This window comes from uncultured Psychrobacter sp. (assembly GCF_947495825.1).
Taxonomy (GTDB): Bacteria; Pseudomonadota; Gammaproteobacteria; order Pseudomonadales; family Moraxellaceae; genus Psychrobacter.
Genome location: NZ_CANMAH010000013.1, coordinates 1 through 57,671 on the forward strand (window position 1 = coordinate 1; position 57,671 = coordinate 57,671).

Annotated in this window: 42 protein-coding genes, 1 pseudogene and 2 riboswitches; of the genes and pseudogenes, 21 read left to right on the forward strand and 22 right to left on the reverse strand. The window is 42.3% G+C overall.

Translation table 11 applies throughout. The features are described from left to right. Positions 1–367: 367 nt before the first annotated feature. Complete coding sequence (locus Q0895_RS12325; RefSeq protein ID WP_299189388.1) at positions 368–2,008, reverse strand: phospholipase D family protein; 1,641 nt, start codon at positions 2,006–2,008, stop codon at positions 368–370. A gap of 333 nt (positions 2,009–2,341) precedes the next feature. Between Q0895_RS12325 and Q0895_RS12330 the strand changes: the two genes are divergently transcribed. The 4 genes from Q0895_RS12330 (at position 2,342) to Q0895_RS12345 (ending at position 6,290) form a co-directional block, all read left to right on the forward strand. Further along, entirely contained in the window at positions 2,342–3,634 is a 1,293-nt protein-coding gene (locus Q0895_RS12330) for an O-succinylhomoserine sulfhydrylase (protein ID WP_299189390.1), read from the forward strand. 85 nt (positions 3,635–3,719) lie between these two features. Further along, a complete protein-coding gene (locus Q0895_RS12335) occupies positions 3,720–4,049 on the forward strand; it encodes a YbaB/EbfC family nucleoid-associated protein (protein WP_058368496.1) in 330 nt (109 codons plus the stop codon). Positions 4,050–4,156: 107 nt separating this feature from the next. After that, positions 4,157–4,750 (forward strand): recombination mediator RecR, encoded by a 594-nt coding sequence (gene recR, locus Q0895_RS12340; RefSeq protein ID WP_299189394.1) that lies wholly within the window; start codon positions 4,157–4,159, stop codon positions 4,748–4,750. A 178-nt stretch (positions 4,751–4,928) separates the two neighbouring features. Beyond that, positions 4,929–6,290: an HRDC domain-containing protein gene (locus Q0895_RS12345; RefSeq protein ID WP_299189397.1), complete on the forward strand. Its 1,362-nt coding sequence runs from the start codon at positions 4,929–4,931 to the stop codon at positions 6,288–6,290. Between the two features lie 28 nt (positions 6,291–6,318). Here Q0895_RS12345 and Q0895_RS12350 read toward each other — a convergent pair whose 3' ends face one another. From Q0895_RS12350 to gcvT, 5 genes are all read right to left on the reverse strand, one after another. Then, positions 6,319–6,993, reverse strand: a complete 675-nt coding sequence (locus tag Q0895_RS12350) for an alpha/beta fold hydrolase (RefSeq protein WP_299189400.1) — start codon at positions 6,991–6,993, stop codon at positions 6,319–6,321. A 209-nt stretch (positions 6,994–7,202) separates the two neighbouring features. Next, the gene (gene gcvP / locus Q0895_RS12355; protein WP_299189402.1) at positions 7,203–10,103 is read right to left on the reverse strand and encodes an aminomethyl-transferring glycine dehydrogenase; all 2,901 of its coding nucleotides are present in this window, start codon (positions 10,101–10,103) and stop codon (positions 7,203–7,205) included. Positions 10,104–10,247: 144 nt separating this feature from the next. Next, complete coding sequence (locus Q0895_RS12360; RefSeq protein WP_299189404.1) at positions 10,248–11,060, reverse strand: nitroreductase family protein; 813 nt, start codon at positions 11,058–11,060, stop codon at positions 10,248–10,250. 216 nt (positions 11,061–11,276) lie between these two features. Next, positions 11,277–11,657 (reverse strand): glycine cleavage system protein GcvH, encoded by a 381-nt coding sequence (gene gcvH / locus Q0895_RS12365; protein ID WP_299189406.1) that lies wholly within the window; start codon positions 11,655–11,657, stop codon positions 11,277–11,279. Positions 11,658–11,813: 156 nt separating this feature from the next. Further along, positions 11,814–13,004: a glycine cleavage system aminomethyltransferase GcvT gene (gcvT, locus tag Q0895_RS12370; protein ID WP_299189408.1), complete on the reverse strand. Its 1,191-nt coding sequence runs from the start codon at positions 13,002–13,004 to the stop codon at positions 11,814–11,816. A gap of 165 nt (positions 13,005–13,169) precedes the next feature. Further along, a riboswitch (glycine riboswitch) is annotated at positions 13,170–13,321 on the reverse strand. A gap of 55 nt (positions 13,322–13,376) precedes the next feature. Next, positions 13,377–13,509, reverse strand: a riboswitch (glycine riboswitch). 298 nt (positions 13,510–13,807) lie between these two features. Here gcvT and Q0895_RS12375 point away from each other — a divergent pair. From Q0895_RS12375 to Q0895_RS12400, 6 genes are all read left to right on the forward strand, one after another. Continuing rightward, on the forward strand, positions 13,808–14,128 hold the full coding sequence (locus tag Q0895_RS12375) for a YcgL domain-containing protein (RefSeq protein ID WP_299189410.1): 321 nt from the start codon (positions 13,808–13,810) through the stop codon (positions 14,126–14,128). Between the two features lie 224 nt (positions 14,129–14,352). Then, entirely contained in the window at positions 14,353–14,994 is a 642-nt protein-coding gene (locus Q0895_RS12380) for a hypothetical protein (RefSeq protein WP_299189411.1), read from the forward strand. 254 nt (positions 14,995–15,248) lie between these two features. Further along, the gene (locus Q0895_RS12385) at positions 15,249–16,115 is read left to right on the forward strand and encodes a MoxR family ATPase (RefSeq protein ID WP_058368504.1); all 867 of its coding nucleotides are present in this window, start codon (positions 15,249–15,251) and stop codon (positions 16,113–16,115) included. Between the two features lie 11 nt (positions 16,116–16,126). Beyond that, entirely contained in the window at positions 16,127–17,350 is a 1,224-nt protein-coding gene (locus Q0895_RS12390) for a VWA domain-containing protein (protein ID WP_299189412.1), read from the forward strand. A gap of 1,180 nt (positions 17,351–18,530) precedes the next feature. Further along, a complete protein-coding gene (locus Q0895_RS12395; RefSeq protein ID WP_299189414.1) occupies positions 18,531–21,260 on the forward strand; it encodes a YadA-like family protein in 2,730 nt (909 codons plus the stop codon). A 79-nt stretch (positions 21,261–21,339) separates the two neighbouring features. Next, the gene (locus Q0895_RS12400; protein ID WP_299189417.1) at positions 21,340–21,780 is read left to right on the forward strand and encodes an outer membrane protein assembly factor BamE; all 441 of its coding nucleotides are present in this window, start codon (positions 21,340–21,342) and stop codon (positions 21,778–21,780) included. Between the two features lie 100 nt (positions 21,781–21,880). On the opposite strand, the gene Q0895_RS12405 is transcribed toward Q0895_RS12400, so the two are convergent. From Q0895_RS12405 to Q0895_RS12440, 8 genes are all read right to left on the reverse strand, one after another. After that, positions 21,881–22,933, reverse strand: a complete 1,053-nt coding sequence (locus tag Q0895_RS12405; protein WP_299189420.1) for a formate dehydrogenase accessory sulfurtransferase FdhD — start codon at positions 22,931–22,933, stop codon at positions 21,881–21,883. Positions 22,934–23,117: 184 nt separating this feature from the next. After that, entirely contained in the window at positions 23,118–25,493 is a 2,376-nt protein-coding gene (locus tag Q0895_RS12410; RefSeq protein ID WP_299189423.1) for an FdhF/YdeP family oxidoreductase, read from the reverse strand. Positions 25,494–25,913: 420 nt separating this feature from the next. Beyond that, positions 25,914–26,708: an ABC transporter ATP-binding protein gene (locus Q0895_RS12415; RefSeq protein ID WP_299189425.1), complete on the reverse strand. Its 795-nt coding sequence runs from the start codon at positions 26,706–26,708 to the stop codon at positions 25,914–25,916. Between the two features lie 69 nt (positions 26,709–26,777). After that, positions 26,778–27,677, reverse strand: coding sequence for an ABC transporter permease (locus Q0895_RS12420; protein ID WP_299189426.1), 900 nt, complete (start codon positions 27,675–27,677; stop codon positions 26,778–26,780). Positions 27,678–27,958: 281 nt separating this feature from the next. Then, a complete protein-coding gene (locus Q0895_RS12425; RefSeq protein WP_299189427.1) occupies positions 27,959–28,999 on the reverse strand; it encodes an ABC transporter substrate-binding protein in 1,041 nt (346 codons plus the stop codon). Between the two features lie 77 nt (positions 29,000–29,076). Further along, the gene (locus Q0895_RS12430; RefSeq protein WP_299189429.1) at positions 29,077–30,123 is read right to left on the reverse strand and encodes an ABC transporter substrate-binding protein; all 1,047 of its coding nucleotides are present in this window, start codon (positions 30,121–30,123) and stop codon (positions 29,077–29,079) included. A 385-nt stretch (positions 30,124–30,508) separates the two neighbouring features. After that, positions 30,509–32,611 carry a methionine--tRNA ligase gene (metG, locus tag Q0895_RS12435; RefSeq protein ID WP_299189431.1) on the reverse strand — a complete coding sequence of 701 codons (2,103 nt, stop codon included), beginning with the start codon at positions 32,609–32,611 and terminating at the stop codon, positions 30,509–30,511. A 238-nt stretch (positions 32,612–32,849) separates the two neighbouring features. Beyond that, on the reverse strand, positions 32,850–34,331 hold the full coding sequence (locus Q0895_RS12440) for a GntP family permease (protein ID WP_299189433.1): 1,482 nt from the start codon (positions 34,329–34,331) through the stop codon (positions 32,850–32,852). Positions 34,332–34,716: 385 nt separating this feature from the next. Between Q0895_RS12440 and Q0895_RS12445 the strand changes: the two genes are divergently transcribed. From Q0895_RS12445 to dcd, 7 genes and pseudogenes are all read left to right on the forward strand, one after another. Next, positions 34,717–36,057, forward strand: coding sequence for a TIGR00366 family protein (locus Q0895_RS12445; RefSeq protein WP_299189435.1), 1,341 nt, complete (start codon positions 34,717–34,719; stop codon positions 36,055–36,057). Between the two features lie 127 nt (positions 36,058–36,184). Continuing rightward, positions 36,185–36,898, forward strand: coding sequence for a CoA transferase subunit A (locus Q0895_RS12450; RefSeq protein WP_299189436.1), 714 nt, complete (start codon positions 36,185–36,187; stop codon positions 36,896–36,898). A 61-nt stretch (positions 36,899–36,959) separates the two neighbouring features. Then, positions 36,960–37,589, forward strand: a complete 630-nt coding sequence (locus Q0895_RS12455) for a CoA transferase subunit B (protein WP_299189438.1) — start codon at positions 36,960–36,962, stop codon at positions 37,587–37,589. Between the two features lie 65 nt (positions 37,590–37,654). Beyond that, complete coding sequence (locus tag Q0895_RS12460) at positions 37,655–38,455, forward strand: 3-hydroxybutyrate dehydrogenase (protein WP_299189440.1); 801 nt, start codon at positions 37,655–37,657, stop codon at positions 38,453–38,455. A gap of 141 nt (positions 38,456–38,596) precedes the next feature. Next, positions 38,597–39,934: a magnesium transporter gene (gene mgtE / locus Q0895_RS12465; RefSeq protein WP_299189443.1), complete on the forward strand. Its 1,338-nt coding sequence runs from the start codon at positions 38,597–38,599 to the stop codon at positions 39,932–39,934. 628 nt (positions 39,935–40,562) lie between these two features. After that, positions 40,563–41,396 (forward strand): annotated as a pseudogene (gene apbC / locus Q0895_RS12470) (iron-sulfur cluster carrier protein ApbC); the annotation flags it as partial. 117 nt (positions 41,397–41,513) lie between these two features. Further along, on the forward strand, positions 41,514–42,089 hold the full coding sequence (gene dcd, locus Q0895_RS12475; protein WP_058369435.1) for a dCTP deaminase: 576 nt from the start codon (positions 41,514–41,516) through the stop codon (positions 42,087–42,089). 79 nt (positions 42,090–42,168) lie between these two features. Here dcd and Q0895_RS12480 read toward each other — a convergent pair whose 3' ends face one another. The 6 genes from Q0895_RS12480 to Q0895_RS12505 form a co-directional block, all read right to left on the reverse strand. Further along, a complete protein-coding gene (locus tag Q0895_RS12480; RefSeq protein ID WP_299189451.1) occupies positions 42,169–42,606 on the reverse strand; it encodes a ClpXP protease specificity-enhancing factor in 438 nt (145 codons plus the stop codon). Between the two features lie 142 nt (positions 42,607–42,748). Further along, positions 42,749–43,363: a glutathione S-transferase N-terminal domain-containing protein gene (locus Q0895_RS12485; RefSeq protein ID WP_299189453.1), complete on the reverse strand. Its 615-nt coding sequence runs from the start codon at positions 43,361–43,363 to the stop codon at positions 42,749–42,751. 218 nt (positions 43,364–43,581) lie between these two features. After that, on the reverse strand, positions 43,582–44,298 hold the full coding sequence (locus tag Q0895_RS12490; RefSeq protein WP_058369438.1) for a cytochrome c1: 717 nt from the start codon (positions 44,296–44,298) through the stop codon (positions 43,582–43,584). Continuing rightward, complete coding sequence (locus Q0895_RS12495) at positions 44,298–45,503, reverse strand: cytochrome bc complex cytochrome b subunit (RefSeq protein WP_299189525.1); 1,206 nt, start codon at positions 45,501–45,503, stop codon at positions 44,298–44,300. Before Q0895_RS12495 ends, Q0895_RS12490 begins: the two co-directional genes overlap by 1 nt. A 22-nt stretch (positions 45,504–45,525) precedes the next feature. Next, a complete protein-coding gene (petA, locus tag Q0895_RS12500) occupies positions 45,526–46,110 on the reverse strand; it encodes a ubiquinol-cytochrome c reductase iron-sulfur subunit (RefSeq protein WP_299189458.1) in 585 nt (194 codons plus the stop codon). Between the two features lie 458 nt (positions 46,111–46,568). Then, entirely contained in the window at positions 46,569–48,512 is a 1,944-nt protein-coding gene (locus Q0895_RS12505; RefSeq protein WP_299189460.1) for an ATP-binding cassette domain-containing protein, read from the reverse strand. Positions 48,513–48,762: 250 nt separating this feature from the next. On the opposite strand from Q0895_RS12505, the gene Q0895_RS12510 reads away from it, so the two are divergent. The 3 genes from Q0895_RS12510 to Q0895_RS12520 all read left to right on the forward strand — a co-directional run bounded on the left by Q0895_RS12510 (position 48,763) and on the right by Q0895_RS12520 (position 52,535). Then, positions 48,763–49,032: a SlyX family protein gene (locus Q0895_RS12510; protein WP_299189462.1), complete on the forward strand. Its 270-nt coding sequence runs from the start codon at positions 48,763–48,765 to the stop codon at positions 49,030–49,032. 270 nt (positions 49,033–49,302) lie between these two features. Next, on the forward strand, positions 49,303–50,676 hold the full coding sequence (locus Q0895_RS12515) for a hypothetical protein (protein ID WP_299189464.1): 1,374 nt from the start codon (positions 49,303–49,305) through the stop codon (positions 50,674–50,676). Between the two features lie 410 nt (positions 50,677–51,086). Then, positions 51,087–52,535, forward strand: coding sequence for an outer membrane protein transport protein (locus Q0895_RS12520; protein WP_299189467.1), 1,449 nt, complete (start codon positions 51,087–51,089; stop codon positions 52,533–52,535). Between the two features lie 333 nt (positions 52,536–52,868). Here the strand turns inward: Q0895_RS12520 and putP are convergent, their stop codons facing one another. Beyond that, entirely contained in the window at positions 52,869–54,368 is a 1,500-nt protein-coding gene (gene putP / locus Q0895_RS12525) for a sodium/proline symporter PutP (protein ID WP_299189470.1), read from the reverse strand. Positions 54,369–54,983: 615 nt separating this feature from the next. Next, positions 54,984–55,856: a LysR family transcriptional regulator gene (locus Q0895_RS12530; protein WP_058369041.1), complete on the reverse strand. Its 873-nt coding sequence runs from the start codon at positions 55,854–55,856 to the stop codon at positions 54,984–54,986. A gap of 343 nt (positions 55,857–56,199) precedes the next feature. Between Q0895_RS12530 and leuC the strand changes: the two genes are divergently transcribed. Then, positions 56,200–57,618 (forward strand): 3-isopropylmalate dehydratase large subunit, encoded by a 1,419-nt coding sequence (gene leuC, locus Q0895_RS12535; protein WP_058369040.1) that lies wholly within the window; start codon positions 56,200–56,202, stop codon positions 57,616–57,618. The last annotated feature ends 53 nt before the right edge of the window (positions 57,619–57,671 follow it).

Consider the following 57,671-nt stretch of genomic DNA (forward strand, 5'->3'; position numbering starts at 1 on the left):
ACTATGGCTCACCATCTAATCAGCTGAAAACCTTGAGAAAATGGTGTGATATTTAATCCTTATCTACTACAGCCCCTAAATAAATTAGAAAGTCAAAAAAAGTAATAGCGCTGCAAAAGCAGACAAACAGAACGGTACTTTTATCTTTAAAAGACATCAGGGCGTATTGAGAACGAGAGGGCATAAGATCAAGCATCCACATGTAAAAGTGGTTGTTGAGACGGTCACCATAGAGATAACCGACCATCATAAAAAACGACAAACCAACATGGTTAGATGCTGATTTGCCAAAAGAATAAGTTAGAGCGTTTTGACTAAAAAAGGTTTTGACGAAAATATCTTGTGACTATGTAATGGGTAATAACATTTATAACAACCAATCAATAGGCAACCAAGACATGATAGTCAGCCATAAATGATCAGTAAAATCTACTTTTGGTTCTGAATCATACACCACTTTCTCTCCATCTTCGAGCGTATGCCATTGTAACTGATGGTTATCTATTAACTTTACTTCATAAGCTTGGCTCAATAGATCATCACTGAGTGCCGCATGTAATTGTCTTGCCAGCTCATCGTCGTTAATAATCACGCCCATTTCAGTGTTAATATTAGCTGAGCGTGGGTCAACATTGTAGGAACCAATAAAAACTTGGTGGTCATCTACAGCAAAAGTCTTTGCATGTAGGCTGGTTGACGATTGACTACGTGCTTTCCACAGTTTGTTTTCGCGCTTTTCTTCACTAGCTGTTGATTTTAGCTCATATATCTTAACGCCAGCACCAAGCAGCAGAGGGCGCCACTTACTATACCCAGAGTGAACAGCGGTCACGTCAGTTGCATTAAACGAGTTGGTCAGAATTTTTATATCAATACCTGATTTTGCTAGTTGTACTAAAGTATCTACGCCATCTTTGGTTGGGACGAAGTAGGACGAAATGATGGTGAGCTTCTCAGACGGGCTACCGAGTAGTGTCCTTAATTGATGGACTAAGTTGCTGTCAGTAGGGACGGTTTTGGTCAATTTGCCCACATCATCGCTCAAGAACTGCATATCTGTCCAACGAAATGGTACGCGCTTATTGATAAGATCGGTATCGATAGATGAGTCTTCAATAGCTGTTTTATAGATCGCTAAACTACTGCTGGTACCGCTCTTCTCATCTCCGTCTAATTTATCCAAACCGGTCAAAAAATTACTAGTAGCGTCTTTATCAAGAGTCACTAGCGTTTCTATATCAAAGGATATAGGGGCTGACCAATAGCTTATAAAGCTGTTGTCAATATCGGCTACTACTTTACCTATAAGTAGCACGTCTAAGTCAGCAAATTGACTGCTTTGATCATTACTAAGGTACTCGTTACCGATGTTGCGTCCTCCGATAACGGTAATTTGTTTATCAAAGGTCATGCTTTTATTATGCATGCGTCTGTTGATACGCGGCAAACCAGTCACGAAGTTCAACGCTTGAACCTTACGATGCATCAAAGGGTTGATAATGCGTACAGCGATATTTGGATGACTGGCAAAACGCAATAAGTGCTGATCAAGCTTTGCATTGTTATTAAAATCATCAAGTAGCAGACGTACAATCACTCCGCGTTCAGCGGCCTCCCATAAGTCCTTTAACAACAATTGGCCTGCTTGGTCATCATGCCAAATATAATACTGCGCATCAATACTGCGAGTAGCCATGTCAGTCAGAATACTCCGCGAGGCGAAAGCATTTGCTCCAGTGACAATAGGATGATAACCCGATAGCTCAGGATGGATATCGTTTTGTTCACTGATGGCTGCCACTAAGTCGTTATTATCAATGATGCTATTTTTGCCTTCATTATCCAAGCTACTGTCTTGTTGGTATAAAGCATTGACACGTGCTGATAACGCTTGGCTTTCAGGCAGGTGTGGCTGCTTTGGCAAGCTTTGGCATCCACTAAGACCTAATGTTAGACCAAGTGTTAGACTCAGTGACAAGCTGCTCGGCTCTCTACTTAACATCGACATAACTGATTTACCTTGGTAAGTTTTGAAATATACTTAAATCTATATAGACTAATGTGGAGGAATAATAGCATTGTTTATAAGACATATAATAGCAACGTTTAAAGCTCAGTTTAAAAAGCTGCCAAGCTTAGCAGGTGACGCAGTATCTGCCTATACTTCAAACCGACTATGCAGGTTAAGTGTTTTAAAATAAATTTGAAATAGATAAGCAATCAAAAGCGATACCTGAAATTTAATGTCTGATATACGGGAGCATGATATGATAAGCGCTTTGACTTATCTATCATTAAAAATACAATTAGTAATGTTAATAACCATAGTAACGGAAAACTTATGAGTCAATCGCAAGCGCATGATAAAAGCAATTTAAATCAATTGGACCCAAACTGGCGCGATGATGCTTTAGATCTAGACCTCGATTATGGCATGCAGACGATTGCGGTTCGTGCAGGGCAGCATCGTACTGATGAAGGCGAGCACGCCGAACCTATTTTTACCACAAGCTCTTATGTTTATACTTCAGCAAGTGATGCTGCTGCGCATTTTGATGGGACAAAGACCGGTAATGTCTATTCGCGCCATACCAACCCAAGCGTGCGTACCTTTGAGCGTCGCTTAGCCGCACTTGAAAATGGTGAACGTGCGGTGGCCACTGCTTCAGGCATGGGTGCAATTTTGACTATGTGCTTGGCCTATCTAAAGTCAGGAGATCATCTACTTGCAGCCAATCAGCTCTTTGGCTCATCCATTGGTTTATTCAATAATTACATGGCTAAGTTTGGCGTTGAGGTCAGCTATGTCGATTGCCTTGATAATGAAGCATGGGCAAATGCCATACAATCAAATACTAAGGTGGTTTATTGTGAAAGCCCAAGCAATCCTTTGGCCCAAATTTGTGATATTGGTTATTTGAGTAAATTATGTAAAGCCAATGACGTGTTACTAGTCGTTGATAATTGCTTCGCCACGCCAGCGCTGCAGCGGCCATTAGATTTAGGTGCCGACGTGGTGATTCATTCTGCGACCAAATACTTGGATGGACAAGGCCGAGTATTAGGCGGCGCGCTGGTCGGTAGTGATAAGCTGATGCAAGAAGCATTTACCGTTGTACGCTCAGGCGGCATTAGTATGAGTCCATTTAATGCTTGGGTCTTTACTAAAGGGCTTGAGACCCTTAAATTGCGTATGCAGGCGCACTGTGCCAATGCCAATCAAGTGGCAGAGTTTTTGAACAATCATCCTAACGTGAGTAAAGTGCACTTCTCAGGACTCTTAGACCATCCCTCTCACGAGCTTACCAAGCGTCAGCATCACATGGATAATGGCTATGGCGCAATTATGGGGTTTGAGGTTAAAGCGTCTGCTGATGACGATCATGCCAACAAACGCGATACAAAAGAAGCTGCTTGGCATGTCATTGACTCAACACAAATGGTCTCTATTACTAACAATCTAGGAGATGCCAAAACCACCATTACTCATCCTGCGACCACGACTCATTTTAGGCTCACCCCTGAGGCGCGCGCTGAGGCTGGCGTCAAAGATGGGCTGATTCGATTGTCAGTAGGACTAGAAGATGTGGAAGACATTATCAAAGATTTGGCGCGCGGTTTAGACAGTTTATAAAGATGACGGTATAATCAACGTTATCGTATTAACTTTATGATTAAAAGCTATTTATCATTCATTTGTATAAAACAAAGGGGCAATTATGAACATTCAAGCACTTATGCAACAGGCTCAGACCATGCAAAAAAAGGTCGAAGCCAATGTTGAATCGGCAAAAAAAGATCTAGCAAATAAAGAAGTCCAAGCAGAGGCGGGTAGTGGCCTAGTAAAAGTCACTATGACGGGTCGTCATGTGGTCAAGCGTTTAAGTATCGATCCAAGCTTACTTGAAGATGAGCCTGATATGATTGAAGATTTGATCGCTGCTGCTATCAATGATGCGGTCCGTCAAGCGGATGAGCTATATGAAGAGACAATGGCTGGCGCGACTTCAGGTATGGGTCTGCCACCAGGTATGCAAGGTTTATTCTAAGTCTTAATTTGCGGTAAATACTGCATATTGAAGACAATAATGGGGTTGTTATCCACCGGATACGACCCCATTTTTATATCTACGGTTTATAGATAAAGGATGCAGATTTGCTTACAGCCAAATTTGATCAGCTGGTTAAACAGCTGCGTATTTTACCAGGTGTTGGTCAAAAAAGTGCTCAGCGTATGGCACTCCACCTCCTTACCAAAAAACGTCCACAAGGGATGGCGCTTGCCCAAGCACTTGATGAGGCAATGCGTGATATTGTTGAGTGTCAGCGTTGTCATAGCTTTAGTGATGATGCGGTTTGTCCACTGTGCCAAGATCCAAGACGTGATGATGGGTTGTTATGTGTGGTTGAAACCGCCGCTGACGTCATGGCTATTGAGCAAACCGCAGGCTACCGTGGACGTTATTTTGTTTTAGGTGGGCATCTGTCACCGATTGATGGTATTAGCGCTGATGATTTAAACATTGACCAGCTGGTATGGCGCGTTAAACAAGAGCAGGTTGAGGAGCTGATATTGGCAACAGGTACCACTGTTGAAGGTCAGACAACGGCACACTTTATCAGCGAAGCGGTGAGTCGTCATGTCAATAAAGTCACACGTTTGGCACAAGGCGTACCCATAGGCGGTGAGCTTGAATATTTAGATAGTATGACATTAGGACAGGCACTACAAAATCGCTCCTTTTTATAATATAAACAAAAGCTATATGTTTTAGTCTCGTAAATAATGGCTTTAAACTTGACGCTGTCATACGAAACGCTCCAAAACATGAACGCTAATTTGTTATAATTTTCTTTTATTGTCTCTAGGCGCTATTAATAGCGCTCTTTTTTCTTCTATTCTTTTCTATCTAAGCAGGTATCTGCCCGTGTCTGATCTAAGCTCTTTTGATGTAAGCGCTCAAACCAATTTATCTCAAGTTGATTTTTCGCAAGATGATTTGTCTCAAGACGATGTTTTGCAACCCGATGCAAAAGAAGGCGTTGACGATGGTCAAACACATGCAGCTACTAATGTGGTAGACATGCCTGCCGAGCCGGATATTGACGCGTTGCTAGACATAGCAGATGAAGCATCTGTCACTTGGGTACGTGAGCAAGCGCAATTGGACGAGGTTATCAAGGCCTTGGAAGTTTGCGGGCGGGTAGCGTTAGATACTGAATTTATCAAGCGTGACACTTACTATCCACGTCTTGCTTTAGTGCAGCTTAATACTGGCGATCACATTTATTTATTAGATGCCCCGCAACTGCAACTAGCTGAACTATGGCAAGTCCTAACTGAAGTCGATGTGGCGATTTGGCATGCTTGCGGAGAAGATCTAGGCATTTTTTATCTACTCTCTGGCTGTCCGCCATTGACCAATATTTTTGATACGCAAATTGCGCTGTCTTATTTAACAGGTCAACTGCAAATGGGTTATCAGCAAGCGCTTGATGATCAGCTAGACATGCAAATTGACAAAGAACAAAGCCAGTCTGATTGGCTACAACGTCCATTGTCAGATGAGCAAGAACAGTATGCAATCGATGATGTGCGTTTTTTACCAGCACTGTATCTAAGTTTGGAGTACGAATTAAAAAGACAAGGTCTATATGATTATGTATGGGCGGATTGTCAGCTCTATGCTCATGAGCTATACAAGGTGCAGCATGTTGAAGATGAAGCTATGTATTTGACGATGGCAGATTATCGTTATAATTCAGAGCAGATGGCTATACTAAAAGCAGTGGCTACTTGGCGTGAAGCGCTGGCACGTTCGACCAACCAGCCGCGTACTTTTGTAATCAAAAAACAGGCGGTGCGTGAGATTATCACTGAACAACCAACCAGTATGCGCGCGCTTGCCCATAAGACGACGATGCACCGCAGTATGTTGCGCCTTTATGGTGAGGAGCTGCTAAAGGTCATTAAAGAGGCAAAAAACTTAGCGCCTGCTGAGCATCCAGAGTGTCTACTACCGCCATACCGCTCGAAAAATAAAGTACTATCAAAAGCGGTACAGCAAGCGGTAGATGAGCAAGCTAAAGAGCTTGGTGTGCCGGCTAACGTGCTTATGCGTAAAAAATGGTTAGGTCAGCTTTATGAGGTTATTGCCTTCGATAAAGATTTGGCCGAATTACCAGAAGGTCTAAAAGGCTGGCGCAATGAATGGGTGATGCAAACTTTGATTCCAGTGATTGAACAACATAAGACTGAATTGCAGCAAGGGATGGGTATCAATGTTTAAGTATTTGGATATTTTTCTTGGTTAAATATCAGCGTTTAAATTTTCCGTGCTGCAAAAAGTGTTCAGTTTGCTTAGCCACTGACTCATTCACGAGCATTCCTGTATGCGAGACAGGTAAGACGATATGATCCGTGGCAGCGTCAATTTTAGTCTCTTTTACATATACCGTTCCATCATGCACAAGTTCTTGCTCAGGATTTGATTTGTCTGCTTTACGCAATTTTCGATTATGATATTGCAAAAATAGTTGCCCTAAGCCATAGGGCTTGTTACCCGCAATCACTCCTAAAGTGATATGTTGTGGCAATGGTGCTACCGTCCCGTCTAATGCATCGACGTATGAGCGGCCTACAATGGCAGGGGTTAATCGCCAAATATAATCGGCACAAACGCTGCCAATATGCGGCGTGCCTAGCGTCACACAGCGTCCAATCTGCCACTTTGGATAATGGTAAACAAAATCGCGAATAATAAGCCCTCCTAAACTATGCCCCACCAAATCTATCGGCTGATCGGGATGATGGTTGTTTTCAAGCCACGTATTAAGACGCTGACTATTGGTAGTAATACTGTCTCGCATACTACGGTAGCCGTATTGATGAGTATCAAAGCCTGCAGCCTGCAAGCGTTTGGCCAATGGTCGCATAATCCATGCGGTTTGATGCAGACCATGAATAAGAATGACGCGATTTTTTTGTTGCATGTTATCGTCCAAAAAGTGGGTTAAATAAAGATCAGCATTGCCTATTAATGAGTATTGAATACGTCTTAGTATATCGTTAAATAATCGTGTTGATTGCTCATGTAAAATAGATATATCAGTAGTGTACAAAATAAAAACCTCCAAATCAGCTACTGACTTGGAGGTTTTTTTTATATAAAACACTTAAGATAACTGTCTGCTATCAAATACTACATGTAGTTTTCGATACTTGGGCAAGAACACATTAGGTTTTTATCACCATAAGCGTCATCAACGCGTGCCACACTTGGCCAGAACTTATGAGCACGGACATAAGGCAGCGGGAACGCAGCGACATCACGGCTGTATGGATGTGTCCATTCGCTATCAGTGATCATAGAAGCTGTATGCGGGGCATTAACCAATGGATTGTCTTCAAGCGTCCAACCATCTTCGCCAGCTTTGGCTTTCATCGCTTCGGCTTTGATAGATTTTAGTGCACTGATAAAGCGATCTAGCTCCTCGACAGACTCAGACTCTGTCGGCTCAATCATCAAGGTGCCAGCTACTGGGAAGCTCATCGTTGGTGCATGGAAGCCATAATCCATCAAGCGTTTGGCAATATCGCTTTCACTAATACCCGTATCTTCTTTTAGTGGACGAATATCAATGATACATTCGTGCGCGACTTGACCATTTTTGCCCGTATATAGAACAGGGTAGTGGTCTTTTAACTGAGAGGCAACATAGTTGGCATTTAATAGCGCAAGATTGGTTGCTTCAAGTAAGCCATCACGGCCCATCATAGTGATATACATCCATGAGATCGGTAAGATACTTGCTGAACCATACGGTGCTGCAGACACTGCTGAGCAGTCCTGTTGCGCATTATGGACTGGAGTAATGGTATGGTTGGCCATAAATGGAGCCAAATGCGCCTGCATACCGATAGGGCCCATACCAGGACCACCGCCGCCATGTGGAATACAAAAAGTCTTGTGAAGGTTCATATGTAGTACGTCTGCACCAACGTCAGCAGGCTGCATGATACCAACCTGGGCGTTCATGTTGGCGCCATCCATATAAACCTGACCACCATGCTTATGGATGAGGTCACAAATCTTGCGAATGCCTTCTTCAAATACCCCATGCGTTGATGGGTAAGTAATCATCAAGGCGCCAAGGTTTTTGCTGTGTTCTTCACACTTAGCATTAAGATCATCGATATCTACGTTACCGTTATCATCTGTTTTAACCACGACGACTTTCATGCCCATCATCATCGCTGTCGCAGGGTTGGTACCGTGTGCTGACTGAGGAATGAGGCAAACATCACGATCTGTTTCGCCCAGTGACTCATGATAGCGACGAATCGCCAGCAGACCTGCATACTCACCTGAAGCACCAGAGTTTGGCTGCATAGAGACATCATCAAAACCTGTGATTGCTTTTAGCTGCTCTTGTAAGCTATCAATCATATCGATATAGCCACCGACTTGATCGCGCGGTGCAAAAGGGTGCACGTTCGCAAATTCAGGCCACGTAATAGGTAACATCTCGCTTGTAGCGTTTAGCTTCATCGTACAGCTACCAAGTGGAATCATACTACGGTTCATCGCCAAATCTTTATCTTCAAGCGATTTTAAGTAACGCAGCATTTCGTGCTCAGTATGATGCGAGTTAAATACGGGATGAGTCAGTATATCGTCTGTCCGTAGATGAGTGGCATCTAAAGAGACAGAGGCCACTTCAGGCAGATCATGTGACTTATTAACAAACAACTGAGTTAAGACATTAAAGTCTTTTTCGTCACTGATTTCACTAAATGATACACCCAGTTTACTTTCACTCAAACGCCATAAGTTGTAGCCGACATTGTCTGCATTCTCAAAGATTTGTGTGGCAAGCTTTTCTGAGCCACAATCAACCACCACAGTATCAAAAAACTGCTTATGGACGACATTTAGTTGATTGTCGCTATCTGCAGTGCGAATAACGTCAGCAAAAGCAGTCGCAAATGCATGAATACGAGTGGCAATACGCTTTACACCGCTTGGGCCATGATAGACGGCATACATGCCAGCAAGGTTGGCGAGCAATACTTGTGAGGTACAGATATTTGAGTTGGCTTTTTCGCGGCGGATATGCTGCTCACGAGTCTGTAGAGCCATACGTAGGGCGGTATTGCCTTGTGAGTCTTTTGAGACCCCGATGATACGACCAGGTGCTGAGCGCTTTGCTTTATCAGAGAATGCAAAGTAGGCGGCATGTGGACCACCAAAGCCCATAGGAATACCAAAACGCTGCGTGCTACCTAGGGCAAGGTCTGCACCCATATCAGCAGGTGACTTTAATAATACCAAGCTCATGATGTCGCTAACGACTGAGGTGTAGGTCTTGTTTTTCTTAACGGCGCTAATAACGTCGGTTAAGTCTTTAACATCACCCTCGACACCGACATACTGAAATAAGGCACCAAAATAATCACCCGATTTGGCAGTCTCAAAATCACCAACGATGACTTCCCAACCAAAATACTTGGCACGAGTGTGGATAACATCTAGTGTTTGTGGGTAGATACGCTCATCAACAAAAAATTGGTTTGATTTGCTTTTACTCATACGCTTTGACATGGCCATCGCTTCTGCAGCGGCAGTCGCCTCGTCAAGTAGCGATGCACCAGCTAGCTCAAGTCCAGTGAGATCAATACAAACTTGCTGAAAATTAAGCAATGCTTCTAGACGACCTTGAGCGATTTCGGCTTGATAAGGCGTATAAGCAGTATACCAACCTGGATTTTCAAGCACATTACGCTGAATCACCGCTGGCATACGCACAGGCGAGTAACCTTGACCGATATAGCTCTTATTGACGGTAATTTTGTCTGCCATAGTACGTAATTTGGCAAGTGCTGCATGCTCACTCATTGCAAGTGGCAAATCTAACTCTCTATGTATGCGTACTGGTTCAGGGACCGTATCATTAATAAAGCTTGCCATGTCTTTGTAACCAATAGCACTTAGCATATCAGCTTGCTTGGCATCGTTGGAACCTAGATGACGATAAACAAATTCAGTTTCATTAAATAAACCTTTAAAAGTATCAAAGGTAGGTTTTTGAGAATTAGTCATGACAATCCTTAATAGACTTGGTAAAAAGTAATAAGTTAGGATAAAAAAGATGGGCTAAAATTGAGAAAATAACTTTAGACCAAACACTTATTAAAGGGTTAAAAAATATGAGATAGACCGTACAAAGCTTAACAATAGATAGGGTTAAACATAGTGAACAAACTGCGTTTGATCGAAGCGAAACTGTTCGTGATAAATACCTTTGTCAGAACGCTCGCCTGCGCCAATCATCATAACGATATGGTGGTCATCGCCAAGGTTGAGTAGTTTTTTCATTGCAGGCTCGTCAAAACCACCCATCGGACAGCTATCAAACCCATGTGCCCGTAATGCTAGCATCAAGTTCTCAGCAGCAAGCGCCGTATTATTTGTCGCCCAGTTTTTGACATCTTCAAAGGTATAGTAAGGCGACTTTATTGGACCTTTTACTCGCCTAGCTACTTGCGTTGCGCCCCATTTAACGACAGAGATTGCGTTTATCGGACCACGCAAAAAGTCTGCTGTGACTACTTTGGTGTAGTAGTCTTTAACCTTTTTAGGTACAGGCTTATTAGGATATTCACGCAGAATCTGTTTAGCGTGATCGTGCCAAATATCCGTACGTGCAACAACGGCAATCAAACGGGCAGATGTTTTTGCAGCATTTTGGTTCATACAGTTTTTGACAGCGCGTTTGCGGCTATCTGCGCCATCGATCACATAAAACTCCCATGGCTGCAAGTTACTAGAGTTTGGCGCTAGCATGGCCAAACGTAGGCAATCTGCGAGCACATCATCAGGAATAGGCGTATCGGTAAAGCGGCGTACCGAACGACGTGATTCTATAACTTCGCGAAAGGCTTGCAGTTGCGGAGTATGGCTTGGCGTTGCTAGATTATCTGTCTTGGGTTTTTCTGCTTGAATCTTTGGCGCGTCGGCTGCATTGATATGGTTGTCGTTAGTATTTGCTTGACTCATATAAAGCTCCAAAACGTCGCGTTAATAAAAGAAAAATAAAAAATATAAGCAAAAAACAGGTGATAATAAGATGATATAAATAGCGTTACGCGATAGCCAATAGGTTTCTTGATTAGGTTACTATGTCTTATAAGACATAAGCAGACATCAGCTGACGCCAATATCTGCAGTTTTCAGATAGCTAACATAGGTTGTCAGCATCAAATCTTTAAAAAATTATAGCTCGTTTTGATACTCTTCAGCTGTTAATAGTGCTTCGTAGTCATCCAAGTTGTCAGGCTTCATTTTAAAGAACCAGCCATCGCCATAAGGGTCTGAGTTGATGATTTCTGGATCATCTTCTAAGCTTTCATTAATAGCAACGACTTCACCTGAGATAGGCGCGTACACATCAGAGGCTGCTTTTACTGACTCTACTACTGAGATTTCATCATCAACGACGATAGTGTCACCAACTTCTGGCAACTCAACGAACACCACGTCACCAAGCAAGTCTTGGGCATGATCAGTGATACCAACGGTGATAGTACCGTCTTCTTCTAAACGTAACCATTCGTGGCTAGCGATGTATTTTAATTCTGCTGGAACATTGCTCATGGTGTCTCTCCTAAATGATAGAGGCTGGTTAATAGAACACATAAAAAATAAGAGCCAATAATAGGCTGTGGTCAATCGACACTGTCAGCGTTGTTGTCAAAAGTCTCGATTAACCCATAATCAAACAGTATTCGTTTAATTTAGTCAATATTAAAATCAGTCGAACTGCTGTTTACCATTGCGTACAAATGGTAGCTTGAGGACGCGTGCATCTACGAATTTACCTTTACCACGTAAATCGATTTGCACTTTATCATCGTCTGATAAGCTAGCAGGAACACGGGCGATAGCGATAGAATTTTTGAGGCTAGGGGAGAATGTACCACTAGTGATAATGCCTTTTTGCTCGTTGTCCGCTCCTTGGTTGATGGTCACTTCCATCCCTTCACGCAAGACACCACGAGTTGTCAATAGTAGACCAACTTGTTTCATTGCAGAGCCGTCTTCTTTTGCTTGCTTGCGCTGGTTGACCAAGGCTTCACGACCAACAAAGTCGCGATCGTCTTTTAGAGCAAGTGTCCAGCCCATGTTACATTCGTAAGGGCTGATGCTCTCATCCATATCATGACCATAAAGATTCATACCGGCTTCTAGGCGTAGCGTATCACGCGCGCCAAGCCCAGCAGGTTTGATGCCATTGGCTTTTAATAGCTCAAAAAAAGCTGGCGCGTCATCAGTATGCATAATGACTTCAACGCCATCCTCACCCGTATAACCAGTACGAGCGACGAACCAATCTTTACCCTCTATATCGGTAAGATCAGCACCAACAAAAGGCTTTAATCCATCAAGAATAGCGCTCCAGCTTGGTTTGGCTTGAGCCAGTTTTGCTACTGCATTTGGTCCTTGGATGGCAAGCATAGCAAGCTCTGGACGCTCAGTAATCGTGACATCAAAAGCGTCAGCAATTTTATTAAAGTGAGCGATGTTCTTATCGCGAGTGCCCGCATTTGATACGATACGATATTCAGTCTCATCAGCATTTATTAAGTAGACAATAAGATCGTCAATAATACCGCCTTGCTCATTAAGCATAGGAGAGTATAAAGCTTTACCGACTGTTTTTAGTTTGTTGACATCGTTTGCCAGCAGTTTTTGTAACCATGCTTTGGCGTCTTGACCTTTGACATCAGCCACTACCATATGTGAAACATCAAACATGCCAGCATCAGTACGTACAGCCTCATGCTCTTCGATTTGCGAGCCATAATGAATTGGCAGCTCCCAGCCAGAAAAATCCACCATCTTGCCATCACTATCGACGTGAGACTGGTATAGAGGAGTGCGCTGAGGGGCTTGGCTAGTATTGTCCTGAGAGCTGGTATTTTGAGAATTAGTATCGGTCATAACAAATCCTTGTGTGTACGTCATCAGTCTTTTGTAAAAAGTACGAGGATGATGAGCGTCGTTACAGTAGCGAGAAGCAAGATTGCAAGGTGCAAACGTTGCTCTAAAGGGTAGCACAAAAAATAAAGCAGTAAGCCAAACGGACGCATAATATCCGTTTAAGCAGAAGCCCTATCTGTCCTGTGACCTGAGATTTTCAATACGATAGCTATATGTTAGCAGTTATGACTCAATATGAGCACACAGTATCGTATTTTCTCCCCTTCGGTGGGTAAGGTGTCGTTGCTGGCTCCTTACCTCTCTCCAGATTTGTTATGCCGCTTGTGTAAGATTGCAAATTAAAATAAAAAATGCAAATAGACAACGAGGGACATGTGTTTTTCAGTCCTTTTACCTGAGCGATTGGCAGGGTAGATGCGCCTTCGGTGGTCGTATGGCAGTATCAGTAACGCCTTATAAATATAAGGGTTCATACTGCTAAATGACTCTCTCCTGAAAAACGCTTTTATTATGAAAGGTTAGGCACGCTTTTACAAGTCATCAATGGGATTAATACCAATAATTTTATAAAAATCTAAAATTTTGGTAGGTTGACAGACAGATGCTCATAAATTAAAAATCAGGTCTGAGTAACGTTTCAATGAAGACACACACTAAGCGCTAAATAAAGTTGCCTATACTAAAAGTCACTATTGATAACAAGTCATACCGTGATAGGCTATAATTCTATTATTCATAAGCATTTTTTTGTGTCAGTTTTGACGTGTGATTTGCTTTCATTTTTCGTGTTAGATAGGTGTTTTATGCATTGTGATATTTATAAATTCCCCAAACATGACGATATGTATGTCTACATCGCTCGTCCAGACTACCCTGATGACACTGACGAAATTAAAGATTGGTTAAGTGTATTGCCAAAAGATTTTAGAGCCAGTTTGGGGGTGAGCAAATTTGTTATGCATTTAAATCTAAAGACAACGCCAAAGCTTGCGCGCGTTGATAAAAAGGATGTATTAGCAAAACTAAAATCCCAAGGGTATTTTGTCCAGATGCCGCCTCAAGATGTGATGCGCCGTCAAGCAGAGTTACGTGCTCGTGAGGCTCAAGACAATATTTACGATTGAGTATCTATATCGTGATAAACTAATCACCTATCAAGCTTGTATATCGATGCTAAGCGGTCAGTCGATGAGATGACTATTTGGTTATTGATTTTTTAGTTAGTAATGTTCTCAATAGCGATTTTTCTACTAGCTGTAAGACTATTGTCATTGACTTACAAACCAAGCGACTAATAAACCGAGCAACTTATAAACTTAGGTAACTAAACACGGGTAACTAAACACGCATGGACTGGTTAAAAAGTATCTTAGAAAGCTTACCTCTAGAAAAACTTAGCGATCTTCTTGGTGAGATTGTCATTTGGTGGAGTCAGATGGTTAAAGATGTGCCGCCTGCTGATTTGCCAATGTACGCATACCTTGGCGGCTCTGTCATAGTATTGCTACTTTGGATATTGGTGGCACGTATGTTACCGCGCCCATTAGGTGGCATGAGCTGGATGGTCCTATTCGCTGTTCTCTTGGCGCCAGGGACTGCACTGAGCGATCCTAGTGTCATTGCACCGGCAAGCATTAGCGTGGTCTATGCTATTATGATGAAAGATATGGTAGGCGCTATCACCAATTCGTTACCCGTTCTAATAGTATTGGTCGCCGGTTTATTCGTAGGTTTTGTCTGGCAGCTTATTCGCGGGGCTTTTGAGTCAAGTTTGGATAGAGCCCGTCATCGTAGCGCTGAAGACACACAAGCAAACCTGCAGCTGGCAACAGGTAATTATATAGGCGAAAAAAGTAGTACAGGGGGGGTAAGTAACGGCTCTTTACCAGTGAATACCCCAGTGATTGATAAGACTACGACCAAAGATTCTCTTAGCACCAAAAATGAGGAAGCTGCTAAAGGCAGTTCAGTCAATTTAGATAAGAGATAATAACTTTTCACTGGCACTAATTATAAGTTTTAAAAACTCTATAACAAAGATACAAGATAGATATTAAGTATCATGATAAAAGACACCTAAGCGTGTCTTTTTTTGTGGTCATAGATTTGTTTTATAACTATAAATTATTTGAGCTTTACTAGTGACTGCGACGCATGAGTATTTGGGCATTGAGATATGCTGTGCTAATCTAAACCATTAATTTTCTATAATTTCACATTGATAACAACGATAGAGATTTTACCATGAGCACTGAGAATAAGACTGCAAAACCAAGCTTTACAGGCACCAAAAGCTATATTGCCACTGATGATCTGCAACTGGCAGTTAATGCAGCAATGACACTACAAAAGCCGCTACTGATTAAAGGTGAACCTGGCACAGGTAAAACGCTACTTGCAGAAGAAGTGGCTAACAGCTTAGGCATGCCGCTTATCACTTGGCATATCAAATCGACTACTAAAGCTGAACAGGGATTGTATGAGTACGATGCAGTATCGCGCTTACGTGATTCGCAGTTAGGGGATGATAAGGTATATGAGATTGGCAACTACATCAAGCCTGGTAAGCTTTGGGAAGCTTTCACCAGTAAAGAGCGTAGCGTGCTCCTCATCGATGAAGTGGATAAAGCAGACATTGAGTTTCCTAATGACTTGCTGCATGAGCTCGATAAAATGTCGTTTTATGTTTATGAGACAGGCGAGACCATTACTGCCGAGCAGCGTCCAGTCGTCATCATTACTTCAAACAATGAAAAAGAGCTGCCAGATGCCTTTTTGCGCCGTTGTTTTTTCCATTATATTGACTTCCCAGAAGAGCAAACCATGCGCCAAATTATTGAAGTACATTTCCCTAATATCCAAGAAAAGCTGGTCAATGATGCGCTCGATATCTTTTATAAACTGCGTAATATTCAAGGTCTCAAAAAGCCACCGTCAACCTCAGAGTTGGTTGATTGGCTAACTTTACTGTTGGCTGATGATATGGCACAAGAAGAATTAGAAGAAAATCTACGCGGCGAGAAGTCCATTCCGCCTCTATACGGTGCGCTCCTAAAAAATGAAGCTGATGTTAATTTATTACAGCGTTTTGCAAATATGATGCGCCGCTAAGGTTAAACACTATGTTTATCAAACTATTTTATACCTTACGTACTTATGGTGTGCCAGTCAGCACGCGCGAGCTACTTGATTTAAATGCCGCGTTAGATCAGGGTTTGATGATGCAGCCGCATCCTGAGAATCCAGCGCTGTCTACCTTTGCCAGTCGAGAAGACATGTATCGTCTTATTCGACTATGCATGGTCAAAGATGAGCGCCATTTTGACAAGTTTGACCGGGCTATGGCAGATTACTTTGAGGGAATCGATAGCTTAGATATTGATGAGTTAATGGCAAAGTTGACGGACATTCCAAAAGAGTGGCTCGATCTCAAGCTAGATCCCAAAAATCTAACTGAAGAACAGCGACGCTTATTAAAAAAATATGGCTCGCTTGAAGAGCTAATGAAAGCGCTTGAAGAGCGTCTAAAAGAGCAAAAAGAGCGCCATCAAGGCGGCAGCAAATGGGTCGGCACAGGTGGTAGCTCACCATTTGGTGCTTATGGTGATCATCCAGAAGGCGTACGCGTCGGAGGGGAGTCACGCAAACGTAGTGCAGCCAAAGTCTGGGAGCAGCGTAAATATCGCAATCTTGATGACGATAACCTGCTCGGTACCCGTCAGATTCAGATGGCACTGCGCAATTTGCGCCAGTTTGCGCGCACTGGTAGTGCTGATGAGCTCGATATCAAAGAGACCATCAAGCGTACTGCTAAAAAAGGCGTGCTCGATATTCATATGCAAGCAGAGCGCCGCAACCGCGTGAAGGTACTAATGCTGTTCGATGTGGGTGGCAGTATGGATATTCATGTAGAAGCATTAGAAAAGTTGTTTTCCGCTGCAAAAAATGAATTTAAAACATTAGAGTTTTTTTACTTTCATAACTGTCTCTATGATTATGTTTGGAAAGATAATAATCGCCGTCATAGTGCGCCAATGCCAACTTTTGAGCTACTAAACACCTATGGTCGCGAGTATCGAGTGATATTCGTCGGTGATGCATCTATGTCACCTTATGAATTGTTTTCAGTCGGTGGTAGTGTCGAATATATGAACAACGAAGCGGGTGTCGTATGGTTAAAAAGAGTACTGGCTCACTTCGATAGAGTCGCTTGGTTAAATCCTGAAACTCCAGCTTATTGGAAATATACCCAAACTATTGGTGAAATCAAAAAGTTATTTAATGATCAAATGTATCCTATGACATTGCATGGTGTAGAGGATATGACTGCTTACTTAGCCCGCTAATTGTCCATTCTATATGTCTACTTGAGTGTAATAACAATCAACTATGAGCTCTAGCGAGACCATTACTATAAATTATAGTAGTGGTCTTTTGTATTAAAATTGATAAAACCAAAACTTTGTAATTATCAGTTTAAGCCAAGCTAAAAACAAATGTCTTTAAAAGTAATCAATCTTAAGTAAGTATGGTTGCATATTAATAATACGTAACCATACTTATATTGACAATATATAATTATATGAAAATTTATTATAAGCAATGAATTTATATAGTGTCACATAAAAATTATGGATAATTCTATATTTGATGATGAAAAAATGGATAATCTAGTCAAATAATGTAATTAGTGTAGCTCATTGAAACTAGGTTTTATATTCGCTAATTTATTTCACGCAATAAAATAAGTTTTTAAAACTTATAAAATAAACTTCTACCGTTTGAGTTAAATAAGGAGTTTTTTAGCGATATAGATGAAGAGCAGAACTTTTTTACTAGGTATAGCACATCACCCTAAAAGCCGATAAACGGGTGTTTTTCCATAATTAACCGCTTAGCAACCATAATATTTATTAAGACAACATATATTACAAACAGACTAATATAAATTATAGTCCTACATAGTAATTACTTCCCCAAGGAAATCATTATTATATGGTCATAATTTTAGAATTAGTAAATGATATATGTATTTAGATAATTAATTGTAATTATGGGTCCATAATTTCATTATAAAATAAATTTAAAAAGCAGGGCCTCAAGTCAGTTTGTACTTGAGGTCTTTTTTTATGTCTATTACCGAGATATATAGTCTGTAGCTATAAAAAAGGCTTTGTTTTGGTAGCCTTTAGTCATGGAATTAGTCATTTAATCATGGTTGAATTTGTTGTTAATATGTAAACGTATTGACGAACGGTTGTAAATAATCGTCTAACGGTATTGTTTCTATATATATATATCCGTTAATATGAATGTATATATCCGGAATTATGAATATATGTGGAAACAGACAGTTTACAATACAAAAATTTTACGCTTCTTAATGCTTAATGGCGGGTTACATCTTAACAGGATGTTACGTATATATAAGTTTAAGGCCCGTTTTATTTTGTTATTTAGACTCTCTGCAACATAGATTTTGGTTTTGTTTTTTATATCTAATAGATCTGTTTGGGAGTGTATATTATGAATCGCAACTATAAAGTCATATGGAATGAAGCTTTGCAATGCTTCATAGCAGTCGCTGAAAATGCCAAAGCAAAAGGTAAGTCATCAAAGTCTTCTATTAGCGCTTCAGTTGTAAATACGGACATAGGGACAAAAAGCGGTCATAGCCTACGTCTTAGTGCGTTACGTTCTGGGCTTATCGCTGTCAGCTTAACAAGTTTGGCAATCGGTATGTCTTCACAGGCTATTGCTGCTGTCGGAGTAAACGGCGGCACAGGAAGTGGTACAGCTGTCTCTGAGTGTACTAATGATAGCCAAGCAAATTCAGGTACCAATAAAGAAAATATTGCGATCGGTTGCGCATCCTTTACCAACGATGTCGGATATCAAATTGCAGATCGTGATAATCCTTACTACACCAATAACACTACTAGTGCTAATACTGTGGAAGAAGGTGATAGACAAGCTTATACACCAGAGAGAATGAACTCAGGTTCGATGGCTATTGGTACAGGAGCACGTACAGAAGGTGCGTTGGGTTTGGCAGTGGGTCAATATGCAAGAACCACTGATGTTGCAGGTGTGGCTATAGGTGTCGGTACGCTTGCTAGTGGTAATACGGCTATTGCTGTAGGCAGACAGTCCGTTGCTAGTGGTAATTACTCGCAAGCGATGGGTAACGTTGCTGCGGCTACAGGCCAAGGTTCTTTAGCAGTAGGGCACTCTGCAACAGCGACGGGAAATCGTTCGATTGCAATCGGTGCTTCAGATATTGATGAAGCAGAAGATGTCGCTGGACAAAAGGGTGCTGCTTATCAGACATTAGAGCAAACCCGTGCTTCTGGTCAAGACTCTATTGCTCTTGGTAGCGGGGCGCAAGCGACTACTGATGGTTCGGTAGCGATCGGTAATGGTTCCAATACAACCACCGATGCAAATAGTGTCACTAGCGCAACTGTAGGCGGTGTTACATTTGATAACTTTGCTGGAGCAACCAATGTCATAGCAGGTGATCAAATATCTGTGGGTGCTAGCGGACAAGAACGTCAAATCAAAAACGTCGCAGCAGGCAATGTTACGGCAACCAGCACAGACGCTATCAATGGTAGCCAGCTATTCTCTGTTGCAGATACGTTGAACACAGATATTACTGATAATAGAAATAATATTAGTGGTAATACGACTAACATCACTAATAATACTAATAGAATTAATGACGGTATCAATTTTGGTAATGGCGTTACAGCTACTAACTTTGCATTGGGTGACACCATTAATGTTACTGGCGATGACAATATAACCTCGACTACTACAGCCAACGGTGTTCAAGTCCAGTTAAATAGAGATCTAGCGTTAAATAGCGTCACAACTGGTAATACTCTCATTAATAATGGAGGTGTGACTTTAACTGGTGGTTCTAACCAAACGGTCAGACTGAGTAATAATGGTCTAGACAATGGTGGCAATAAAATTACCAATGTGGCTAGAGGCACAGAAGGGTCAGATGCAGTCAACTTTGATCAATTAAATGAAGTTAGAGACAGTGCTAACTCTGCTAACCAAGGTTTTAATGTTAGTGCTCAGGGTGAAAATACAAGTACAGTAAGGCCAGGTGATAATGTTGATCTCAACAATCAAGATGGCAATATTGTGGTCTCTAAAGACGCCAATAGTAACAATGTAAGTTTTGATTTAAACAAGGACGTTAATTTAGACAGCGCCACCTTTGGAGATGTCGTCATCTCATCCAATGGTCTAAACAATGGCGGAAATAAGATCACCAACGTCGGTAATGGTACGGTGGCAGCAGGTTCTAGTGATGCCATAACAGGCGATCAGTTAAACAACACTGCAGACTCTATTACTACTGTAATCGGTGGTAATGCTGTAAACAATGGTGGTGTTATTACGACTACTGATATTGGTGGTACTGGTCAAGATACTATCGATGGCGCTATCGGATCTATACAACAAGGTGTGACGAACACTAATACTCAAGTAAATACTAATACGACTAACATCGCTAACAATACGACCAACATTACTAATAATACCAATCGTCTGGATGGCGGATTAAACTTTGGTGCGGATAGTGGCAATAATATCAATAAACCAATAGGTGATGATAGCGTACTTGGCTTTGTAGGCGGTAATAATGTTACCACTACCGCCCAAGGCAGCAGCATTAGATTCGATCTGAATAATAATATTAATGTAGATAGCGTGACCACAGATAGAGTTGTCGCTGGCAATACCACAGTCAATAATGAAGGAGTAACCTTAACAGGTGGTGATAATCAAGAGGTCAAACTAAGTAACAATGGTCTCGATAACGGTGGCAATAGAATTACCAATGTCGCTGATGGTGTTGAGGATAGTGATGCTGTAAACGTAGGTCAGCTTAATGATCAATTTGACAGTATTGACAGAGTAATCAATGGTGAAATTGCTGATATGGACTCAAAACTTGAAGGCAAAGTTGATTCGCTAGGTTATAGAATCGATGACGTTGAAGATGACGCCAATGCAGGTATCTCAGCTGCGATGGCAATGTCTTCATTACCACAAGCTTATATTCCTGGCAAATCAATGGTAGGCGGCGGTGTTGCCTCATACAATGGGGAGAGCGCAGTTGCTATCGGTGTGTCTAGAGTCTCTGATAATGGTCGCTGGGTGATGAAAATAAATGGTACAGCTGATACTCAAGGCAATGCTGGTGGTGCTATTGGTGCAGGATTCCATTTTTAATCTAAACAAACGCATGGTGACAATGTCTGTACTTGAACAGACATTGTCAAATCACTCATGACATATTAAGGAATAAACAATGAATTTATCTACTTATGGCCACGGATTATTGGCTGCTACTTTATTATTGGCTGTAACTGGCTGTACTTGGCATGTGAGTCCTGGCGCACAGCATGGAACTGTCCATCCTGATGATCTCGTATTCCCCGATCAAAGTAAAGCGTGGCAAAGAGAAGGCAGAATCGTTGAACAAAACGATGTTGCCAAAATTAAAGTCGGTACAACTAAAAACGAGATTTATAAACTCATTGGTACACCGCATTTTCAAGAAGGCTTCAACGCCCGCGAATGGGACTATATTCTCAAATTCTATGATGCCAATCAAAATGTAGAGACTTGCCGTTATAAAATCATCTTTGACGATAGCTATGAGGGTATACTGCGTAAAGACGAGTTTTATGCTACAGAGACTTACTGGCAACCTGCCTCTTGTGCCAAATATTCACAATTCACTCAGTAATATAACTAAGTGCTGAAGTGCGAATAAAAGAAGAATGAAAAAAGAACAAGGCATTAGATGTCTTGTTCTTTTTTATAAACGACTATATTTGTTGTATACCTTAAATGCCTGTGTAATAGGTCACTCTATTGTCACGTAAAAAACCAGCCAAACCTAAGCCATAACGCTCAGCGACTCGAACGGCTGTACTAGTAGGGGCAGACATACCGACCAACCAAGGTATACGGCTACGGATGGATTTTTGTACGAGCTCAATAGATAAGCGAGAAGTCATAAGAACACATTCGACATCTACTTTGTCTCGCAGTTGCCAGCCTATAAGTTTATCAAGCGCATTATGGCGTCCTACATCTTCAAATAAGTATAAGTCATCACCCTGCATTGTTGCCGCTGCATGTACGGCACCTGTTAGCTGATGAGTGTGCTGCATAGTATCTATTTTTTGCCGCATTTGTAACAGATAACTTAGGTGCGGAGCTATAGATTTTGTATGCTCCATCTCCTGATGATAAGCACTCAAATCAGGCAATGCTTGTGTTAGGCCAGTAATACCGCACATGCCGCAACCAGTACGGCCCGCTAGCTGACGCTTTTGTGCCTGAATACGCTGATGACAACGCTGATTCAATACCAGCTCCACTATATAAACATCGTAGTCTTGCAATTGCGCTAAGCTTTGTTCAAATATATCTGTCCCAGAATTTTTATCGGTTGAGCCTTGAATAAAGCTCTCATAGCTGGTCATGTCGGTAAGCTGGGTTACTTCCCAATCAAGTAGTTCATGACTATACTGAATCAAGCCTTCGCTAAACAAAAACCCAACGGCCAAATATTCTAACTGATAAGGACTGGCCATCAATACTGCATAATGCACACCGTTGATAACGATAGCAACGGCAGCCTCTACCGCCAAGCTTGCAGGTTTACTTTCGATAAGAGAATGATGAGAGTCATAATGATTTGATGGGTAATAGTGCTTTTGCGCCAAATGAGTGCGGGCAAGTGGCGTCACTGAGGGCGATGATAAATCGTCAGTTAGAGCAGGTGATTGTGCTTTATTGACTATATCGGTGGCTACATTAGATACCGAAGCAGATGATGTATCAGTTTTAGATAGATTATCTACTAACGCTTTAGTATGCTCAGTTATCATAGAATTTATTTTTAACCTAGTTTAGTCCTCGTTTTTACTATCGTTCCTAAACACTTGCTACCTAATTACCTGTCAAAAGTTATTTACTACCAATCACATATTATAAAGCAGGCGCTATAAAATAATGCCAGCGTAGTTGATAGATTGAATCAACTACACTGATTAAAAATGAGTATAGTAAAAATCAAGCTGAGGCTACCAGCCCATCTACGTTACTGTTTTGCGCTCGACTATCAGCTTTGCTTGGCTCACGACTATCGGCAGCTACGCGCTCTAAAGTCACAGTTGATGATTTATAAGCTGGGATATGCGACTCTGGTGCATGAGTATCTAAATCGAATAAATCGTTACACTCAGGATAGTAAGCAGCGACTGCATTGGACGCGATGTCCATCTCAGTTAAAATGAGTGGCCCAAGAGTACGTGCTCGGTTGCTACTGTCTTGACGCGTCACTATAACGCTATCGCCTTTTTGCCAGCCTAAGCGGCTGATCTCATCAGGATGCATAAAGAGCACATCACGGCGGTTGGTTTGACGATAACGATCATTGTAGCCAAAGATCATGGTATTAAACTGATCATGACTGCGCACACTGGTAAACTGCCAAACTTTTTGTTGCTCACTTTGAGAAGAATTCGATTTCTGCTCAGATGTCGCAGCACTTTGGGCCATTTGCTCAGCAACATAAGTAATCGGATATTGTGGTACTTCGATTTGAGCCTTACCACTATCTGTATTCCATACGCGATGACGCGCTGGGTGATATAGATGAAAACCGCGCTCGCTATCACGAATACGCTGATTAAAGTTCTCAAAACCGTCGATAGCCTGTGATACATAATCGCGCACCACATCATAGTCTTCACTCATCGCTTGCCAATCTATGTTGGTTGTCGGGCCTAGTACATGTGTCGCAATATCTGCAACAATCTGCGCTTCAGACTTTAACGTATCGCTAACAGGTTTAATAGTACCCTTGGTCGCGACAATCTGACACATAGAATCTTCAATGGTGGCAAACTGTTCGCCTTTAGCGGTCACCAAACTCTCAATACGGCTCAAACAAGGCAAAATAATATTGTTTGTACCAGGATATAGCATGGTGCCGTTAAGTTTGGTTGCAACAAAAACATTTAATTCGTTGTTAGCTAGAGCTTGTTGAATAGCGCTAGTATTTGGTGCTGCGACCGCAAAGTTACCTCCCATACCCATAAAGGCTTTCAGCTTGCCGTCGATTAAAGCTTTTGCCCCAGCGACAACGTCATAACCATCTTCTTGCGGCATCGGACGTTCAAACACCCGCTCAAGGCTGTCTAAAAGTTTTTGCTTAGGGCGTTCATGAATACCCATGGTTCTATCGCCCTGTACATTAGAGTGCCCACGAATTGGCGAAGCGCCAGCACCATCAATACCTATCATGCCCATAAGCAGTAGCAAATTGGTAATCATAGCCACATTGTCTTCGCCCTGCACATGTTGCGTAATGCCCATGCCCCAAGTACATATCGTCGCTGGACTATCGGCAACCAATTTTGCCAGTTTGACAATCTCTGCTTGTACAATACCGCTTCCGCGTTCAATATCCGCCCAGGTTTGTTCGGTTAGCCACTCTTTTAAGGCTTCAAAACCTGTGGTATGTTCTGTAATAAAAGTGTGGTTGATTTTGTCATGCTCGACTAGCCATTTAGCCATACCCGTTAATAAAGCTGCATCGCCGCCGATTTGAATTTGCACGACTTCATCAATCATCTCATCACTTTGACCTGCTGCCATGTGCGTCGGTTTTTGCGGATTTCTAAAAGCCTTTAGCCCTTGTTCGCGCATCGGATTGATAGAAATAATTCGGCAGCCTTCTTTATGTGCATGCGCCAGCATCTCAAGCATGCGTGGATGATTGGTGGCTGGATTATGTCCAAAGGATAACAGCAGTTTGGCCTTTTCAAAATCTTCTAACATGACCGTAGCTTTACCAACGCCCAACTGCTTACCCAGCATAACGGATGTGGGTTCATGACACATATTGGAGCAATCAGGCAAGTTATTGGTGCCAAAACAGCGTACAAACAGCTGATACATAAAGGCAGGCTCGTTCGTTACTCGCCCTGAGGTATAAAACAAAGCGTCATCTGGCGAGTCAAGTTTATTCAACTCTTTTGCGATAATCTCATAAGCGGCTTGCCAAGAGATAGGCACATAGCGGTCCTGTGCTGCATCATACCGAAGCGGCTCTGATAAACGACCACTATGCTCAATCTCATAGCCGTTCCATTTCTGCAGCTCTTTGACTGTATGTTTTTCAAAGAATGTGGCATCTGCTTTAGTAGACATAGCCTCACTAGCGATGACTTTGATACCAGTCTCACAGACATCAAGGGTTTTATGAGACTTATGATCAGGCCATGCGCAGCCTGGACAATCAAAACCCGTCTTGGGCTGATTGCTTTTTAGGACACTTAAGCTACCACGCGTAAAGGCTTTATAATCCATAAGCTTACGAGTGGAGGCAACGAGTGCTGGCCAACCAGCAGCAGGGTGAGAGTAGACAGGAATTTTGCGCATGACAAACCTCATGATAAATGGCAGCAGATAAGCTTTATGTAACAACTATATAATGGCTAGCGAAAATTTTGTAGGAGCATTAACTATAGATAACAAAAAACCTTTAAGAAGCATGTATTTGAGTAGTTATTAATAAATTGTTTATAACTTATATAGTCGATTCTACATAAAACAGATGCATTATATTTCAACGCGGAACTGGTATAAATTTTTTTGGCGTGCTGCGCCTGCGCTGCTCGATGCTGCGTAAAATTTATCCCAGTCCCACTGTATCGTTTTTATACTGAATTCACTATAAAAAGATGAGCGTGTTGAAACTTAAAATACAATTAAGACTTGAGATCTTTAAGCCAATAAAAAACGCCTGCTATTAAACAGGCGTCTCTTAAATTTATAATTATGGCAACTTAATCAAATTGCTTAGCTCAAAATCAAGCTGTCGTCTTCGACTTTCTCACCGCGCGTTTGCTCAAACATATCGAGAAGATCATGGACGGTCATGCCGCGACGAATATCGCCTGCAACATCTAAGACCACTTGTCCTTGGTGTAGCATAACGGTACGCGTACCATGCGCTAAAGCCTGCTGCATGGAGTGGGTGACCATCATAGTGGTGAGATTATTGTCTGTCACAATCTTATCAGTCAGCTCTAACACAAAAGCAGCCGTCTTAGGGTCAAGGGCAGCGGTGTGCTCATCTAACAATAAAATCTTAGAAGGCTGTAACGAGGCCATTAGCAGACTAACTGCCTGACGTTGTCCACCTGATAGCAGTCCCATACGGTCAGTTAGACGGTTCTCTAGCCCTAATTTTAAGACTGACAGCTTTTCTCGGAACAAGTCACGGTTGCTTTGATTCAAAGCAAAATTTAATCCACGTTTACCGCCGCGTTTATAGGCGAGCGCCATATTCTCTTCGATAGTTAAGGCCTCACAAGTACCCGCCATCGGATCTTGGAACACGCGAGCAACCCAATGAGCGCGCTGATGAGCGGTTTTTTTGGTGACGTCAATGCCATTTAATAGTATTGAGCCACTATCAACTCGTGTAGTACCACTGACTGCATTCAAAAAAGTTGATTTACCAGCACCATTGGTACCGATAACCGTGACAAACTCGCCATCAGCGATGTTTAAATCAATACCGCGTAGGGCAGGGTTTTCGATAGGCGTGCCTGGGTTAAAAGTTAACCGTAAATCTGTGGCTTGCATCATAATCGTGGTTCCTTATTATCTCTTTAAGCTAAAAGCTTCTTCAAGCTTGTATGGCTATCTTAGGCAGCATTAAGCGCGAACTCTACGAGATAAAAACTTAGTTTTGGCTTTTGGCAATACTAAAGCCAATACGACGAGTAGAGCGGTAATTAAGTTCAAATCTTGTGGACCAAAGCCAATACTACGCAGTGTATCACTCGACAATGCAACCTGAATGAACAGCTTATATAATACTGCGCCGACGATTACAGCAAAGGTAATGAGCCAAATGCGTTTGGCAGGAATAATAGTCTCACCAATAATAACTGCTGCTAGACCAATGACAATAGTACCGATACCGATAGAGATATCTGCACCGCCTTGCGTCTGTACAAACAGTGCTCCGGCCAAAGCGATCAAACCATTAGAGATTGCCATACCGATAATAGTCATCCACGATGTGTTGATACCTTGTGCTTGTGCCATACGAAGGTTGGAGCCAGTCGCCCGCATGGACAAACCAGTTTCGGTGCTATAAAACCAATCTAACAGTAACTTGGCAACCAAGATGACCACGCCGATGATTAAACAGCGCATCCAATAACCGTTGCCATCAGTAACTAATGAGCTAAATACGGTGGTTTCGCCAAGCAGTGGTAGATTTGGTGCGCCCATAATACGCAGGTTGACAGAATACAGAGCAACCATGACCAAAATACTAGCAAGTAGCTGTAAAATACCTAGCTTGACATGCAACCATGCAGTGACGATACCAGCGACTGACCCTGCCAGCATACCAAAAACACATGCCAGCCACGGATTAATACCAGCGACGATGGAGATACCAGCGACCGCGCCACCTAACGGAAAACTTCCATCAGCGGTTAAGTCAGGAAAATCGAGGGTACGAAACGAGATTAGCACACCAAGTGCTACAAGGCCGTAAATCAGACCACTTTCAAGCGCACCAAAAAAAGCGATTAAAGACATAAGAGATCAGTAAGTCATAACCAAGCGTTTAACGAAATGTATTCTAATGATGAATGTATAGGATCATGGCGTATGCCAGTACTATCTGTCCCATCAACGTAGGAGTTAATATTCGTTAAACGTCTAAGTGGTGAATTTAACAGATTAAGCAATCTGCGGTTAGGGTAAATCAAAACATGTCGCAATTGAACATCAAAGCAGACGATAATTTGCATTATTCATTATGCTCGTTATTACCGTCTGTTTTAGGGTTTTAATTTTAGGCAGACTACAAAGGTGCGCTATTCTACCACTTCTTTTGCTTGGTCGATAACTGCTTGTGATAAGGTAATACCTTGCTCTTCTGCATGTGTTGGACTGACATACAAATCAAGCATTTGCGGTGTATATACCGGAATAGCGCCTGCTTCTTCACCATTTAAGATACGTACTACAATTTTACCAGTCTCGCGGCCAAGATCGTAATAATTTACGCCCAAAGCTGCAACAGCACCGCGCTCAACTGAGCTGGTATCTGAAGCAATTAGTGGAATCTTACTCTCTTTCGCGATTTGGTATAATGACTCGTAAGCTGATACTACATTGTTATCGGTTGAGGTATAGATCGTATCGACCTTACCCTCAAGACTACGTGCTGCCATCGCAATATCGTTACTACGCTGAGCTGGCGCTTCATGCACATTGATACCAAGCGGCGTCAATTTTTCTTTTAAGTTTTTCAAAATGATGGTCGAATTGACTTCACCTGGACTATAGACGTAACCGACGTCTTTAAGGTCCGGTATAATCTGGCGCATTAAGTCAATTTGTGGCTCATAGGGTAGGGCATCTGATGCACCTGTGACGTTAGTGCCAGAGCCATCAAGCTTAGACACTAGCTTGGCTGCTACAGGGTCAGTCACTGCTGAAAATACCATTGGGATACTGCTGGTAGAGGCTGCAACAGACTGAGCAGATGGGGTTGCAATAGCGACGATGACATCCGGCTCGTCTGCGACAAACTGCTTAGCAATCTGTCCTGCTGTTGCTGTATTGCCCTGTGCGCTTTGGAAGTTGACCTCTAAGTTCTCACCGTCTTTAAAACCTGCGTCATTTAACTCGTCGATGACACCTTTACGTACATCATCAAGCGCTGGGTGCTCGACAATGGCGGTAATAGCGACAGTCTTCATTGCGGTAGCGTCGTCGCCAGTAGCAGTACCATCAGTCGCACTAGTATCTTGTGCTGATTGGTTACAGCCGGTCAAGATAGCAGTACACATACCGCCCAACAACAAGGCTTTACTAAAATTAAAATGACCAAAACGGTTTTGATAAAACATGGGTCTCACTCCTAAAATAATAGTGTGTCCGTACACTATATAAATAATTGACGTGCTGATTGTTATCTTACTACTTTTTATTTGGTATCGACATCAGTATCAGTGTTGATGGCGTTTTTGAGTAAATCTGCTGATAAGCTCACTCCTTGCTCAGCTGCATGCTTTGGACTTGCATATAAGGTTAAGGTGTTCATAACCTCAGGCTTAATAGTATCGACCGCTTCGCCATTTAATACTCGATAAACCATTTTGCCAGTAGTACGGCCAAAATCATAATCGTTTACCCCAAGTGCCGCTGTCGCACCGCGTCTGACACTAAACTCATCTGAAGCAATAATTGGGATGTCAAGCTCGTTCGCTGCGCCTGCCATTGCCTCAAATGCAGACACGACATTGTTATCTAATGAAGTATAAATGACGTCAGCGCGGCCAGCAAGACTACGTGTCGCCATGGCAACGTCAGTTGGACGATTGGCTGTTACATCTAGTATTTTGAGTCCACGTGCTGGTGCAGCCTCTTTGAGCTGATTAAGCACGACTACAGAGTTGACCTCACCTGGGCTATAGACGTAGCCAATGGTTTTTGCATTAGGAGCAATTTTTTGAATGTTTTCTAACTGCGGCTCTATAGGCAATTGGCTAGATAGGCCTGTCACATTGGTTTGAATCGGGACGCCATTGTCATCGAGAAGTTTGGCTGCAACAGGGTCTGAGATGGCAGTATAAACAACTGGAACGGTTTTGGTTGACGCGACGATTGACTGAGCAGATGGCGTTGAAATGGCTACGATGGCATCTGGGTTGTCGCCTGCAAATTGCTTAGCAATCTGTCCTGCTGTCGCCGTATTACCCTGTGCGCTTTGGAAGTTAACCGTTAAGTTTTGGCCTTCGACATAACCGTTATCTGCCAACTCATCGATAATGCCGCGACGCATCTCATCTAGTGATGGGTGTTCGACGATTTGAGTGATGGCTAATGTCTTGGCAGGCTTGTCAGCATCAGTTGCTGGGCTTTCATTGGTCGTTGTTGCAGTATCAGTGGAGTTTGAGCAGCCCATTAATCCAAGGGCAGTGCTGATAGCAGCACCATATAGGCTTAAGCGTAAGGTAGAAGCAATAGTCATTATTAGATTAACTCATAAGTTGTATCAATTCCAAAAACCAGATTCATCAAGCCTAACTGTAGTAGTGCTTGCACTCGTCTTCGTTATATTTGATCTTTAAAATATTATTAAAAAATGCAAGTTAGCCAGTTCGATGCTATATTGATGTCAAGATAGCAGGCTAAACAGAGCAATCGTTCCGTCGATCGTTATGTTCATATTATGACAGTAATGTAAGTTAGCGCAATAAAAAATTAAAGCGCATCCGTCATAGGTGTTATTAAACAATGCTGTGGCACCTTTATAAAGCAATATAAAGCGGTTTTTAGTCGCTATACTATAAAAAGGCCATAAAAAAAGATGCCAATAGTGACATCTTTTTTTTATCTGACATTGTACTCGAAGCTTACGCTAAGGTATCACCAACGACACAGTCATCAGGCAAGGTAACAACCGTTAGCCCAGTTTTTGGATCGCCAGTCGATAACACCATACCTTCTGAGACACCAAATTTCATCTTTCGCGGTGCAAGATTGGTCACACAAATCACCTTTTTATCAGCCAGTTGCTCAGGCTCATAAAACTTACGAATGCCGCTAAATACATTGCGCGGTTTGTCTTCACCGACATCTAAAGTAAATTGCAGTAACTTGTCCGCGCCTTCGACGTGGTTGCATTCTAAAACATGCGCCACTTTCATCTCAACTTTGGCAAAGTCTTCGATGCCGATATAATCTGTTTGCTCAGTATCAGTCTTGGCTGCCTGCGTGTTTTTGTCTGTTTTGCTGTTACTGTCTGCATCTGTATCGTTAGCAGTTGGCGTGGTAGATTGAGCCAAAGATTCTTTTGATGCCTCAACCATCGCCTCAATATCTTTTTCTTCGATGCGCTGCATGAGTGGCTTGAATTTATTGATTTTATGACCCAGTAGCCACTGGTTACGGCTGGCAAAGCTTAAGTCTTCAATATTCAAAAACGTTTTAGCGTTGGCGGTCAGCTCAGGCAATACTGGCGCAAGATAGACCATCAATTGACGGAAAATATTAATCGCCACTGAGCAGACGTCTTGAACTTCTTGCTCAGTGCCCTCGAGTTTGGCAAGCGACCAAGGTTTCTTCTCGTCAATATACTCATTGGCCTTGTCCGCGCACTGCATGATAAGGCGCATGGCGCGGGAGAACTCACGATTCTCATAAGCGGCAGCTATTTCATCACCGGTTTTGGTGATGTCTTCTAACAACTCAGGCTCAGCGCAGACCTCTGAGAGCATGCCATCATACTTTTTAACGATAAAACCAGCACTACGACTGGCAATATTGACCACTTTACCCACCAAATCAGAGTTGACCTTTTGCATAAAGTCTTCTAAATCTAGGTTAATGTCCTCGACTTTATCCGACAGCTTACTGGCGAAATAATAGCGCAAGTACTCAGGATGCAAGTGCTCCGCATAAGTCTCAGCCTTAATAAAAGTGCCACGCGACTTACTCATTTTTTCGCCATTGACCATCAAGAAGCCGTGGGCAAAGACACCAGTTGGCGTACGCAGCTCACTGCCTGCTAGCATGGCTGGCCAAAATAACGCATGGAAGTACACGATGTCCTTGCCGATGAAGTGATAAACTTCTGTTTTGTGCTCGTTTTCTTGCGCCCAGTAACGATCAAAATCAAGTGCCTGATCTGTACCTTTACGCTTATCGCATAGGTTTTTAAAGCTCGCCATGTAGCCGACTGGCGCATCTAGCCATACATAAAAGTATTTGTCTGGCTCGTCGCTTGGGGTATCTGGGATTTGGAAACCAAAGTAGGGTGCATCACGTGAGATATCCCAACTGGCAAGTCCAGCTTCAAACCATTCTTGGAGTTTATTGGCGACCGATACTTGCAAGCGATTATCACTACGCGTCCAATCTTTTAAGAACTGCTCAAATTCTGGCAAGTCAAAGAAATAATGTTTCGAGGTTTTTAGCACAGGCGTGGCATCAGACAACGTCGAGTATGGATTTTTGAGGTCTGTCGCGTCATAAGTTGTGCCGCATACTTCACAGTTATCACCATATTGATCCAGCGCACCGCACTCAGGGCAATCTCCTTTGACAAATCGATCGGCCAAAAATAATTGCTTTTCAGGATCAAATAACTGTTCAACGTCTTTTGTACTGATATGGCCTGCGCTATTAAGACGGCGATAAATCAGCTCAGAGAAATGTTTGTTTTCTTCTGAATGAGTGGTGTGATAATTGTCAAAGTTAATCAAAAACTTTGCAAAGTCCGCTTCATGTGAGGCTTTAACTGAGGCAATCTGCTCCTCTGGCGTGATGCCATTGGCTTCAGCTTTTAGCATGATTGCCGTACCATGTGCGTCATCCGCGCAGACATACGTAACCTGATGGCCTTGTGCCTTCATCGCACGTACCCAAATGTCGGTTTGAATATATTCTACAAGATGCCCCAAATGGATATAGCCATTGGCGTAGGGCAGCGCACTGGTTACTAAAATCTCACGCACTTTTATCACCTATATTTTTATATAAACGGGTTAGTTATCGTCATCGCACGCTATTTATGGCGAGCGGATGTGATGTTATCAACGGTAAAGCTGTTAAAAAAAGGAAAAATTTAAAAAGTGTGCCTATGATACCGTAATTCGACCAAATTTGTGACAATCCTCGGTAATTAATCACGTTAAAAAACCCACCAAGTAAAGTACGAAGTGGGTTTTTATGCACACAGTAATGTAGATTTGTTTAGAAAGAACCAAACATCGTACCTAAGATAATGATAGAGGTGACAGCAATGAGCGGAATCACCATGGTGACCATCGCAAGGTTTAGGTATGATTGTTTATGGGTCAAGCCGCAAATAGCAAATAACGTGATGACAGCGCCACTATGGGGTAACGTATCAAGACCACCTGCTGCCATAACCGCCACACGGTGCATAAGCTCTGGATCAATTCCAGCTTCTACCGCCATTCTTAAATAATCGTCACCGAGCGTCGATAGGGCGATACTCAAACCACCAGATGATGAACCTGTAATACCAGCAAGCGTGGTCATGGCCACGGCTTCTGAGATAAGCGGATTATCAGGGCTTAGATTTAAGATATTGTCACGAATGATAAGAAAACCTGCCAATGATGCAATCACCGCACCGTAGCCAACTTCTGATGCGGTATTAAAAATCGGTAACATCGAATCATAAGTACCACGGTTGATGGTTTTTTGTAGGTTATTCCAATGACCGATACGCAGTACAATCAATACTATACAGGCTACGACTAACGAGATAATAATTGACCAAAGGCCAAGTGAACCATCGATATTTAAGTCTGGGAACTGAGCTTGCAAGCCGCTAAAGTCTAATGACGGAAAAACAGCATAAGTAAGTAATGCGTTTAAAGCAATGACCAATACCAGCGGAATCATAGCGATGGCAAATGAGGTTTGGTGCGTGTTCTGCATAGCGCTTGACGTTGCTAAATTACTTTTAGCGATGTTGTTTTGTGCAGTATTGTTTGTCGTGTCACCTGCAGGCTCTTTTTTAGCATCGATACCGCCGACACCCACGTCATCATCATGCTGACCGTAGCCTTCACCTGCAGCATTGGCCTTACTAGCCCGCGACTGCAACCACAACCACCCACCAATGAACATGATCGTACCGCCGATAATACCTAAGATAGGCGCTGCAAAGACGTTGGTATTATAATAAGGAATCGGAATGGCATTTTGAATGGCAGGCGTGCCTGGTAATGCTGTCATGGTGAAAGTGAATGAGCCCAATGCAATCGCTGCCGGAATCAAACGTTTAGGAATATCAGCGGCTTTGAATAAGTCTTTTGCGATTGGATAAATGGCAAACGCTACGACGAATAACGAGACGCCACCGTAAGTTAAAATGGCACAAACCAAAATAACGGCCAAAATGGCTTTACTGGCACCGAGCTTTTCGACCACGGTATTGGCAATCGCTGTCGCTGCGCCAGAGTCTGCCATCAACCGTCCAAACAGCGCACCTAATAAGAAGATAGGAAAGAATTTAAGCAAAAAACCACTTAGTGCACCCATAAACACATCGGTATAAGCGGGAATACTGCTTAAAAAATCACCTGATAAAAAAACCGCTAACGTCGCCATAATCGGTGCTAGGATAAGCACTGAATAACCGCGATAAGCAAAAAACATTAATAAAAATAAAGTAATAATGATGGCAAATGTGCTAAACATGACCGCCCTCCTTGGCAAAATTCAGTCAGCGATTATGCAGGGCATATTGATGTAGGTCAATAAAATTAATCAAAATAAGCAATACATAATCTTATATTAAACATAAATCTACATTGATAAAGTATTAGCCCACCATATACTGAGCTACTATGCTGACTGGTACACTCTTAACGTTATTATCTAGTCGCTGCAAGAATAATATGTTAAGTTATTTATATATGATATATCGATATAAAACGTATTAATATAAATATTTGCATATTTGGAAATTCTGTATATTTGGCAATGCAGATAAGCTATCATATTTGTGACGTGCTTTTGCTAAGCAAAATTTTACTGACAAAAGACTCAAATAACAAACATTGAATCGACAAGGAATGTGGATATGTTTAATGCCATAACCAATGCCAGCGTACAACTGGTCAACCGTTATCTGCCATCCCCGTTCGTATTCTCAATTATTTTAACGCTCATTGCCTTTGTGGTTGGTCTTGCTGTTACTGGTCAGGATATGATCGCTATGGCTGGACATTGGGGCAATGGATTATGGTCGCTACATAGCTTTGCCATGCAAATGGCGCTTATATTAGTGACAGGCTATGCGTTCGCTAGTGCGCCCTTTATTCAGCGTTTACTGGATAATATTGCCAGCCGTATTCATTCTCCCTCGACCGCTATCATAGTATCGACCTTAGTGGGTTTGGTTGGTTCATGGATAAATTGGGGATTTGGTCTCATTATTGGTGCTATTTTCGCCAAGTCACTTGCCAAAAAAGTCGCTAACGTTGATTATCCTTTATTGGTAGCCGCAGCATATTCAGGGTTCGTTATCTGGCATGGCGGCTTTTCAGGATCGATACCGCTAACACTAAGCTCAGGCGGTGATACTTTACTCACGCTATCGGGCAATGTCATGACCGAAGCGGTGCCTTTATCACAGACAGTATTTGCTGGTTATAATTTGCTTATTGTTGGTTTGTTAGTTGTAATATTACCTCTGTTAAACCGTTTTATGCACCCAAAAAATCCTACTGTTATCGACCCCAAGCTTATTAAAAAAGAAGCTTATGTATCGCCTCGTAGAGATACCCCAGCACAAATATTAGATGACAGCCGTATAGTCGCTATGGTTCTGCTAGCATTGGCTTTGATGTACTATATCAGTGAGTTTGGCAGCAACGGTTTTAACTTAGGACTCAATATAGTTATTGGGTTATTCTTGTTTGTCGGCTTGTTATCGCATGGCACGCTTGAGCGTTACTATCGTGCAGTAAACTCAGGTATAGGCGGTATCACCGGGATTGTATTATTGTTTCCGTTTTACGGTGGCATCATGGGGATCATGACGGGAGCAAATGCTGATGGTATCTCTATTAGTACGCAAGTGACCGAATTCTTTGTCAATTCGGCGTCGGCAGACAGCTTTCCTATCTTTGCATTTTTAAGCGCAGGCTTAGTTAACGTCTTTGTGCCATCGGGCGGCGGTCAGTTTGCTGTGCAAGGGCCTGTCATGATACCTGCTGGCGTTGAGCTTGGTGTCAAACCAGCAGTAACAGCGATGGCGGTAGCTTGGGGCGATGCATGGACCAATATGATTCAACCATTTTGGGCATTACCATTATTGGGTATTGCTGGCCTAGATGCTCGAGCTATCATGGGTTATTGCCTCATAGTGCTTGCCGTATCAGGGGCAATTATTATGGGTGTATTTTGGTTGGTGGTATAACGAAAGTGGTGTGTAAACACGTATAAAAGGTAAAAAATAACAAACTTAGTGCAATCAGTTAAAAGTAACAATAGAACGGATGCGTAATGAATATAGATTATTTAAATAATAAACATAGGAGATAACCATGAGTCAATCAAAAGTATATAGTAGTGCAGAAGAAGCATTAAAAGGTGTCGTGGATGATGAGCAAACTCTTGCTATCGGCGGTTTCGGTCTGTGCGGTATTCCAGAAGTGCTAATCGAAGCACTGCGTGATAGCGGAGTTAAGGATTTAACCTGCATTAGCAACAATGCAGGCGTTGATGACTTTGGCTTAGGATTGCTATTGCAAACTCGTCAAATCAAAAAGATGATCTCGTCCTATGTCGGTGAAAATAAGGAGTTTGAGCGTCAGTACTTAGCAGGCGAATTAGAAGTTGAGCTGACCCCGCAAGGTACATTGGCTGAAAAGCTACGTTCAGGCGGCGCGGGTATTCCTGCGTTCTATACTGCTACTGGTGTCGGTACACTCGTCGCAGAAGGTAAAGAGACGCGTGATTTTGATGGTCGCACATATGTACTTGAGCATACATTGCGTGCTGATGTAGCGCTAATTAAAGCACAAAAAGCAGATAAGTCAGGCAACTTAATATTTAACAAAACCGCTCGTAACTTTAATCCAGACTGTGCTATGGCTGGCAAGATTACGATTGTTGAAGTCGAAGAAATCGTGGAGACGGGCGCGCTTGACCCTAATGAAGTCCACCTACCTGGTATCTATGTGCAGCGTATTGTATTGAATAGCAATCCTGAAAAGCGTATCGAGAAAACGACCACTAAGGCAGTTGAAGGCGCTTAGATAAAAATTTTTTAAAAGATAAAATCAATAATAGAATATCGTAAAAAATAAGGAAAGTAACATGGCATGGACAAGAGAACAGATGGCGCAGCGTGCTGCAAAAGAATTACAAGATGGTTACTATGTGAACTTAGGGATTGGTCTGCCAACCCTAGTAGCCAACTATATTCCTGAAGGTATGGACGTTTGGCTACAATCAGAAAACGGCCTATTAGGTATTGGTGAGTTTCCAACTGCTGAAAATGTCGATGCTGACTTGATTAATGCTGGTAAACAAACAGTAACCGCAGAGCCGGGTGCCAGTTATTTTGGTAGTTCAGAGTCATTTGCCATGATTCGTGGCGGTCATGTCAATCTGGCAATATTGGGCGCGATGGAAGTCTCAGAGCAGGGCGATCTTGCTAATTGGATGATTCCTAAAAAAATGGTTAAAGGCATGGGCGGTGCCATGGATTTGGTCGCTGGCGTGCAGCGTGTGATTGTACTGATGGAACAAGTGAACAAACATGGCGATCCAAAAATCCTTGCCAATTGCGAGCTGCCATTAACCGGTAAAGGAGTAGTGGATCGTATTATTACCGAGCTTGCGGTATTAGATGTCACGGATAACGGCTTGAAGCTGGTCGAACTAGCAGACGGTGTGAGCTTTGATGAGCTGCAAGAAAAGACGCCAGTGAGTATTACTCAGTAATTATGGTGCATAAATATATCTAGCACAGGCTTTCAAATAAGCTATTTGATAAAGGAATATAGAATATGGCGACCGAATTACAGCAAGATCTGACAGGTAAAGTGGCGTTGGTCACAGGCTCTGCAAGTGGTATTGGACGCGATATCGCTGAGACTTACGCCAAAGCAGGGGCCGCGGTTGGTATTGCAGACATTAATCTTGAAGCGGCGCAGCAAACGGTTGATGCCATCGAAGCGGCTGGCGGACGTGCTCTTGCGATTGCTATGGATGTTACCTCAGAAGGTGCCGTAAATGATGGCGTACAACAGCTAGTCGATACCTTTGGTGGTATTGATATTCTCGTCTCTAATGCCGGTATTCAGATCATTGATCCGATCAGTAAAATGGCGTTTGATGATTGGAAAAAAATGCTGGCCATTCATTTGGACGGGGCCTTTTTGACTACCAAAGCTGCTGTACAACATATGTATAAAGACGATAAAGGTGGTACAGTCATTTATATGGGCTCAGTACACTCGCACGAAGCCTCACTTTACAAAGCGCCCTATGTGACTGCAAAGCATGGGCTACTAGGGCTATGTCGTGTGCTAGCTAAAGAAGGCGCAGCTCATAACGTACGCTCGCACGTGGTTTGTCCAGGATTTGTCAAAACACCGTTGGTAGAAAAACAAATCCCTGAGCAAGCGGCTGAAAAAGGTATCAGTGAAGAGGAAGTCGTTAACGATATTATGCTGGTCAATACAGTCGATAAAGAGTTTACTACTGTCGACGATATTGCTCAGTTAGCGCTATTTTTAGCAGCGTTCCCGAGCAATGTATTTACGGGACAATCCATCGTTGCCAGTCATGGCTGGTTTATGAACTAACGGGTTTAATTGGTGGTGTATTTGTTCACTTGCTAATAACAGATCAATCGACTAGCATCTTGTTTGTATGATATAGAGCCAATTAAATTGGCTCTTTTTTTATTAGTGCTGTTATCAACTTAGGTTGCACGGAGTAAAGGTATGAACCATGAAGCCTTGGCATTATCATTGAGTATGGCTGCTGAACAACAGCAGTTTAGACAAGCGGTGCTTCAGGTGCAGGACTTGCGACCTATCGATATCGCTGATGTGCTTGCACTTATGGAGTCTAAGCTTGCTTGGCAATTGTTACAGCGCTTATCTAATCGTTCTACCATTTTTTCTTATCTAGAGCCTGATGTTCAGGTTGCTATGGCGCATGAGTTTCCTCGAGATACTATGGCGATATTGGTGGGAGAGATGCCCGCTGATGAACGCACTGATTTATATAAACATCTAAACCAAGATCAACGTGATGCTTTACTTCCAGCGTTAGCACAGGCGCAGCGTGAAGATATTCGTAAACTAGCAGCTTATGAAGAGCGCACTGCTGGTGCTTTGATGACGTCAGATTATGCAACTTTAGCGGCCCAAACGACGGTTAACGAAGCTTTAGATACGCTACGTTTGGAAGCGCCTGATGCCGAGACCATCTATCATGCTTATGTGATTGACGGTGAACGCAAGTTGTTGGGCGTTGTGTCGTTAAGAGTGTTGATTTTGGCGTCACCTAATCAGGCTATTGCAGACATAATGATGAGTACTGTGGTGTCTTGCCATGTCTATGACGATCAAGAAACGGTCGCTAAAACCATCGCACGTTATGACTTGATTGCTTTGCCAATTATTGATAACAATGGCGCTTTGGTAGGCATTGTCACCCACGATGATGCGATGGACGTCGCAAGTGACGAAGCCACTGATGACTTTCATAAGTCAGGTGGTGTCTCGACTATGGTAGGCAAGCTAAAAGACGTTAGCATTCGGGTACTGTATCGTAAGCGTGTGTTTTGGTTGGTGTTCTTAGTATTTGGAAACTTACTATCAGGATTGAGCATCTCAAATTTTGAAGAGGTCATTGCGGCCAATCTGGTACTGGTGTTTTTCTTACCATTACTGGTTGATAGCGGTGGTAACGCAGGGTCTCAGTCTGCAACCTTGATGGTGCGTGCTTTAGCGACTGGTGATGTAGTCATGCGTGACTGGTTTTCACTATTGGCCCGAGAAGCTTTGGTTGCGCTTATGCTTGGTGCCACGATGGCAGTTGCTATCTCCATTATTGGTTACGTGCGCGGCGATGCTGTAGTCTCTTTGGTGCTTGCGCTGAGTATGATGTCCGTAGTTATGATTGGCTGCGTGATAGGTATGAGTCTTCCTTTTGTGCTTAATAAATTAGGCTTTGACCCTGCCACCGCTAGTGCGCCCTTGATTACCTCAGTATGTGATGCTTCAGGCGTACTGATTTATCTATTTATTGCTGCGCAATTTTTAGCTATTTAGCAAGGTAAGCACAGATACTACAAACATCGTTACCAATTATTGGAAGCAAATGGCAAGATAGATGAACCGCTCAAGGCTTCGTTCTATTAGCGTTGTGATTTTTTTATACTTGTAATTGAGCTACACTGTCACGATAAAAGGTTTGGCTAAAAAGCTCATGGACTATATGATTTGCCACATCTACGGCAGTATTAACTGAGTTTTTTACCATGTCCACCCACTTTTATAGGCGGTAATAGCAGCTATGTTTAACTTTATAAAAAAAATAACGTCAGAAAAACCTGAGACCCCCGAGCAGCAGGCAGAACGTGATAGTGCAGTAGACAAAGTGTTGCTGGGTTATGAAGTAGGTACTGTCAGCATTGCTACTATGATAACAGGGCTTGAGCGCGACGGTGATCAGCTCACCTTAGACTTACGTCTACCAGCAGATAGCGATCCTGAACTGATTCAACAAGAGCTTAGACAACGCCTGCACCCGCACGGTATCAAAACCATTCATATGAATGTCCGTCTGCCTGCATCAGCTAAAGGTGCCGGAGCAAATTTACCAAAACAGATGCCAAAGACAACAGATGCAATGGCTAAGCAAGATAAGCCAAGCGAGCAGGCAAATACAGACAGCGAACCACCAATAACGAAAGCTGCACCGACCCAAGCATCACTAGCAGCACATCCACGTATTCGCCATATTATCGTGGTAGCGTCAGGCAAGGGCGGCGTCGGTAAATCTACCACTACTGTTAATATTGCTTTGGCTTTACAAAAGCTTGGCAACCGTGTTGGCGTACTTGATGCCGATATCTATGGCCCTAGTATGCCAACGATGCTAGGCGTTGCTGATGTAAAGCCGCAATTGGAAAACGAGCAGTTCGTTCCAGTTGATGCGCATGGTTTAGCGATGCTATCTATAGGCAGTTTGCTTGATAGTGACAATACGCCCGTCGCTTGGCGCGGACCAAAAGCCACTGGTGCGCTCATGCAGCTATACAACCAAACCAACTGGCCGCAGCTTGACTATTTGGTCATTGATATGCCACCAGGCACGGGTGATATTCAACTGACGCTTGCACAGCGTATTCCAGTGACTGGCGCAGTGATTGTGACGACGCCGCAGCATATCGCCTTACTCGACGCGCAAAAAGGCGTTGAGATGTTTAACAAAACCAATATTCCAGTACTTGGTGTGGTGGAAAATATGGCATTGCATACGTGTAGCAACTGTCATCATACTGAAGCTATCTTTGGTATTGGTGGCGGTGAGCTTATCGCTGAGCAATATCACGTGCCCTTATTGGGTCAGCTGCCACTTGCCAGCGGTATTCGTGCGCAAGTAGATAAAGGTGAACCAAGCGTTTTGGCTAATGATGAGTTTGCATCTTATTATCTAAACGTTGCTAAGAATATCGAAGCCAATATTAATAAGTTTGCTAAGCCTGTCGATGATAAGCGTATTTTTTAATCGACAACTAAGTTAAGTAAGATTAAAAAAGTCAGCTTAAGCAATTTTATGATTACTCTGTAAATTGATCTATCAATTCCGTATAATCGTCGCTATTAAAAATTTTGAGGAATAACAATGTCTATCAAGTCTGACCGCTGGATTCGTAAAATGGCCGAAGAGCATGGCATGATTGAGCCATATGAGGCGGGTCAAGTACGCTTTAATGATGCAGGCGAGCGTCTGGTTAGCTACGGTACTTCAAGCTATGGTTATGATGTGCGGTGTGCACCTGAATTTAAAGTTTTTACTAACGTCCATTCAGTAGTTGTTGACCCTAAGAACTTTGATGAAAAAAGTTTTATCGATATCGTTGGTGATGAGTGCATTATTCCGCCAAACTCTTTTGCATTGGCACGTACGATGGAGTATTTCCGTATTCCACGTGATGTATTGACTATATGTCTTGGTAAATCAACTTATGCGCGCTGCGGTATCATCGTCAATGTGACGCCGCTTGAGCCTGAGTGGGAAGGGCACGTCACTTTAGAGTTTAGTAATACCACCAATTTACCTGCGCGTATTTATGCGGGTGAAGGTGTGGCACAAATGCTGTTCTTCCAAAGTGATGCGGATGACGTCTGCGAGACCAGCTATAAAGATCGTGGCGGCAAGTATCAGGGTCAACGCGGTGTTACGTTACCGAGGACCTAATTGGGATCACACATCTTTAAAGAGACATAAAAAAGCTGGGCGTATTTTATACGTCCAGCTTTTTTTGTGTTGCTATTTACTACTTTAAGACTTTTAAACCTGCTTTGTTATCGCGTTTCGGCTTAGCCTCAGTAGACGTGCTCTTTTTGGACGTAGCTAAAGAGTCCTCTTCAGGATCATAGTTGTCGTATTCACTTGGGTCAAAAAACATACCTTGTGAGTTTTCCTTAGCATAAATACCCATGACTGCAGGAAGGGGTATCCAAATCTCTTGTGATACGCCGCCAAAGCGTGCGCTAAAGTGAATGTAATCGTTTTCCATGCTCATATTGCCAGTAGCACGGCTAGCGATATTTAGTACGATACGACCATCCTGTACGTGTTCGGTTGGTATTTGCACGTTTTTGGCAGTAGCATCAACCATTAAATACGGTGTCAGGGCGTTGTCTTCTATCCATTGATATAGCGCACGCACCATATAGGGACGAGTTGGGGTGATAGATATGGTTTCGCTCATCTGATGATTTCCTATATTCTGTGGTCTTTAATTAGTAAGGGTATTTCATATAGCTTTTAGCTAACGGATAGCAATGAATTATTTTTGCTTAGTTTATATTAGGCTAGTTGCTATTTTAGGATAGCGGTATAGAGTTGTCTAATTAGCGAACGCTTCTTTGAAAGCTGTTACGCTCGAAGAGTCGCGTCTGATAGTCTATCAAAGGACGACTAATCGCACGTGGTAGCTCAATACCCATCTCATCTAGTCGCCATAATAAAGGCGCTAACAGTACATCACACCAGCCAAATTCATCTGACATAAAGTATGATTTATGAGCAAACAATGGCGATAGAGTAATCAACGAATCAGCCAGTTGTTTTTTTGCTGAGGCTGCTTGTGTTTTATTAAAACTATCTGGATGCCTAAGTAATATTTTACCAAGTACTAACCAATCATGCTGAATACGCCATGCTAATTGACGAAACTGCGCTCGCTCTTGTGGTGTATCAGGTAAGAGCTTATTTGCATGGTAACGTTCTTCTAAATACTCAAAAATGACATTGATTTCGTATAGTGAGATTTCACGCTGCTGTAATACAGGCAACGTATGATAAGGGTTTAATTCAGTAAGATCTTCAGGACGCTCTGAATGTAGACGGGACAAATAATAATCAAGCTTTTTTTCTTCAAGCAATAGGCGTACTACATGACTGTCGTAGCCATCATCAGCATATAAAATCAGCTGACTACTTGGAATGTCGTTCGCATCAATCATGAAAGCCTAATGTTAATAGTTGAGGGTGTCATCGTAAACAAAGTTACCTTGTTTATCAAGGTAGCATGCGTAAACATTATATACTGGCAGTGTTTTTGTAATAACTGCAAGTGCCTTTTATCTCTAAATGGGCCTTATTGAGATTTAGGGAATATAAAAAAAGGCACTACCAAAGTAGTGCCTAATATTTTACTGGTCTTTATACTTTTAGCGCATACTTATTTTACGTCTTTCCAGAATTCTTTATTAAGTAAGTAAACTGGAATGAGTAGCACTAATAAGAACAAAATCACAAAAAAACCAATTACTTGGCGGTCATGACGAGCAGGTTCAGCCATCCATGCCATAAAATTAACCAAGTCACCGACCTCAGATTTGAACTCTTCAGCACTGAGCTCTTCTTGCATATTATGCAATACATGAGGCATGGCCGCATTTGCCAGTACTAAGTTGTTAGCTCCCCAAGGACGGCTAGGATCTTCATAAAACGATAGTAAATATGTATAAACCCAATCATCACCACGTAGTCTAGTTTCAAGCGTTAAATCTGGTGGTGCAGCACCAAACCATGAAGCTTGAATCTCAGGATCAATTTCGGCATTGATATGATCACCGATTTGATCGGTGGTTACCATCAAATACTTTTCTACAAGCTCTGGCGGTATTTCAAGATCTTTAGCGATGCGAGAGTGACGAACATACTGTGCAGAGTGACAACCAGCACAGTAGTTCATAAATATTTTTGCACCGTTTTGTAGTGAGCCTTTATTGGTAAAATCAATAGGTGCTGTACTACAAGCTAAGTGTTCTTCAACGCCTTCAGCATTGACAAATGTCCCACATCCGCCGCCGCCTGCTGCCAAGGCAGTACCAGCAGTCAAACTCAATGCCGCGCCTAAGCCTAAACCTGCGAGGGATTTTGTTAGCGTGTTCATTAGTGACCTCCGGTAACACGTTCTGGTGGCTGTTTACACTTCTCGATAGCAGTGTAAATCGGCATCAATAAGAAAAACAAGAAATACAAGATGGTAAATATACGTGACATGATAGTCGCCGTTGGTGTCGCAGGCGTAGCACCTAAATAACCTAGTACAATGAAGCTAATAGCAAACACAGTCAAAGCAATCTTAGATAAGATACCTTTATAACGTATAGAACGTACTGGAGATCTATCGAGCCACGGTATCAAGAACAGCACAGCGATGGCCGCACCCATTGCAATAACACCACCAAGTTTACTTGGAACTGCACGTAAGATGGCATAGAACGGTGTGTAATACCATACTGGCGCAATATGCTCTGGTGTTTTTAGAGAGTTGGCTGCTTCAAAGTTAGGTGGTTCAAGGAAGAAACCACCGCCTTCTGGGAAGAAGAAAACCACGGCAAAGAAGCAAATGAAGAAGACAACAATACCAATCATGTCATGTACAGTGTAGTAAGGATGGAACTCAATCCCATCTAACGGTACACCATTTTTGTCTTTAAGTTTTTTGATATCGATGCCATCTGGGTTGTTTGAACCTACATGATGCAAAGCAACAATATGCATAAAGACCAAACCGACAAGTACTAAAGGAATAGCAACGACGTGTAGTGCAAAGAAGCGGTTTAGGGTGATACCTGAAATAATATAGTCACCACGTACCCACTCAGCAAGGCCATCACCAATCACAGGTAGAGCAGCAGGAAGGTTCAAGATAACCTGTGCACCCCAAAATGACATGTTGCCCCAAGGCAGCAGGTAACCAAAGAAGCCTTCAGCCATTAGTGCTAGATAAATCCCCATACCGATGAGCCAGATAAGCTCACGAGGCTTTTGGTATGAACCATAAAGCAAGGCGCGGAACATATGTAGATAGACTACGACGAAGAAGGCTGAAGCACCAGTCGAGTGCATATAGCGGATAAGCCAACCGCCTTGTACATCACGCATGATGTATTCAACAGACGCAAATGCTCCTTCGGCACTTGGGTTGTACATCATCGTAAGCCAAATACCAGTCACCAATTGGTTGACCAATACCACCATTGACAATACGCCAAAAAAGTACCAAAAGTTAAAATTCTTTGGTGCATAGTACTTTGACATATGGTATTCATAGGTTTCGGTCGCAGGAAAGCGCGCGTCCACCCAATGCATTAACTTTTTACCCATACTCATGTTAAGCCTCCCCAACCGTCAAGATAGTACCATCCATACTATATTCTGGGATGGGTAAGTTAAGCGGAGCCGGAACGCCACTATAGACGCGACCCGCTAGGTCGTACTTAGAACCGTGACAAGGACAGAAAAACCCACCATACCAGTCATTACCACCTAAGTCGGCAGCACCAACATCAGGACGGTAGTTCGGCGCACAACCCAAATGCGTACACACGCCTTCTACAACCAAGACGCCTGGTTCTAAAGAGCGAGTAGGATTAGCACAGTATTCAGGTTGTAGTGATTCACTAGAATCGGGATCAGATAGTAAAGGGACGACATCATCAAGTGTGGTCAGCATATCTTCAGTACGTTTTACCACAAAGATAGGTTTGCCACGATATTTGACGACGATCATTTGTCCATCTTCGATAGAACTGATGTCTTGAGTTACTGCCGCCCCGGCAGCTTCTGCTTTAGCACTTGGGGCCCAAGAACGAACAAAAGGTGTTGCTACAGCAGCTACCCCAGCTGCACCAATTGCGGCAGTCGAGGCAATAAGAACTCTACGACGTTGTACATTAACGCCTTCGGCTTGGCTCATTAATACTTCCTCCAGGTGAATGAAATGGGATTATCCCACACTGGGTTTGTGACTTAGAAACTTACAATACAAACATATAAGCCACGTTAGCTGTGCCTAATTTTGCTAATTGTTGCTATTCTAAGCTATTTTGGTCATAAAATAAATTAATGTGTCAAAAATAAAACTACTCTGACGGTACATTATTTATGGCTGTAGTCTCACAAAAAAGTTACAGCCAAATCAAGCTAGGATCTTATTATATTAAGATTCGGCTTTAATATTACCCTAGAATTAATAAGGATATTCAAAGACCAAGAATGATACTCGAAATGAGGACAATGTTCACTAACTTTCCATACATTTGCTATCATTTGGCGCATCTAAATAGATTTCAGACAATCTAAAACTACTTACCTATGGTTTGTTTACAAATCTAAGTAAGTTACCACTGTGGTCTAGTTTAATTTAAAAGTGCTCTAATGGTTTTCAAGAGCGTCCCAGCGCTCAAGCTTATTCATCATCTCCTCTTCAATGACTAATAAGCGCTCGCTTGCAACGGTTGCAGCGTCGAAGTCTTGCGTAAACCATGAACCGTCTGCCAGCTTTTCTTCCAATAGATTTTGTTCTTGCTCAAGAGCAGCAATCTCTTTTGGTAGATTATCAAGCTCACGCTGCTCATTAAAGTTCAGCTTTTTTGACGTTTTTTTAGGTTTGGCTATTGCTGATTTATTGGTAGATTTAGCATTTTCAGCGGCTTTATTCACAGACTTAGCAGCTTGAGCAGCCTGGACGCGATTTTTCTGTATCAGATATTCTTGATAACCACCCACATACTCTTGAACCACGCCGTTGCCATGTTCATCTTGGTCAAATACCCAAGTAGAGGTGACCACATTGTCCATAAACGAGCGATCATGGCTGATGAGAAGAATGGTACCGTTAAAACTGCTAACTGACTCTTCTAACAATTCAAGAGTTGCCATGTCTAAGTCGTTGGTTGGCTCATCCAGTACGAGGATGTTAGCAGGCTTTAGCAACTGTTTGGCTAATAACACCCGGTTGCGCTCACCACCAGATAAGGCTTTGACCGGCGTACGTGCACGCTCTGGAGCAAACAAAAAATCTTGCAAGTAACTCATGATGTGAGTTTTACGACCACCAACTTCGATGAAGTCTGAGCCTTCTGATACGTTTTGAGCGACAGTCGCTTCAAGATCTAACTGATCTCGCAGTTGATCAAAAAAGGCGATTTGTAAATTTGTCCCAAGCTCAACGCTACCAGTCTTGGTCACCTCATCATCAGACATATCGAGTAGTGCTTTAATGAGTGTGGTTTTGCCTGCGCCGTTAGGACCTATGATGCCGATTTTGTCACCGCGCATAATAGTCGTTGTAAAATTATCGACCAATACATTGCCGTCATATTCTAGATGCAAGTTTTTGACCTTACAGACTAGCTTGCCACTTTTTTCGCCTTCACCCATGGTGATATTGACATTACCAACTTGCTCACGGCGTGCGCTACGCTCTTCACGTAATGCTTTTAATTCACGAACGCGGCCTTCGTTACGGGTACGACGTGCTTTAATGCCTTGACGAATCCATACTTCTTCTTGAGCCAGTTTTTTATCAAAGTTAGCATTGTTTTTTTCTTCTGCTAATAGTTGCTGCTCTTTGAGTTCTTGGTAGCGAGCATAACCTTTGGCACCTTGGGTCACGTCATAGCTCGTTAATTGACCACGGTCAAGCTCTACAATACGAGTCGCAAGCTTATCAACGAATGCTCTATCGTGGGTGACAAACAGTAGAGTTAGACCTTGCCAATCAAGCAAGAAGCGCTCTAACCACTCAATACTATCAACGTCTAAATGGTTGGTTGGCTCATCTAGTAGGAGCATATCAGGCTTGGTCACTAACGCCCGTGCAAGTAACACGCGACGCTTACGACCACCAGACAGAGACGATAAATCATCTTCAGGATCAAGCCCCATCGTCATAATTAAGCGTCTTGCTTCGCGCTCTAAATCCCAGCCATGCACAGCGTCAATATCATGTTGCAACGTTGCCATACGTTCGCACGCATCCATATCACCATTTGCGCATAGATCAGTTTGCTGATTATATTTAATCAGCAGATCAGCGGTATGACGACTGCCGCCCATGACGATGTCTAGTATTTTACCACTGGTTTCAGGTACATCTTGCTCAAGCATCGCCACGCTTGCACTGCCATTAATGATGATTTCACCACTATCAGGCTGCAACGAACCGTTAATGAGTTTGAATAAAGTAGATTTACCTTCACCATTGCGGCCGATCAAACAGACGCGCTCGCCTTCATTAATGCTAAAATCAATGCCATCGAGGACGGGGGCGACGCCAAAAGCGAGATGAATGTTTTTTAAATGTATCAGTGCCATAGATTATCTTAAGCTTATATATAGTGGTGAAAATAATGAGTGGACAATAAAGGTGTACAGAATATTGCCAAATTGTTAGCAGTATAACATGCTGCTAGGTGACTTTAGTGTAAGCAAGGACTTTTTATCACGTCTAATATGATTAAAGTATGAACAACATAGTTTTGAGCTTAGTACCAACGCCACGTTCTCTATAAATGACCTATAATATAAAATCCAAGCGACAAACAATTATGATATTGAGATAAGTATGAACACAGCATCAGAGAATAATACAGACCAAAAAGACCCTGCAATAGAGCTGTCTGAACTACAAGTACAAATGGTTGATCTACAAATGAGTATGGCGCATCTTGAATTGACTGTAGAGCGGCTTGATGAGGTGATTGCTCGCCAAGACCAGCACATCCATACGCTACAGCGTCAGCTGCAACTGGTTTATAAACAGGTAGAAAGCCAAAGGACTGACGACGGCATTGCGCCTTTTGACGTGGTAGCAGATAAACCACCCCATTATTAACGTTGAACAGTTCGTATATTAGTTAGCTCATTTTATCTAACTGTCTAGCAATACATCTCACTTGCAGAAGGGATAAATTAGCAAGATCAACTATATGTGTACAAATGAATGTAGTTATCTTTCTGTGACCAAATCGTCATAATAGAGAAATAATATATATTTTTTGTTGTTTTAACGTGCAAAAGACATTACCATCTTCCACCGAGGATATCGCTTGCATAATAAATGTTATCAAGAAGGTATAACAATGTGGACGTTTGGAGATATACGATGCGCGCAATTTTTCATTTAAAAACTCTCACAGTAGCTGTTGCAGCTCTTTCTGTCGCTAGCGTTGCTAGTGCTGCCGGCCTTGATCGCTCAGGTCAAGATATTACTGCATTTTTACAAGATGGTACCTATGCAGAAGCTGTCTATACCTATATTAATGCTGATGTCACAGGCTATGACAATGCAGTGGTGCGCTCTAATGATGAAGGCTATGTACAAGGCAAAAAAATAGAAGATATCGCTGAGTCTTATGACTTTTTCCGTTACGGGGTAAAAGCTGATATCAATGATACCTTTAGTGTTGGTGTCCTATATGACGAGCCATTTGGTGCTGCTGCTCTTTACAGTGGTGACAATAACTTTGTTTCAATCGACGATGCTGATACGATTGTTGCAAGTGGATCAGGAGGAGACATTCCGAATGTTGCAACACTCGATAGTGCAATCGCTCAGGCTAAAGACGCTCTGGCTGATCCAAATACTCCTGATGCTGCTAAGCCGGCTTTAGCAGAAGGGTTGGCTCAACTAGAAATTCTAAAAGGGGCAGCAGATACAGCTGGTGAGGCGACCAATGTAGAAGTACGTAGTCACAGCTTAACGGGCATATTGGGCATGAAACTTGGCCAAAACAAAAACTTCCAAGTTTATGGTGGTCCAGTTGCGCAGCGCATAGAAGCTAGTGTAAAGCTACGTGGTGCTGCTTATGGTCCAGCTTCGGGCTATACTGCAAATATCAACCCTAGCCAAGATTATGGTTGGATAGCTGGGGCTTCATACAGTAAGCCTGAAATTGGTTTAAAAGCTGCCCTGACTTATCGTTCTGAAATTGATCACAAAACCCAGATTGGCGAAAGCTTTGATGTAGGCGTTGGTAATTCAATTGAAATCACCACACCAAAATCAGTCAATTTAGATTTCCAAACAGGTGTCAATCCAACGACACTGGCGACTGCAAAAGTGCGCTGGGTACCTTGGGACGACTTTGCAATTACACCACCAAACTACAATGAAGTTAGTAAAGCTCTGACTAAAGATGACAAAGGTTTAGATTTAGTCAGCTATGATGATGAGCAATGGGTTGTTGAGCTTGGATTGGCCAAACGCCTAACACCAGCTTTAGCCGTCAGTGGTACAGTTGGCTGGGATAGCGGTGCTGGTGATCCAGTAACGTCTCTTGGTCCTATTGAAGGCTACTATAGTGCAGGTCTTGGTGCGAAATATAACGTCACTGAAAACTGGGCAGTATCAGCAGGTGGCAAGTATCTATGGTTTGGTGATGCAAAAGGTAAGACACCAACCCAAGACATTGTCAGTAACTTTGAAGACAACGACGGTTATGTACTAGGAGTTAAAGTTTCTTATCAAGCTCAGTAGGATTGAGGCTTACAAGTCTATCTTGCAAGGTAATACTGACCTAGTATCTATGTTTCAATAATAAAAAAGCGATCCAATAGGGGTCGCTTTTTTGTGGGTTATCGTTTTGTCCTAAAGTAAAACAGACTTATTATGAAAGGTAATTAACAGTACAGATTTGGCTGATAATAAGTCAGTATGTCTAAATTACTTGATTGTAAAATACTAATAATATTCACTTAAATGCATAATAATAATTAAGAACTGTCCAGTCATATTTAGGAAATAAAGTACTTTAAGTGTTGTCTTAGTGTGAGAAAGCCATTACTATTCAAATTAGGAGACCGTTTAGATAATAGGTATGGAAGGAGATTATCCTGACCTACTGATTATAGTAACGGTAAAACAACGAGGACGTTTGGAGATACACAATGCGCACTACCTTTCACTTAAAAACCCTTGCGGTAACAATCGCAACGCTTTCTGTAGCCAGCGTATCAAGCGCTGCTGGTCTTGATCGCTCGGGTCAAGATGTCACTGCTTTCTTTCAAGATGGCGTTTATGCCGAATCTGTCTATACGTACATTGATGCTGACGTTAGTGGTAAAGATAGCGCTAATATTATTCCTAGTAGTAATACTTATGTTGAAGGTGGTGACACTGGCGATATTGCTGAATCTTATGATTTTTTCCGTTACGGGGTAAAAGCTGATATCAATGATACTTTTAGTATTGGTCTTTTATATGACGAGCCATTTGGTGCTGCCGCTGAGTATACTGAGGGCAATTTTGTAGCTCAGGAAGGAGACAACCGTGAGGCTACTATTACGGCCATTTCAGGTGGTCTCATTGGCCCAGACTCACCGCTTGGTATTACTAGCTTTGCTCAAGCCCAAGGTACAGTTGACGCTCTTCAAGGTATCCTTAGACAAGGCGGTACTTTAACAGCAGATCAACAAACTGCATTAGCAAGATTAACGCCAGCTGTTGGTATTGTAAATGGAGAGTTTGGTACGGCTGGTGAAAATACCAATGTAGAGGTTCGTAGCCAAAGCTTAACAGGACTTCTAGGTATGAAGTTTGGTGCTAATAAAGAGTTCCAAGTGTATGGTGGTCCGGTTGCTCAGCGTATCGAATCTGAAGTAAAACTGCGCGGATTGGCTTATGGTCCTGCGACTGGCTATACTTCAAGCAGTAATCCTGACATGGATTATGGTTGGATCGCTGGGATGTCATACAGTAAACCTGAAATCGCTCTAAAAGCTGCACTGACGTATCGTTCAGAAATTGATCATGATATGAATATAGCCGAAACGTATCCGTTAGCTGGTACACTAGCTGGTGATCCTGCTGCAGCCAATCGAAGCAGCAAATACGAAATTACGACTCCAGAATCGGTCAACTTTGATTTCCAAACAGGTATTAATCCAACTACTTTAGCTACCGCAAAAGTACGCTGGGTGCCTTGGGGTGATTTTAAAATAACACCGCCATTATATAATGAAGTCAGTAGAAATAACGAACTATATGAAGAAAACGGTTTAAACTTAGTTGATTACGATGACGATCAATGGCAGGTAGAGCTAGGCTTGGCCAAGCGTTTAGCACCTGCGTTAGCAGTAAACGGTACTATTGGTTGGGATAGTGGTGCTGGAGATCCTACGACGTCATTAGGACCTGTCGAAGGCTACTATAGTGTTGGTCTGGGCGCTAAGTATAATGTCACTCCAGAATGGGCCGTATCAGCTGGTGGAAAATACTTATGGTTCGGTGATGCTCAAGGTGCATTGCCAACTGACAAAATCGTTGCTGATTTTGATGACAACGACGGTTATATCGTCGGTGTGAAGCTATCATACCAAGCAAAACAAGATTTTTAATCTAACCATAAAAGACCTAACTTATAAGTTGTACTATATTTTGTAAAAAAAGCGATCCATAATGGGTCGCTTTTTTATGGTTATTATCAACGCGTCTTTTTTATTTCGAACTTACTATAAAAATTGTAATTATAAAGACCATATCTGTTGCATGCTCTCACAAACCACATAACATCATTAAATCAATTTCATGTTTGTAGTATAGGTCAAGCTACATTTCTTATTCGCTAAAATGACTTATGTAAGGTAAGTCATTACCAATAAGAGACTGACAACAAAAAACCTCGTCAATAGTGACGAGGTTTTTTTATAGCGATAGGATGGTCTATAGGCTTATTTATTTAAGTTTAGTTCCATCTCTTTATACTTAGCAGATACTGAAGGTCTTGGACCGCCAGTCATCATACTAACTACAAAAATAGCAATGGTACTTAAGATAAAGCCTGGAACAATAGCGTACAACCAGCTATTTAATGCCACACCATTCATCTCGAATGGACCATAGACCCATAAAATAACCGTCAATGCACCAACAACCATACCAGCAACGGCACCGTTACGGTTCATACCGCGCCAAGTAAGACTGAAGATAACCAATGGTCCAAACGCTGCACCAAATCCTGCCCAAGCGTTAGAAACCAAGTTCAATACTGAGCTATCTGGATTAGAAGCTAGGAAGATAGCAACTATAGCGACGACAATAACTGAGATACGACCAACCAATACTTGGCGGGCCTCTGGTGCATCTCTATCAAAGAATAGTTTGTAAACATCCTTAGTTAGAGAGCTTGATACCACCAATAGCTGAGATGAGATAGTACTCATAATAGCAGCTAAAATAGCAGCTAATAAGAAACCTGATACTAATGGATGGAATAAAAACTGCGTAAATACTAAGAAGATAGTCTCAGGATCATCGAGAGTCATGGCAGTTTTTTGTACATAAGCACGACCAGCAAAACCAGTCATCAATGCTCCGATAAGACTGACAACCATCCAGCTCATACCGATATTACGTGCCGTCGGTACATCTTTAACTGAGCGAATTGCCATAAAGCGTACAATGATATGTGGTTGACCAAAATAACCAAGCCCCCATGCCATCAAGGAGATGATACCAATAACAGTCATACCACTAGTAACGTTTAGCAGGTTTACATCAATATTTCTAACCGCTTCACTGGTCGCTGATACCCCGCCAAGATCGGTAAAGGCAACGATTGGTACGATGACCATCGCAAATAACATGATGATACCTTGCACAAAGTCAGTCATTGAGACTGCTAAGAAACCACCGAATAAGGTGTAGGCGACAACAACACCAGCCGTCACCCAAAGTCCTGTGCTATAAGATAGATTGAGTGAGCTTTCAAAAAGCTTACCCCCACCAACTAAGCTTGCAGCAGTATAGACGGTGAAAAACAAGATAATAACCAATGCTGATATGACACGTAGCATGTGTGACTTGTCTTCGAAGCGATTGGCAAAATAGTCGGGTAGAGTGATTGCATTATCAGCGACCTCGGTATAAACACGTAGACGCGGGGCGACGATGATATAGTTCAATAAGGCACCAAGTGTTAAACCAAGTGCAATCCAGACACTGACCACACCGTCGGCATACATATACCCAGGTAGACCCAATAGTAGCCAACCTGACATGTCTGATGCGCCTGCTGATAAGGCTGTGACAGCAGGGCCTAGGTTACGGCCACCGAGCATATAGCCTTCAGTATCGTTTGCTTGTCTAAAGTAGGCGTAAATGCCAATCCCAATCATAACCAAAAAATAGGCGCCAAGCGATATTAGCACGCCACTAGAAATCCCATTCATATAAACTGTCCTTAACCAACATTGTTGGTTTTAATTATATTTAACTATAAAATCTTACGATTAAAAGACGATGTATAAAGACAAAAAAAGCCATTAAGTAGAACAAAATGGCTTTTTGCTTATAGTCAGTACTTACTTATAGTTTTATATGATTGATGCTGTTTTTACCTATAACAACGTGTTATCAACCATTAATTAAATTACCTAATTTAAGTCGTTTTAATCAATCGTTGTGGACAAAATCAATCATTTAAAACTGTCAATTCTGCATCTTATATAAATAAAATATGCAAAATTTAGAAAAGTTCAACCATAAAGCACCATTCTTAAAGACTATTACTGATAATAGTTGTGATTAATGAACCGCTTATTACAATAAACGATTAATAAAACAGTATTGTCTGCTATCGTAACTTACTCAAACCATTCAATAGGTGAGTATCAGTGTTATTATGGTAACTATATGTTATGAACATAAACTTGAGCGTATTATAACGTATAGAGATTATAATTGCGAACCACTGCTTATTAGGTGGATATTTAACTACCAAATAACGTTATTTGGTAGATTTATTTGCTGACTCTATTGGTAGTTATGCTCAACAAATCCTATCGTTAATCGATAGGAGCAAGTAACTCTAATAAAGCTTCAACGCTACTTGAGCGTGTAAGCTTTGGATTGATAACGACGCCTAGATAGCGCTGTAGCTCAATATTATCAGCCATGTTAATACGTTCTAAATCTTGACTAATTAGTGTCTGCGGTAGTACAGACCAACCAAGTCCCACTGACACGAGCATACGAATGGATTCTAGAGGGTTAGTACTCATTGTTGCATAAGGTTTTAGATTGTGTTTGGCGAACTCAGCCAAAGTAATTTGACTGGTAAAAGTATTAGCCGAGGGCAAAATAGCAGGATAGTGGGCCAACTGCTCTAAAGTTACATTAGTCTTTGTGGCTAAAGGCGATAACGTACCTGTCATAAAATATAGTGGATCCGACCATAGCGTATGATAAGTTAGGCGCTTGTCATAAACAGGCGGTAACGTTAAAAAAGCCAAAGATAAGTTACCATCGAGCACTGCTTTGTGCGCTTCTTCTGAATCGACAAAATGAACTTCGAGCTGTACTGCAGGATAACTTTGAATAAAGTGTTTTAATACTGGTGCAAGATGATGCAAGCCAATGTGATGACTTGTACCAATGACCAATTTACCAGAGACCATTTGCTTAGAGTGTTGCAAGTTTATTTTAAAATTCTCATAATCTTCTAGCCAGCGTTTGGCATGTGGTAGCATCTCACTTGCTGCTTGTGTCGGTACAATACCTCGGCCTACTGTATCAAATAAGATAATATTGAACTCGTCCTCTAGATTTTTGATACGTTTGCTGACAGCAGGCTGAGTGATAAATAGCTTTTCTGCTGCGCCTGAGATGCTGCCTGTTTGCATAACGGTCACAAACGTCGTCAAATTAGTGGTATTCACACCGATGTCCTTAGCTTTAAAAGAAGCTATAAATAAAAGTTGGCTTATCTATTCGTTATGTATTAGAAATAAAAGTTTGTGAATAGATAAAAATCATCAATTATTATTATAGAATTAGGCTGCTATAATCACAAGGTATCAAAGCACTTTTTGATGTTTTTATTTTAATCACTTGATAACTTATTGATAAATGATGTTCAAATAAAACATTCGCTGTCAAAGTAAACTCTAAGAACAGACTATAAGTATAAATAGGTAACTTTAAGCGTTTAAAACGTTTAGCATACAACAGAGACAGCAGCGCTTTATTATAGATAATTAGCAATTAACAAAGGATAGCAACATGGCCGGTCACACGTTATACGACAAACTTTGGAATGCGCATGAAGTCACAAAGCGCGATGATGGTTCGAGTTTAATTTATATCGATCGTCATTTATTGCATGAGGTGACAAGTCCGCAGGCATTTGAAGGATTAGAGCTTGCTAATCGTACCCCATGGCGTTTGTCAGCTAACATTGCTAGTCCTGATCATAACGTACCTACAGTGGTCAAAGAGCGACTTGAAGGGGTCTCTGGTATTAAAGACGAGGTATCACGCTTGCAGGTCGTAACTTTAGATGATAACTGCGCTAAGTTCGATATTGCTGAATTTACAATTAACGATACTCGTCAAGGTATTTTGCATGTGGTTGGGCCAGAACAAGGCTTGGTACTTCCAGGCATGACGGTAGTGTGTGGTGATTCACATACTGCAACCCATGGCGCGCTTGGCTGTCTTGCTCACGGCATTGGTACCTCTGAGGTGGAGCATGTACTTGCAACCCAGTGTTTGATCACCAAAAAAATGAAAAACATGCAAATCCGTGTGAATGGTGAGCTTGGTGCTGGCGTGACTCCAAAAGATGTGGTTCTTGCCATTATTGCCAAGATTGGGACTGCTGGTGGCAACGGTCATGCAATTGAGTTTGCAGGCAAAGTGTTTGAAGATATGAGTATGGAAGGGCGCATGACTGTCTGCAATATGGCAATTGAGGCAGGCGCCCGTGTGGGTATGGTAGCTGTAGATGACACAACGATTGACTATGTCAAAGGTCGTCCTTATGCCCCAACGGGTGAGCAGTGGGAGCAAGCAGAGGCCTATTGGCGTACATTGTATTCGGACGACGATGCTCAGTTTGACACGATTATAGAGATTGATGGAAGTCAGATTGCACCGCAAGTGTCTTGGGGCACATCACCTGAGATGGTTGTCGATATTACTCAGTCGGTACCTACACCTGATCAGGCTGCTGATGAGACGCAACAAGAGGGTTGGTTACGTGCTTATACTTATATGGGCTTAAAAGCAGGCCAACCGATCACTGATATCCAACTTGATCGGGTGTTCATAGGTTCTTGTACCAACTCACGTATAGAGGACTTGCGGGACGCAGCAGCAGTGATTAAAGGTCGTAAAATTGCAGATACGATCAAAGAAGCCATCGTAGTAGCGGGCTCTGGACAGGTAAAACTACAAGCTGAAGCTGAAGGGTTAAATACACTATTTACTGATGCAGGTTTTGAGTGGCGAGAGCCCGGTTGTTCGATGTGCCTTGCGATGAATGCAGATAAACTTGAACCAGAGGAGCATTGTGCATCGACGTCTAATCGTAATTTTGAGGGTCGTCAAGGTACTGGCGGGCGTACGCATCTGGTCAGTCCAGCGATGGCCGCAGCGGCCGCGTTGGCAGGTCACTTTGTGGATGTACGTACATTTTAGTTGACAGACAATTGCGTTGTTCAAGCCGCGCAGCCGTCACAATGTGTCTTATG

What these genes read in the sequence shown, in the direction of transcription:
- Q0895_RS12380 (WP_299189411.1), top strand. Translation starts at nt 14,353, where the DNA reads ATGGACTGGTTAAAAAGTATCTTAGAAAGCTTACCTCTAGAAAAACTT.
- Q0895_RS12395 (WP_299189414.1), top strand. Translation starts at nt 18,531, where the DNA reads ATGAATCGCAACTATAAAGTCATATGGAATGAAGCTTTGCAATGCTTC.
- Q0895_RS12440 (WP_299189433.1), bottom strand. Translation starts at nt 34,331, where the DNA reads ATGTTTAGCACATTTGCCATCATTATTACTTTATTTTTATTAATGTTT.
- Q0895_RS12335 (WP_058368496.1), top strand. Translation starts at nt 3,720, where the DNA reads ATGAACATTCAAGCACTTATGCAACAGGCTCAGACCATGCAAAAAAAG.
- Q0895_RS12390 (WP_299189412.1), top strand. Translation starts at nt 16,127, where the DNA reads ATGTTTATCAAACTATTTTATACCTTACGTACTTATGGTGTGCCAGTC.
- Q0895_RS12410 (WP_299189423.1), bottom strand. Translation starts at nt 25,493, where the DNA reads ATGCGCAAAATTCCTGTCTACTCTCACCCTGCTGCTGGTTGGCCAGCA.
- dcd (WP_058369435.1), top strand. Translation starts at nt 41,514, where the DNA reads ATGTCTATCAAGTCTGACCGCTGGATTCGTAAAATGGCCGAAGAGCAT.
- leuC (WP_058369040.1), top strand. Translation starts at nt 56,200, where the DNA reads ATGGCCGGTCACACGTTATACGACAAACTTTGGAATGCGCATGAAGTC.
- Q0895_RS12495 (WP_299189525.1), bottom strand. Translation starts at nt 45,503, where the DNA reads ATGCATTGGGTGGACGCGCGCTTTCCTGCGACCGAAACCTATGAATAC.
- Q0895_RS12360 (WP_299189404.1), bottom strand. Translation starts at nt 11,060, where the DNA reads ATGAGTCAAGCAAATACTAACGACAACCATATCAATGCAGCCGACGCG.
- Q0895_RS12510 (WP_299189462.1), top strand. Translation starts at nt 48,763, where the DNA reads ATGAACACAGCATCAGAGAATAATACAGACCAAAAAGACCCTGCAATA.
- Q0895_RS12325 (WP_299189388.1), bottom strand. Translation starts at nt 2,008, where the DNA reads ATGTCGATGTTAAGTAGAGAGCCGAGCAGCTTGTCACTGAGTCTAACA.
- gcvH (WP_299189406.1), bottom strand. Translation starts at nt 11,657, where the DNA reads ATGAGCAATGTTCCAGCAGAATTAAAATACATCGCTAGCCACGAATGG.
- Q0895_RS12455 (WP_299189438.1), top strand. Translation starts at nt 36,960, where the DNA reads ATGGCATGGACAAGAGAACAGATGGCGCAGCGTGCTGCAAAAGAATTA.
- Q0895_RS12485 (WP_299189453.1), bottom strand. Translation starts at nt 43,363, where the DNA reads ATGATTGATGCGAACGACATTCCAAGTAGTCAGCTGATTTTATATGCT.
- Q0895_RS12385 (WP_058368504.1), top strand. Translation starts at nt 15,249, where the DNA reads ATGAGCACTGAGAATAAGACTGCAAAACCAAGCTTTACAGGCACCAAA.
- Q0895_RS12405 (WP_299189420.1), bottom strand. Translation starts at nt 22,933, where the DNA reads ATGATAACTGAGCATACTAAAGCGTTAGTAGATAATCTATCTAAAACT.
- Q0895_RS12450 (WP_299189436.1), top strand. Translation starts at nt 36,185, where the DNA reads ATGAGTCAATCAAAAGTATATAGTAGTGCAGAAGAAGCATTAAAAGGT.
- Q0895_RS12350 (WP_299189400.1), bottom strand. Translation starts at nt 6,993, where the DNA reads ATGCAACAAAAAAATCGCGTCATTCTTATTCATGGTCTGCATCAAACC.
- Q0895_RS12515 (WP_299189464.1), top strand. Translation starts at nt 49,303, where the DNA reads ATGCGCGCAATTTTTCATTTAAAAACTCTCACAGTAGCTGTTGCAGCT.
- gcvT (WP_299189408.1), bottom strand. Translation starts at nt 13,004, where the DNA reads ATGACCGATACTAATTCTCAAAATACCAGCTCTCAGGACAATACTAGC.
- Q0895_RS12490 (WP_058369438.1), bottom strand. Translation starts at nt 44,298, where the DNA reads ATGAACACGCTAACAAAATCCCTCGCAGGTTTAGGCTTAGGCGCGGCA.
- Q0895_RS12415 (WP_299189425.1), bottom strand. Translation starts at nt 26,708, where the DNA reads ATGATGCAAGCCACAGATTTACGGTTAACTTTTAACCCAGGCACGCCT.
- Q0895_RS12330 (WP_299189390.1), top strand. Translation starts at nt 2,342, where the DNA reads ATGAGTCAATCGCAAGCGCATGATAAAAGCAATTTAAATCAATTGGAC.
- Q0895_RS12400 (WP_299189417.1), top strand. Translation starts at nt 21,340, where the DNA reads ATGAATTTATCTACTTATGGCCACGGATTATTGGCTGCTACTTTATTA.
- petA (WP_299189458.1), bottom strand. Translation starts at nt 46,110, where the DNA reads ATGAGCCAAGCCGAAGGCGTTAATGTACAACGTCGTAGAGTTCTTATT.
- Q0895_RS12505 (WP_299189460.1), bottom strand. Translation starts at nt 48,512, where the DNA reads ATGGCACTGATACATTTAAAAAACATTCATCTCGCTTTTGGCGTCGCC.
- gcvP (WP_299189402.1), bottom strand. Translation starts at nt 10,103, where the DNA reads ATGACTAATTCTCAAAAACCTACCTTTGATACTTTTAAAGGTTTATTT.
- Q0895_RS12480 (WP_299189451.1), bottom strand. Translation starts at nt 42,606, where the DNA reads ATGAGCGAAACCATATCTATCACCCCAACTCGTCCCTATATGGTGCGT.
- Q0895_RS12425 (WP_299189427.1), bottom strand. Translation starts at nt 28,999, where the DNA reads ATGTTTTATCAAAACCGTTTTGGTCATTTTAATTTTAGTAAAGCCTTG.
- Q0895_RS12375 (WP_299189410.1), top strand. Translation starts at nt 13,808, where the DNA reads ATGCATTGTGATATTTATAAATTCCCCAAACATGACGATATGTATGTC.
- Q0895_RS12520 (WP_299189467.1), top strand. Translation starts at nt 51,087, where the DNA reads ATGCGCACTACCTTTCACTTAAAAACCCTTGCGGTAACAATCGCAACG.
- Q0895_RS12420 (WP_299189426.1), bottom strand. Translation starts at nt 27,677, where the DNA reads ATGTCTTTAATCGCTTTTTTTGGTGCGCTTGAAAGTGGTCTGATTTAC.
- putP (WP_299189470.1), bottom strand. Translation starts at nt 54,368, where the DNA reads ATGAATGGGATTTCTAGTGGCGTGCTAATATCGCTTGGCGCCTATTTT.
- Q0895_RS12430 (WP_299189429.1), bottom strand. Translation starts at nt 30,123, where the DNA reads ATGACTATTGCTTCTACCTTACGCTTAAGCCTATATGGTGCTGCTATC.
- mgtE (WP_299189443.1), top strand. Translation starts at nt 38,597, where the DNA reads ATGAACCATGAAGCCTTGGCATTATCATTGAGTATGGCTGCTGAACAA.
- Q0895_RS12445 (WP_299189435.1), top strand. Translation starts at nt 34,717, where the DNA reads ATGTTTAATGCCATAACCAATGCCAGCGTACAACTGGTCAACCGTTAT.
- Q0895_RS12460 (WP_299189440.1), top strand. Translation starts at nt 37,655, where the DNA reads ATGGCGACCGAATTACAGCAAGATCTGACAGGTAAAGTGGCGTTGGTC.